Raw genomic sequence first — 57,671 nt, 5'->3', positions numbered from 1 at the left:
TATTCCCCTGCAGAGATGCAGGAATTGCGTGCAGCAGTTGAGGCTGTAGACGGGATTTATTGCAAGGTGATGCGTTTTATTCAGCAATACATGCCCGACTCTTTCCTGGAGCAGCAGCTGGGCATTCATCCCGGCCTTATTCCGGCGGCTCGTATGGAGATGGTGACAGGCGGGATTACTCGGCAGGACTGGATTATTGGGGAAGCCGGACCTAAATGTATCGAAAATAACACGGATACCCCAACCGGCATACCTGAAGCAGCTGCATTGGAAGGTATTTTGGTGGGGATGGTTGAAAAAATATCGCTCCATGCTCCGTCCAAAGGAATGGATGAATGTATCCGGGAATGCTTTCGCCGCTGGCTGGATGCTTACGCACAGCAGGGTTTGCTGGGCCCGGTGACCTTTACTTCATTTGGAGAGCATGTGGAGGATCGGACCAATACGGAGTATCTGATGAAGCTGTGCCAGAAGGCGGGGTATGAAACGTTTTACGCTCCACTGGAGGAGTTGGAGATTATTCCAGGGGAGGCGCTCTACCATCATGGACGCGAGATTAACCTGTTGTACCGGCTCTATCCCCTGGAATATCTAATCGATGATCGAGATGAAACGACCGGCGTGGACATCGGCGCAGCACTGCTTGAATTGGTTCAGGATAACCGCCTGGGTCTGATGAATCCTGCACAGCATGTGCTGATGCAGAGCAAGGGTTTCATGGCGGCGATCTGGTCACTCTATGAACGCAACGAACAAACCATGGAATATTGCGGGTTTCGGCTGTTTAACGATGCAGAGTTAGCGGCGATTTCGCGTTATCTGCTACCTACTTATTTCGAAGCTGAACCTTTCGAATGGAGCGCAATGCCTTATGTGGCTAAAAGCTATTGGGGCCGCGAAGGTCGAGGCACATCGTTGCTGGGTGAGGGATCGGATCATCATGCGGGCCAAACGGCTGCTTCTCATCAGCTGCACGCCCCTACGAACTCCAACACAATAGCCGAACTGCAAGAAGAAGATGAGATCGCAGCCTATTATAATAATCAGCCTAAAATATATCAGCAGCTGGTACCGATGGAACAGGCCGTGATTCAGACAGAAGATGGCGAATACAGCGGTTATTTGCTTACAGGAGTGTTTGTCATCGGTGGACGTTTTGCCGGTGTGCTGCCCCGGATCGGGGAGAAGGTAACCGGAGATATGGCCTATTATTGTGCGGCTGTGGTCAATGAACGGATGGATGACGAGGAGGAGAAGGAATGGACAATTTGGGATTGAACCTGCTGAATGTAGCGGTAGGTGTAGGCATTCTGCTGGTAGTATTGGTATGTGGGTATTTCGCTTTTAGCCAATTGACCCGGTATAACGATAGCGAGGAAATCGCGAAAGGCAATGAGGCGGCAGGCATGTATATGGGCAGCAAATTGCTGGGCCTGTGTATCATTGTGGGCATGGTGTCCTTTTCTACGCATTCATGGCTGGATATGCTGCTCTGGTCGGCGCTTGGAATCATTATTTTGTGTCTGGTCTATATTATATTTGACTTCCTTACCCCCAAGATGCGGGTCTGTGACGAAATCGCACGAGGCAATATGGCGGTAGCACAGCTGCTGCGTTCCATTATCATCGGCGTTTCCATCGTCATCGGTACGTTTTTGATGTAAAATAAACCCTAGTGTTTATTTGGAATGAATATCAATTCAACGAAGAAGGAGCGCGGCATCATGAGAAAAGTCATCATCGATACAGATACAGCAGGAGACGATACGATTGCGATCCTGACGGCACTGCACCATTTCCAGGTGGAGGGCATTACGATTACAGGTGGGAACGTACAGTTTGACCAGGAGGTTGAAAATGCCCTGTACACGGTACAGGTTGCGGGACATGGCGGCAAGGTGCCTGTGTACAAAGGGTGCGAACGCCCATTGATGGCCTATGGCAAGGCCCAGCACCGCACGGTGGAAGACGTACATGGTGATGACGGCATGGGCGGAGCCCATTTCCCGAAGGCGGACCAGCGTCCAGAGGCAGGGCATGCAGTTGATTTTATTATTGAAAAGGTACACGCACATCCGGGCGAAATCTCGCTTCTGGCCATTGCACCTCTGACCAACATTGCGATGGCAATCCAGAAGGACCCAACCATTATTCCGGAGATTGCTCACCTCTACATCATGGGTGGAACGAATAATGCACTGGGTAATATCACACCAGCCGCGGAGTATAACTTCTATGTAGATCCGGAAGCAGCCAAAATTGTATTGCACGCAGGCATTCCGACGACCATGGTTGGCTGGGAAATGTGTACTCAGTATTCTGTTATGGATGATGATGATCACGCTGAAATTGCAGCACTGGGTACATCTGGTGCCGATTTCTTCACAGCCATCAACAAAGTGGTTATGCAGTTCAACAAATCGGTACATAAACTGAATGGCACCACTCACCCGGACACGTTGCTGATGGCTGTTGCCGCAGATGAGTCGCTCATGACCAAATCCGGTCAGTATTATGTGGATGTAGAAGCAGCAGGAGAGTTAACGCGCGGATATAGCGTTGTGGATATCAACGGACGTTTCGGTAAAGAGCCGAATGTACGTGTCTGCGAGGCCATTGACCGTCCGAAATTCAAATCCATGCTGCTGGATGTGCTCTCTGCTATTCAATAAAATTGTGGTTTTAACTCCAATAAAAGTATTCATCATCCGTGCCTATTCCAGGTACGGATTTTTTTTGCCCATTCCATTCCTATGAGTGTGTGCAATGCGCGTTCTCTGTCCAGTTGGTGACAACGCTTCGGGTGTGTTAAAGTGAAGGAAATGTTACAGCGGAGACTTCTTTAGTTTAACTTTTGAGCGTCCGGCAGGAGGAGTGGCACAATGTTATTTTATTTTGTAGCACTGCTGGTTACCTTGGTTGATCAGGGAACCAAGATGGCGGTGAGGATGTATATGGAAGTTGGGGACACGATGAGGCTTGGCGACTCGGGAATGCAATTGCAGCATTATGAGAATAGTGGAATGGCAGGCAGCCTGTTTCAAGGGAATGCGCGTCTTTTCGGTGTGGTCGCTATTCTATTCGTGGCGGGTATGATGTATTATCGGAGAAAAGGTGAGATTCGCGGTTTCTGGATGCAGGCAGGTGCCGGTTTCATGGTCGGTGGTGCTTTGGGTAATGCAATCGATCGTTTTATCTACGCACGCGTAACGGATTTTCTCGTATTTCCGTCGGGACGTGGTATTCTCAATTTGGCGGATGTAGCGATAAATGTTGGTGTGGTTATGCTGGTCATCGGCATGTTAATCCGTGCATTTCAGAGTTACCGAGCCAAGCGTTTACGTAATGCTTTGCCGAAAATAGAGCGTTGATAAAGAGTTAACAACCGCTTTGATGTAAGCAGTCGTAACTGGATACATGAGGGACATTGGATATTTCCGATGTCCTTTTTTTGTTATGTCGACGAGCGGACTCGCGGTCAGTGGGACTGATTCATTTTTACCGAAACCGTTTTAGGAATAATAGGACACATTATAGTCAACGCTCTAAGTATAGAACGGTGGAAGGATTAACCACGTGGTTACTTCACTAATTTAATGGGTAAATCTTTACGTATATAAGCTGAGGGAGGTACAACATGAGAACATCGCTTACCAAGGCACTCGGGTTAATGCTGCTTTGTGGAATAACGGCTGTACTTCTGTCTTCCTGCACTAGCGGGAATAATGCCAATGGCAAAGTGCAGGTTGAATTTTTTCAGAACAAACCCGAAGCCAAAGGAACCTTTGACGAATTAATCAAAACATTCAACGCCGAACACCCCGATATTCAGGTCACTCAGGTGAATCCACCTGACGCGGAGACGGTGCTGAAGACACGTGTGGTGAAGAACGATGTACCAGACATTATGGCAATGGGGGCAACCGATACCTATTCCATTCTTGCACAGAGTGATATTTTCGCCGATCTGACAGACAGTCCACTGTTAAAAACGATCGATCCCAACTACATAAAGATGCTGAAGGATGTCACGGGCATGGATGAAGTGACAGGTGTTCCATACGCAACAAATGCAAACGGCATCATGTACAACAAAACCTTGTTTAAAGAAATGGGTCTGAACGTACCCAAGACCTGGGACGAGCTGATTGCTACAGCCAAAAAAATTAAGGATGCGGGTAAAATTCCGTTTTACTTCACATACAAGGATGATTGGCAGACGAATCTGCCGTTCAATGCACTCGGACCTAACTTGGTTGGTATTGATTTCTACCTGGAGCGTCGCGAGAACAAAGTGACCTTCAAGGAGAAATACCGTGAGGTTGCGGAGAAGCAGTTGGAGCTGATGAATTACGGTCACGGCGACAACTTCGGTAAAGCGTATTCGGATGGTAACCGTGCCTTTGCCAATGGTGAAGCTTATATGTACATCCAGGGTACCTGGGCGATCTCCGAGATTCGCAAAGCGAACCCGAATGTGGATATTGGTTTCTTCCCATTCCCGACAGGCAACGATCCGAGCCAGATCAAGCTGGTGAACGGAATCGACTCTCTGTTTACCATTTCAGCGAATACACCAAACAAGGAGCAGGCCGAGCAGTTCATCGCGTTTCTGCTGGAGCCTGAAAATATAGGCAAGTACATTAAGGAACAGACGCTGTTCTCTGCGGTGGAAGGTGTAAAACAAGATGATCCTGCTGTACAGGAACTGACACCTTACATTGAGCAGGGCAAGGTTATCGACTTCGCCGATCACTATATTCCGGCTGCGGTGCAGCTGAATTCCATCGTACAGTCCTTTTTGCAGAACAAGAACATCGACAACTATCTGGATACACTCGACAAAGAATGGGACAAGGTAGCGAATCGGCGATAACGCCTTGTCCGAAGGAGGATGGAGTATGAACAAGCGCATCGCGCCTTATTACTGGATGACGGTTCCGGCGGTAATACTGTTCTTTGTATTTATGACGCTGCCGGCCCTCCAGGGGATCTATTATTCATTTACGAACTACAACGGATTCGGTAAAGGTTATGATTTTGTTGGATTCAAAAACTATTTCAATTTGTTTCAAGATGACAATGTAGGCAACGCCTACTGGTTTACCTTCAAGTTTGCGATCGTTGTAACGATCCTTACGAATATTCTAAGCCTGCTCATTGCACTCGGGCTGAATGCCAAGATTAAGTTCCGTAACTTTTTCCGTGGCATCTACTTCTTGCCGAATATCCTGAGTGTATTGATCGTAGGTTACATATTTAACTACCTGTTCTCCAACGTATTCCCGATCTGGGGACAAAACCTGGGCATCAACGCCTTATCCACCAACATTCTGGGCAGCGAAAGTCTGGCATGGATTGGGATCGTAATTGTAGCGGTGTGGCAATCCGTCGCGTTGAATACGATTCTGTATTTGGCGGGATTGCAAACCATCCCTACGACATTGTATGAAGCATCAAATCTGGACGGCGCTGGAAAATGGCGTGAATTCTGGAGCATTACGTTTCCGCTTATTGCCCCGTTCTTCACAATTAATATGGTGCTGGCGATGAAAAACTCACTGATGGTCTTTGACCAGATCGTGGCCTTGACGAATGGTGGACCGGGACGGGCAACACAGTCCATCTCCCATCTGATCTACACGGGTGGATTTGAAGGCGGCGAATATGCATATCAATCTGCGAACTCGGTTATCTATTTCATCGTTATTGCGGTGATTTCGATTCTGCAAATCCGGTTCCTGCAAAGAAGGGAGACGGATCTGTAATGAGAAGCCGTTTACGTACCAACTGGCCCGTTATGTTGTTAATTATTCTGGGTACCTTGTTCATTCTGTTCCCTTTATATATGACGGTTACAATCGCATTGAAAAATCCGGAGCAAATGGCCCAATCGGTCTTTGCTATTCCGACAACGCTTCACTGGGAGAACTTTGCAAGTGCAATAGACATGACAAACTTCTTCCAATCGTTCCGTAACAGTGCCATTGTTACTGCGTCAACAGTCATTCTGACCTTGCTCAGTAACTCTATGGTTGCTTACGCGATTGCCCGGAATATGGAGAAGCGGAAATTTTTCAAAGGGCTGTATTATTACTTCGTCAGCGCGATGTTTATTCCGTTTCCAATCATCATGCTGCCGATTGTTAAGCTGACTGCATCACTGGAAATGACCAATCTTCTGGGTCTTATCCTGCTGCATACGGTGTACGGTCTCGCCTTTAACGTATTTGTATATGTAGGTTACATTCGGTCCATTCCGGTAGCACTGGAGGAAGCAGCCTTCGTAGATGGAGCAACAACCTGGGGCACATTCTGGAAAATCATTTTCCCATTGATGGCGCCGATCAGTGCCACGGTTGGTATTCTAACTTGTCTGTCTACCTATAATGACTTTCTGCTGCCACTCATTATTATTAGTGATCCGGCACAATACACGCTTCCACTGGTACAATATGTGTTCCAGGGTCAATTCAATACTGACTTCAACCTGGCGTTTGCATCGTACCTGCTGGCGTTGCTGCCGATGATCATCATTTACCTGTTTGCACAAAAATGGATTATCAATGGTGTAACGCAAGGTTCAGTGAAATAAATTGGGGAGTGATTGGTGCGACACTGATGATCAGCATCCTGCCGATCCTGATCGCTTTCCTCGTTTTGAGCAATCGAATTGTAGAAGGTATTGCTGCCGGATCGGTAAAAGGATAGACCCATGTATTCCAGATGATTAAATGGCTAACTTAAACCTTGGACCCTTACACATCCCGATCCAATAGGGATGTGTGAGGGTTTTTGCTCATCGCCCTGGACTTCTTCTATCTCCTGAGATCGTGTATTTATAACGAGTATATCAATTTAGTTATTCTCTATAATGCAAACTAAATGAAAAAACTGAAAATACCTATTATTGGAATTTCAAAAAACTTTCAAGTTTTTTCGCAAAACTACTGCATTTTCAAACCACCTGTGCTAACATACCCTAAGAATTAAAGCCCACACGGGAAAGGTGAGAAAATGACAGCAATATCCTCAACCAAAGAGTCCCTGCGTTCGGATGCCAAGGATCTGAATCTGATTCGGCTAACATGGCCTATTTTCCTGGAACTCTTCTTGTTTATGTTGATGGGGAGCGTGGATACGTTCATGCTCAGTTCAGTGTCCGATAATGCAGTATCCGGAGTCGGAGCAGCCAACCAGATTATTTCCATTGCGATTCTTGTACTGGAAGTCATTGGACATGGCGCTGCTATTGTTGTGGCACAATATATTGGTTCGAAGAAGTTGAGTGAGGCGGCACAGGTCACAGGTAATGCGATTACACTAAATCTGATTGTTGGACTGATTCTGAGCGGAAGCTTCCTTCTGTTAGGAGGACATCTGCTTACACTGCTTCATATCCAAGGTGAAATATACGATTTTGCCCGTTCTTATATAAGTATTGTCGGAGGCGGGATCTTCCTTCAGGCGCTGATTAACGCGCTGGCCGCGACGATTCGTACGCATGGTTACACCAAAGAGACGATGTATGTTTCCGTTCTGATGAACGTGATTCACGTCGTTGGTAACTACGCCCTTATTTTTGGCCATTTCGGCATGCCGAAGCTTGGTGTAGAAGGGGCAGCGATCTCAACGGTCGGAAGCCGTCTGATCTGTTTGATTATTTTCTTCTGGTTACTCTATCGGGTTATGGATGTAAGGGTAGAGTTTAGCTATTACATCAACCTTTCGAAGAAGTTTATCAGCAAAATCTTGCGAATCGGTATTCCCTCTGCACTGGAATCCGTTGTATATCAGTCCTGCCAGCTCGTCTTCACACTGTACGTAACCTATCTGGGTGCTGAAGCGATGGCAACCCGGCAATATGCGGGTAATATTTCAAGCTACATCTATCTATTCAGCATGGCGATCGGAATGGGAACTTCCATTATTGTTGGCCGACTGGTCGGTGCACGGCGCAAGAACGATGCATATAAACGCGTATTCGACAGTGTAAAATGGGCGCTGCTCGCAACGGTTGTGATCGATGTAATTATTATTCTCTTCCGTGTTCCGCTGATGAGTGTGTTCACGGATAATCCGGAAATTATCAAGCTAGGGGCACAGGTCATCCTGCTAAGTCTTCTGCTGGAAACCGGGCGAACCTGCAACATTGTGATTATTGGTTCCCTTCGTGCCGCAGGTGATGCGAAGTTCCCGGTATACATGGGACTGATCTCTATGGTCTGCATGAGCCTACCGCTAGGCTACCTGCTTGTGTTCAAGCTTCACATGGGGCTCGCCGGTGTATGGCTTGCGATTGCCGCAGACGAGTGGACACGCGCTGTCATTATGTATTTCCGCTGGAAGAGCCGGGCTTGGGAGAAACATGATCTGTTGGATCATGAGGAGGAAGTTGGAGTTCAGCCGGTGCCGGCAGTATGATGTTGATTTTGGAAAATAATTTCGATTTGAGTGGAGTATAGAAATAAAAAGGACGCCTCACTTGGAGTCGTTAGTCTTATTAAAGAAGAGCCAATCATGGGATGGAGCATTCCTCCTGATGATGGGCTCTTTTTTCGTTATTTGTGCAGTATTACCTCGTTATCTTAGAGAGGTTCAGATCATAGGTGGGGGCTGTAGCGAAGTTTGTCACCAGAACAGGTTAGCAAAAATGATCAAAACGAGATGTGCAGCCTCACGTATAGTAAGGATATGGAAAGGGGCTGGACTTTATTTGAATTCATACAGTGAATTGATTCGGCAAAGTCTCTACTTTATTGAAACGAATCTGTACGAGGAGATCGGGCTTGAAGAAGTGGCGTCTGAAGCGCTTCTGTCACCCTATCATTATCATCAGGTGTTCCGCAGGGCAGTGCGGTCATCTCATTCGGGGTTATTTTGAACGGCAAAGGAAAAGTTTGGGTGGATAGTTTCCGTTTCGAAGAGGTTGATCCGAATACACCATTGACTCATATGGAGACAGAGTATGAGATGTCGGACGAGCCAATGAATTTGTCTTTTGAAGAGTGATCAGATGTGAATGCAGGTCCAACGTTAAGCTGAAGAAAGTATGTGAATTATGATATAATCCTGGGTAAGAATGGAGCTGATGCAGGATGACGGATTTGCTCGATCCTCGAGTGGATTTTGTATTCAAACGTATTTTTGGAAGTGAGCAAAGTAAAGATGTTTTGTTAGCTTTCCTTAACAGCACGTTTATTGAAACCGGTGAGTAGCCTCTTACGGAGATTACACTTATTAACACGTTTACGGACAAAGATAGTCCGGAAGATAAACTAATCCATTTTAGATATCAAAGCGCGTACGGTGGAGGGTAAGTTAATCAACATTGAGATGCAGCTGTTTAATCCGTATAATATGGAAAAAAGGACGCTGTTCTACTGGAGTGAAATGTACTCTCACCAGATCAAGAAGGGCGAAAACTATAATCTTTTGAAAAAATGTGTGACGATCAATATTTTAAATTACTCATGTCTGGACAATGAACGATATCACAATGTTTTTCATTTACGCGAAGATCATACAGGTATTGGTTTGACAGATGATATAGAAATTCATGTGATGGAATTGACCAAACTGGATCAACACCCTGTCCCTATGGATAAGGGTGGACTAGTGAACTGGCTTTTATTCTTAAAAGGGATTGATCCATCAAACTGGGAGGTGCTGGCGATGAATGAACCGATGCTAAAAAAGGCGATGGACACGCTGGAATTTCTGAGTCAGGATGCAGCTACGAGAATGGCTTATGATGCACGGATGAAAGCACTAAGCGATGAAAAGTCGATGATTGAAGGTGCACGTGCTGAGGGTGAAGCCAAAGGGAAAGTAGAAGGTAGAGTAGAAGGTAAAGTGGAAATGGCTCGCGAGCTTCTTGCACTTGGCGTAGATATGTCAGCTGTGGTGAAAGCCTCCGGACTCTCTGCAGAGGAAATCAAAAAACTGCTGCCTAAGCAGTGATATGAAACTGAAATTACACTTTACAGGGCTAATCCAATTACGGGTTGGCTCTTTTTGTTGTGTTTGGGGTATAAAAAAAGTGGAGCGAAGTCGAAGCTGAGAGGATACAGACGTTTCTGGAGTTTCTCACAAATCGAAAAGTCCTCCATAGCTAATCAGGCCATACCTTGTTAACATAGATCCAAAGAATACGATAACTCATGACACATATAGAGGATGATTTCGATGAATAAAAAAGTATTGGTCGTGGATGACGAGTCAAGCATTGTCAGTGCCATTGCTTACGCGCTGCGGCGCGAAGGATATGAAGTAGAGACAGCAAATGACGGCGAAGAAGCGCTGGTCAAGGTGGCGTCATTCCATCCGCAGGTCATGATTCTGGATGTGATGATGCCCAAGCTGGACGGATACGGCGTATGCCGCAGGCTGGAGGATCGAGAGGATATCGGCATTATTTTGCTGACTGTCAAAAATGATATCGTGGATAAGATCGTAGGCCTGGAAATGGGCGCGGATGATTACATGACCAAACCGTTTGAGATCCGCGAGTTGCTCGCCCGGGTAAAGGCATTGATGCGCCGTGTGGAGAAAAGCAGCCCGTCCCCTGACGACCAGAAGAATCAGGTTATCGTCAATGGAACACTGCGCATCCATATCGCTCACCGCACCGTGACGGTGAATGAGGAGAAGCTGGATTTGACGCCAAAAGAGTTCGACTTGCTGACCATTCTGATGTCCAACCCTGAGCGTGTATACACACGGGATGATCTGCTGGACCGGGTGTGGGGCATGGAATATGCCGGGGGTACACGCACGGTGGATATTCATATTCAGCGGCTGCGCAAAAAGATCGGCGATACTGACCAGCAAAAATTGCAGACGGTATACGGCATTGGCTATAAGGCATCAGCCCCTGAACCGGGCGGCTCGGTATGAGAGTCAGCATTAAGCTGAAGTTCAGCGTTTTTCTGGCCGCATTGCTAATCCTGACCGTCGTTGTGCTCAGCTCCTTGGTATTGCGAGGTATTGAGCGCAACCAGCAGACGCAGATCGAGACCATTCTGTCCCAGCAGACCCGTCTGGTGAATCTGAATGTGCGGCAGTCTTACTATACCGAGTCCGTTCGTCTGGAGCAGGAGGTTTTTTTACAGCAAAATGGCCGCAGGTTGGCTCAAGAGCTTGCAAGCTCCACAGGTCTGCCCATCGCGCTTTATGATATGAAGGGACAGCAGGTTGGTTCATCAATCATGTCTGAGGAAAGTGCAGATATCACAGCGACGCTGAACTATGCGCTGCAAAATAAAATTGCTTATCACGAACAGGGGGACACCCTGCTATATGTAGCACCGCTGGACGGACCGGATGGACAGATGGGTGCTGTGCGCATGCAGTATCCGGTTCAGAGCTATCATGAATTCTATGCCCGTATCCTTCAGTTGTTTATGTGGGCGGGGATTGCGGTTGTTGGACTTAGCTTCATTCTGGGATATCTCTTCTACAATCGTTTTGCTGTTGCTATAACCCGATTGAAGAAGTCTGCCGATTCCATTCGTGAAGGGCATTATATTACCGAATCACCAGTGAGTCGCAAGGATGAATTGGGCGAACTGGGACAGGGCATTTATTATATGAGCACATCGATTCAACAAAATATTGAAGCCATGCATGCGGAACAGCAGAAGCTTCAGCTCGCTATCGAGAAGCTTCAGGCTCTGGAGCAGCAGCAGAAACAATATATCGGTAACATCAGCCATGAGTTCAAGACACCACTTACGTCGATTAAGGCATATGTGGAGCTGCTGGACATGTATAAGGATGATCCGCAATTGCTGGATGATGCCACGAGCAATATTGGCAAGGAAACGGAGCGGTTGTACGAGATGGTTGAGAAGGTATTACATTTATCAGCCCTGGAGAAATATGATTTTGAGAATCAGGCGGAAGACGTGGAGGTTCGTGCTCTACTGGAGGATGCCTGTGGCCGGATGCGGGGCAAAGCCGAGAAGTTTGCGCTGAACATGGAGCTGACGTTACTGCCTGCGGTGATCCGCAGCGATCGGGAGAGCCTGATGCATATTTTCATCAATCTGTTGGATAATGCGATCAAATATAATGTGCCGGGAGGTGTCATCCGGGTAAGCAATGAACTGCGAATGCAGGAGCGACAAGCGGTGATTCGCATCTTCAACTCAGGTACGCCCATTCCGGATGAGGCGAGCGAGAAAATCTTTGAACCCTTTTACACCATCAACAAAGACAGGGCCAGAAAAACCGGGGGAACCGGGCTGGGACTATCACTCGTCAAGCAATTTGTAGAGAAGCAGGGCGGCACAATCTCATTGTTGCCGGGCGATCCGAAACACGGGGAAGGGACGACGTTCCAGCTTGTTTTCCCTCTTGCCCATTCAAGTTTACAAGTTGGAAACAAGTCTGAATAACTTTGGAAGTATGCGATGTGTATGCTTGGTCTATAGAAAGCACTCAGGAGGGACCATGATGAATTGGAAACAGGCGGCTATGGGCACGCTCGGGGCGATTGTCCTATTATCGGCAACAGCATGCGGGGGAACAACGAAACCAGGGGATAATACACAGAACGGGAAATCCGGCACGGATATTACAGTCAAGGACAATACAAATACATCGGTATACCAGAGCTTTAAGCTGGAGAAAATCGATAAACTGTCGAATATGCGCGGGGTAGCGTGGCTAAGCAATGACTGGATTTTGTCGGATAAAGTAAACGAGTCCATGAAGCCTGTCACCGTTGAGGGTGAGAAACGTTACCCGCATAACTTATACATGTACGATCTTACAAAGGGCACAGATACACCCGTGAAGGAAAGTGAAGTGAATCTGGGCTCACCACTCGTGTCCCCGGATAGTCAGTATATTTTCTACAGAGAACCAGAGGAATCGACGGGCAAAGGCTTCATTCTGAACCTGCACAACGGGGAAGTGGTTCCTGCAGGCAATGACGATGGATTTGTCTTTGAAGGAGCATGGCTGGATAAGGAGCATGTTGTTTTTCCAAACATGAATGGGGATATCATATCAGCAAGTGTGGATGGAATAACCAAAGCGCTGGTCAAGACGGGGAACTTCAATGTAAGCAGTGTCAGCGTTTCTGGTAATGTAATTTACTACATCACAGGCACGGACGGACAGTTGAATAGCTACGATACGAAGACCGGTGAAGTGAAGCAGGTGTTGAAAAGTGTAGAGAGGGTAATCCCGTCCAACGATGGATCAAGACTGGCGATTGTGAAAAAAACAGCCGATACCAAACGGGCGCTGGTGCTAACCGATCTGGAAGGGAATGAAAAAGCGACGCTTGCCAGAGGCACACAAATCTTCGGCACGAGCTGGTCTGGTGACGATTCCAAAATCGCCTACACAATCAATTCGGAAAGTGACGATGAAAAAGGGCTGTTCGTCTCTAATACGGAATCGGCGGAGCAGTTCCAGATCTCGGCCGAAATGGATAACGCATCTGATCCACTGAGCTGGAGTCCGGAAGGCAACCGAATTTTGCTGTCACAGGCAGTGCAGGAAAATGAATCATACCACTTTGTCACCTCGGTCATTACGATCTCGCAGTAAATCATCATCGAAGAAGAAGTAAATTAGCAGAGCGGGCCTGACTCATATCGAGTTGGGCTTTTTCTGTACCTTTAACGCTGGTTTTCTGGGTTATACTGAAGAGACGAGAATTAAAGGGGGAACATGATCATGGATGAAAAGGACTGCCGTCTGCTGCTGAGCGTTTCCGAAGAAAGTAGTCTGACCAAGGCTGCGGAGCGCATGTTTATGACCCAGCCGGCTTTGACATACCGTTTGCAGCAATTGGAGAAGGAATTTGGCGTGCCACTTATCGATAAAACGTTAAAAGGCGCCAGATTTACTCCCGAAGGAGAGCATCTCGCGATCTATGCCCGTAAAATGCTCAATGAGCTTAATCAGGTCAAGGAGCAGCTGTCGAACATTCGGAATGAGGTTAAGGGAACGCTGCGTCTTGGGATTGCCAATCATTATTCGTTGTACAAGCTTCCTCCCTTGTTAAAGCAGTTCAAGGAACTGTACCCTGAGGTTCAGTTTGCTGTGACCTGTGCTCTGAGTGTGGAGGTTATGGAACTGTTGATGCGGGATGAAATTCAGGTAGGGGTCATCCGGGGGGAGCATCCATGGTATGAGGGGAAACATCTGCTGCACGATGAACCGGTCTGTATTGTATCCCGTGAACCCATTAATCTGGATGAACTTCCCGAGCTTCCGCAAATTGCATTTCAGGAGCCCTTGACGAAAACGGGTGGAACTCCTGTGAGCCCCTTCCGAGAGGGAGTAGCGGCCTGGTGGTATGAGCGCTATGAATGTTCACCAACCGTAGCGATGCGTGTGGACAGCTATGAGACATGTAAGGAAATGGTGCGTTATGGGCTTGGTTATGCCATTATTCCGGGTATTTTCGTGTCTGATTCGGATGGCCTTCACAAGCAGGAATTGATTCGACAGAATGGACAGGGATTGCGGCGTAATACGTGGTTAGTGTATAAGGAAAGTGTGCTGCAGCAGGCAACGGTGGGTCGCTTTATTGACTTGATGAAAACGGCTGGAACACAGCATGTTGTGGACGGAAACTAGATACAGACATAGCGGAATAGATGCATTTCTTTATGCATAATTATCCGATATTTTATTATCAAATAAGGAATTTTATTGCTATTTGGCAGTGTCATTTTTATAGGGAGTACCCATTCGAAGGATGTACATAAGATTAAAATGTATACCGATGCCGTCTTGGCTAATATGAAAAATAACCAGTAATATACTGACATCTAATGATATCCATATGTTATTGTCTAGCGAGTCCATAAAATTTTTTATGGGCTATTCCTTAATTTTTTTGAATTTACTTCTGGCTTGGTCACACATACAATATATCCAGTCTGATTGTATATTTATTCGATTGAATTGAATATAGAAATGCTGTATTTGGAGAAAGGCGGCAAAACAATATGTATCCTGACCCAGCTCATATGAAGCAAAAAATCAAAGAAACCGTAGATCGGCTGGACCCTGACTTGCGGGAATTATCCCTGCGCATTCACGCTAACCCTGAACTTAGCTTTCAGGAAGTCCAAGCACAACAATGGTTAACCGAACCGCTGGAAGCGGCCGGATTTCAGGTGGAAAAAGGCATTTCAGGCCTCGACACCTCGTTCCGTGCTGTATGGGAAGGCCAGCCAGGCGGACCAACGATTGCACTGCTCGCTGAATATGATGCACTGCCCCGCATCGGACATGCCTGCGGACATAATCTGATCGGAACCTCTGCTGTAGGTGCAGCACTGGCGCTCAAGGAAGCTTGCCCTGATCTTCCGGGACGAATCGTCGTACTTGGCACACCGGCTGAAGAAGAGGGCGGCGGAAAAATCATTATGGTGAACGATGGCGTATTCAATGAGATTGATGCCGTCATGATGTGTCACCCGCAGCAAAAAACGATGGTACTGAGAGGTGCGCTGGCTTGTGTGGACGCAACCTTTACGTTCCATGGCAAACAAGCACATGCTGCCTCATCTCCTGAGAAGGGCATTAGTGCGCTAGATGCCTTGGTCAACGCGTACGCGGGAATAAACTCACTGCGTCCTTATTTGAAGGATGACGTTCGGGTGAACGGGATTATTACCAAGGGTGGAGATGCGCCCAACGTGGTGCCTGAGCTGGCTGAAGCCGTATATATCATTCGGGCGAAGACCGTTGAAGAGCTGAAAGTCGTCATGGACAAAGTATATCGAGTCGTGCGCCATGCTGCGGAAGGCGTCGGGGCTGCGGTAGATATTACCGAAGGCCTGATCTATGCCGAGCGGAATAACAACAAAACTCTGGCGGGTCTGTTTCAGCAGAACCTGGAGGATATGGGCATTGAAGTGCATGATCCACCGCAAACAGGCGGTGTGGGTTCATCGGATATCGGTAACGTAAGCCAAATAACAGCCGCCATCCATCCGTATATTCGGTTAGGTGACGCGACAACACACACTCCTGAATTTGCCCGGCTTGCCGGAGCAGAGGAAGGCATGATTGAACTGAACCGTGCGGCGAAGGCACTTGCACTGACAGCGTTCGATTTGTACGCAGACAAGGCCGCATTGCAGCAGGTACGTGATGAATTTGAAGCGTGGAAACAACAGAAGGACGAGGGATGATGAATTGGAAAACATAACAAAACAACCACAACAACGGCGCAAATGGTTTAAGATGCCTCACACCTTCGTCATCTTGTTTATTCTGGTGCTGGTAGCTACCGTGCTAACCTACATTATTCCTGCAGGGGAATTTGATCGGGTCAAGGATGAAGCAACAGGCAAATCCTTGCTCGTTCCAGGTTCATATCATCATGTAGAGGCCAATCCAACGGGATTATGGGATATTCCCAAGTCCATCGTTCGCGGACTGGTTGACTCCGCGGACGTTGTATTCTTTATTTTCATCATCGGCGGAGCATTTCAGATCATTACGAGTACGGGAACGATTGAGGCCCTTACAGGTAGGGTAGCCCGGTCGTTCGCCAATAAGGGATTATGGGTCATTCCGGTATTCATCACCTTGTTCTCAGTTGGTGGATTCACGATGGGCATGTCCACAGAGGTTATGGTCTTTGTACCGATCGGGATTGCCATTGCGCGTGCGCTGGGGTATGACGCTCTAACGGGTACGGCGATGATCTCGCTAGGGGCCTCCTGTGGTTTTACCGCTGGACTGCTTAATCCGTTCAACGTGGGACTGGCTCAGGCGATTGCAGAAGTCCCGATTTTTTCAGGCATGTGGCTGCGTGCGATCATCCTGGTGTGTCTCATCTCCGTGACAAGTATCTATATTATGCGGTACGCGTCCAGAGTGAAGTCTGATCCAACACGTGGTTTGGTGCATGAGCTGGAACAGGAGCAGGCAGCAGATACACCTGCGGTGGACCTGAAAAAACTGCCAACGATTCGCATCACACATATTCTGACTATCATTACAATTGTAGCTGGCTTTGCCCTGTTAATCTGGGGTGTATCGAAAGAAGGCTGGTGGATGGAAGAACTGGCGGCTCTCTTCCTGAGCATGGGCGTGATCGCGGGTCTTGTCTCCGGGTTCGGTCCTAGTCGAATTGCAAGTGAATTCGTCAAAGGTGCAAGTGGCATCGCTTATGGTGCCTTTATCATCGGTCTGGCAAGAGGTATCATGGTTGTCCTCGATCAGGGTAACGTAATTGACTCCGTAGTATACGGAATGTCTACATTGGTTGGCGAATTGCCGTCTTCCGTGCAGGTATTGGGTATGTATTTCTTCCAAAATATCATGAACGTGTTCATCACCTCGGGTACAGGTATGGCCGTGACAACGATGCCGATTATGGTTCCATTATCGGATCTGCTCGGGGTTACCCGTCAGACTGCTGTACTGGCTTTCCAGTTCGGAGACGGATTCACCAACATGATTCTGCCAACGTCTTCAGCCTTAATGGGTAGTCTCGCGGTATCCGGCATTCCGTATCAGAAATGGGTTAGATTCTTCTGGCCGCTGATGGTCATGTGGATCGCTATGGGTATTGTATTTATGCTGATCGCCAATGCCATTCAGTATTCTTAATCGTTCAATTAAGATAAGTAGCGAAAAATGTATTCCATAACTTACATTCCTTTCTATACATTTATATTGACTAAGCTATTCCGCTTCCGATAAACTAGAATGCAGGAATAAAAGTCGAATGTTCAAAGCAGCAGTTCGAGACATTGTTTCGGACGGCTGTTTCTTTTCTTTTTCATAAGCAAGGTTGCAACGTTGTAGTCTTGTCGGATGATCCGGCCAATAACAACATGGAATAGGAACAGGTGATACACATGTGTAACAGCGCGTACCGCGTGCTTTTATATTATAAGTTCGTGAAGATTGAAGACCCTGAAACGTTTACCCAAGAGCATCTGCAATACTGTAAGGACCTGGGTGTAAAAGGACGTATTCTGATTGCCTCGGAAGGCATTAACGGTACCGTATCCGGTACACCAGAGCAAACCGAGCAGTACATGAAGGATATGCATGCCAACCCGCTGTTCAGCGATATGGTATTCAAGATTGATGATGTCGAAGAGCATGCGTTCAAAAAAATATTTGTTCGTCACAAAGCTGAGCTGGTTACGTTCCGTGTGGACGAAGACTTGGACCCGAACGAAATTAGCGGTAAACGGTTGTCCCCGAAAGAATTTTACGAGCATCTTCAACAGGAGGATGTCATTGTAATTGATGGCCGCAATGACTACGAGTACGAGATTGGTCATTTTCGAGGTGCAATTCGTCCGGACGTAGAGTCGTTCCGCGAGTTTCCGGAATGGATTCGGGATAACCTGGGCGACATGAAGGACAAAAAGATCATTACTTACTGTACTGGCGGTATCCGTTGTGAAAAGCTGACCGGGTTCATGATTAAGGAGGGTTTCCAGGACGTGGCTCAACTTGATGGCGGAATCGTGACCTATGGTAAGGATGATGAGGTACAAGGTCGTTTGTTTGATGGGAAATGTTATGTTTTTGACGAGCGTATTTCCGTGCCGATTAACCGGACGGATGAAGATATCGTGATTGCCAGCTGTTATCACTGTGGAACGACGCATGACCGTTATATTAACTGTCCAACCTGCAACCTGCAGCATGTAAGCTGTGAGGATTGCGAAGAGACGCATAACCGCTTTTGCTCGGATGCCTGCCGGGAGGCAGCACCGGTAACCGCATAAGCAGGGAGAGCAGGTGCTGATCGTGAAGCGCGAAGAGGAACGAACGACGCGTGAACGGATTTTGTTCATGCTGAAGCAGCAAGGCACAATGACCGCAAGGGAAATGACAGCTGAGCTTGGTCTGACCGGCATGGCGATTCGCCGTCACCTCACGGCACTGGAGCAGGAGGGATGGATTGAAGTTCGGGAAGCCAGAGCTACAGCTGGACGTCCCTCCGCCGTATACCATCTGACGGTACGCGGGGATAGCTTTTTCCCAAAATCATATTCATCACTGACCCTGGAACTGCTGGAGGAACTGTCGGATTCAGCGGGCAGCGGTGTCGTGGATGCATTGTTCGAGAGCCGCCGGGACAAGCTGCTTCGCAGCGGACAGCCACAGATGCAAGGTCAGGATCTGGCCGGACGTGTCGAGGAACTCGCGCGCATTCAGAATGCAAACGGATATATGGCCGATGCCTCCAAGGAAGAGGATGGCACCTATGTGCTTACCGAGCTGAACTGCCCTATTGTGCAGGTAGCGAGTGTCTATAAACAGGCTTGCCGCTGTGAACTGGAACTGTTCCGTTCATTGCTGCAGGCTGATGTGGAGCGCACCGAATGTTATGCGGATGGCGGCAAAAAATGCACGTACCAGATTCGCGAAGCGGCTGGGAATTAGCATGTATAGAGATTGTTTCGATCACTCGGAACAGTCTCTTTTTTGTTTGGAAAATGACGTAAAAACGTTATATTAAGTATTAGATGCGTGTTATTATTAAATTTACATCCAGCTCAAAAAAATGCGTAGCGATTAACATTGTTAATTTCAATATGCTCGCTAATGATCATTATCACAACGTATTTCATTTAAGAGAAGATCATACAGATATATCCCTGACAGATGATATAGAGATTCATTTTAGGCGAAATTTCGAAGTTAAAAGACAACAACATTATGATGAATGATGGATTAGTGCGATGGCTATTATTTTTAAAGGGGATAACCAAGTCTAGCTGGGAGGAGTTATTGATGCACGAACCGGAACCGGCGTTGAAAAAAGCCATGAGTGTATTGGAGTTTCTGAGCCAGGATGAGCAAGCACGTCAACAATATATCGACCGTCAGAAATTTCTATGGGATGAAGTTTCCATGATTGAGGGCGCACGAGAAGAAGGTCTCAAGAAAGGCTTGGAGGAAGGCATCCAAAAAGGAATCGAAGAAGGCATCAAAGAAGGCATCAAAGAAGGAGAAGCAGAGAGTAAACGTAAAATCGCAATCAATATGCTCGCTTTGGGGCTTGATCAAGATACCATTATCAAAGCTACCGGGCTAACATTATCTGAACTAGAAGAATTGAAAAAAGAAAAAGAATGATGTGTATTTTCTCTTCAACCAGTTGTATATCCTTTCTTAGCAGAGGCCTTATTGCAAAATTGCAGAGGCCTTTTTTTGTTTTATGTAATGTTTTCTCTCACGTATCTGCAATGAATGCAAATTGGAAGCGGTTCAACCATTGACGGGAAACAGGTCGCACCTTAATATTAGGGAAACAATAAAATACCAACACGAGTCATGGACTTCAGTCGCATGAGAAAAGTCTATATTTGTCTGCTTTTGTCAGTCAAAGCAACAATGCGTTGAAGCGTTCGTTTTGTCCCGCCCTATCGTGTCACTTGGATAACGATGAGGGCATCAACATTTTAGAAGATGGAGAGGGGTTCTCACACATGAAAAAGAAATGGTTAATGTCTCTGATGATGGTTGGATCAATGATCGTAGCGGCTGGTTGCGGAAATAACAGCGGCGGTAGCACAACGACCGAGGGATCGGGCAGCACAACAGGTGAAGGTACGGCAGAAAAATCGTATCGCATCGCGATCTCGCAAATCGTCGAGCATCCATCGCTGGATGCCACACGTGAAGGATTCATTGCAGCGCTGAAGGATGCTGGTCTTGAAGAGAACAAGAACTTGACGATTGACTATAATAACGCGCAAGGCGATTCAACGAACAACCTGTCCATTGCCCAGAAGATTGCCGGCGATTCCAAGAATGACCTGGTTCTAGGGATAGCAACGCCATCCGCACTGGCCCTGGCTCAACAAGTGAAGGACAAGCCATTGCTGTTCGCGGCAGTGACGGACCCGCTGGGTGCCAAACTGGTGAGTGACATGGACAAGCCAGGTGGTAACGTAACAGGTGCATCGGATACGAACCCGGAGGCGATCGTGCAATTGTCTGATTTTATCGCCAAATATTTACCGGATGTGAAGACGGTAGGTCTGGTTATTAACGAGGGCGAACCGAATGCGGTGGTGATGGCGAACAATGCGGAAAAAGCGCTGGCAACACATAATATCAAGCTGGTCAAAGCACCAGTTACGAACACATCCGAAGTAAAACAGGCAACCGATTCTCTGGTTGGCAAAGTGGATGCCTTCTATATCACGCTGGATAACTCGGTAGTTAGCGCAGTGGATACAATCATCCAGACCGCGAACAAAAATAAAATTCCGTTCTTCTCCAGTGACCGGGATACCGTGGAAAAAGGGGCTTTCGCAACCGTTGGCTTCAAATACTACGATCACGGATACCAAGTGGGTGAAATGGCTGCGGACATTTTGAAAAATGGTACGAAACCGGGCGACATGAAAGTCACCGTGCCGGACAAGCTGGATCTGATTCTGAACCTGAATGCTGCTGAAGCTCAAGGCATCACTGTTACCGATGAGATGAAGGCAGAAGTGAAGGACCAGGATAACAACATTATTCAATAATCTGACCGGAGATCCTCCGGCAGTACGGATGCGAGGCGGACGTGCAGGCGGGTTCGCCTCATTCTTTTCGATAGACAGGGAGGAAGCAATGTGAATTTGACTTGGGGTTCAATTGAAGGGGCAATCGAGCTTGGATTGTTGTATGCACTGATGGCATTGGGTGTATATATTACATTCCGCATACTGGACTTCCCCGATCTCACCGTAGACGGAAGTTTTACAACTGGAGGCGCAATCGCGGCGGTCATGATATCCAACGACTTCTCTCCTTGGCTCGCTTGCTTGGCAGCAATGGCTGGAGGAATGGTAGCTGGCGCCTGTACAGGTCTGCTGCACACCAAAGGCAAAATTAACGGGCTGTTATCCGGTATTCTGATGATGATTGCTCTGTATTCAATTAATATGCGTATTCTCGGCGCACCGAACAAATCCATTATGGGCATGGATAACCCCTTCTCGGGTGAGCATGTCATGGTTATCATTATCGTAGTTGTGCTGGTATTCAAAATTATGCTGGATCTGTTTATGAAAACAGATATCGGACTGGCACTGCGCGCCACAGGTGACAACAAACGCATGATTCGCAGCTTCGGCGCGAATACGGATGTGACCACCATTGTTGGTGTCAGTCTGTCCAACGGACTTGTTGCGCTGTCTGGAGCATTTATTGCACAGCAATCCGGTTTTGCAGATATTACGATGGGAATTGGGATGATCGTTATCGGACTGGCCTCCGTTATTATCGGGGAAGCCATTCTGGGTGCAAGAACCGTATTCTGGGCCACACTTGCGGCCGTTGTCGGTTCAATTATTTACCGGATTGTGGTCGCGATCGCACTCCAGGTAGAATGGTTCGACACATCCGATCTGAAGCTGATCACCGCGGTGATCGTTATTATCGCACTTGTTTTCCCAACCATGCAGCGCTCCATGAAGCAGAAAAGCCTGGCTCGCAAACGAACCGAAGAGCTTATGGGCTCGTCGAGCCAACAGGCGAAGGGAGGCATGTGATTATGCTTGAGATTACACAAGTGACCAAACTGTTTAATCCGGGAACGACCGACGAGAAGACCGCACTGGTTGGTGTAAATCTGACCATGAATCCGGGAGACTTCGTGACCGTGATTGGCAGTAATGGCGCGGGAAAATCAACGTTGATGAACATTATCTCAGGCGTCATGAAGCCAGATATGGGCGATGTGCTGATCAATGATCGTTCCATCAAAAGCCTGCCTGAGCATAAACGCAGCAGTTGGATTGGCCGTGTGTTTCAGGACCCGATGGCGGGTACAGCACCGCATATGTCCATTGAGGAGAATATGGCGATGGCGTACAAACGTGGCAAGGGCCGTGGACTGGGCTTTGGAGTGACCCGTGCAAGACGGGAGATTTTCAACGCCCAGTTGGAGAAACTCGGCATTGGACTCGACAAACGCCCCAATGCCAAAGTGGGCCTTCTGTCTGGCGGTGAACGCCAGGCGCTCAGCCTGCTCATGGCAACATTCACCCAGCCACAAATTTTGCTGCTGGACGAGCATACGGCTGCGCTTGATCCTTCTCGTGCGGAGCTGATCACAGAGCTGACAGAGACGCTTGTACGTGAGATGAGACTTACAACGTTGATGGTCACACACAATATGGAGCAGGCCATACGTTTGGGCAATCGTCTAATTATGATGGACAAAGGCCGAATTATTTTGGACGTTAGTGAAGAGCGTAAGCGCACGCTGACCGTACCTGAGTTATTGGGCGAGTTTGAACGTATCAGCGGTAAAAAAATGGCCGACGATCGCGTGGTGCTGGGTTAAATCCAGGGAGCACCTTGCGATTACCGAAGAGAGCCAGTACATCTCATTACAAAAACCTTTTGCGTTCTCGCAAAGGGTTTTTGTGGTATGTTGAACAGAATAAGGATCACAAGTAGTAAGCATACATAGGAGGGCCAAGCATGTTGTTACAATTCGATGAAGGAACATACACGGTAATCCAGCGTACCGATTCCATCCGCCTGCTGGCGAAGGAATTTGCACTGCTGTATTTTTTGTATGAGAACAAGGAAAAAGCCTTTACTCGCAGCCAACTGCTGGATCGGGTATGGCCCTTGGAATATCCGGTTGAACGCACCGTGGACGACCATGTGTATCGACTGCGCAAGAAACTGAAACGTTGGGAAGAAATTGCACTGGAGACCGTGCGTGGTTATGGTTACCGACTTATCATCCGATCGAATATGGCGATATTGCCCTCTAACCCTTCCGCCCAAGATCAGGAGATGCGAGAAGTGATTCATGGATTGTTCCGCAAATATCATCTGTATGGGCAGGGGAAGTCGATGCTCACGCTGCTGGATCAGCAAGAAGCGCTGGGCATTGAGATTGATCCATTTTATCAGCTGTATATCCACTTTATTCAGGGAGATCTGGAATGGTTGATTACAACGACGGAAATTCCCTTCGAGGAACGTTTGTATTGGCTGCTAATTTTTACACATACTCTGATTGAACCATCGGAGAGTTTGCCATTGTACGAAAAGGCTCTGAATTCATCCGCACTGTCTGCCGATCAGCTTCGTGAACTTCGTATTCTGAACATTGTTGAAGTCTACGCAGAGGTGGGCCAGTATGAACGAGCCAAGGCTCGACTCATTGAAACGTATCACGTGATGGAGAAAGATGAACTGGTTCATTTCAGACTTCCGGTAAAGCTCTCAGCGTTGTATGTGGAACTGTGGGGTGGCAGCGGCGAAGCGGTAGAGGATCAGATGTCTGCTCTGCGTTCCGGGTTGAAAGATGCGCCATACTTGCGGGAAATCGGACGCTTTCAAGTTATGGAAGGCCTATGGTTGCTTAGACAAGGGAGAATCCGAGAGGCAGAGCCTAGAATGGACGATGGTCTGGACGTATTGAAAATGACATTGAACGCACCGCTATATCTCAATTCGGCTTACCAAATATTGTTGTTCATGGCACACCACCGGATAGAGGGGCGTCTTCGCACTAAATACCGTCAAATTTATGCGGATATCTCCAAAAGTTACGGCGTGCCTGTTTATGGACAACAAATTGTGGATGAAATCCGCACATTTTTATCCCCGTTTGCTCCATCATCTGATCTTCCTCTGATATAACACCCTTATGATTACAGCCAAGGAACATATAAGCCAGCAACAAGGCTGTAATCAGGGGAGGAAGTATACGTATGACCGTCATTTCAAATGAACCCAATCCATCATCCATTTCGTCCAATGGTTCATCCAAAAGCCTATGGACCAACTTCCGCTTCATGCGGATGTTTATTGCTTATTCACTCGCAACCTTTGGAGATTGGTTTGACGCGCTCGCCATCCAGGTAATGGTCGCTTATCGTTGGGGTGCTGATCCTCTGATCATAGCCCTTATTCCGGTATGTATGGCTGTTCCGGGGATCGTACTTGGCTCGGTGGCAGGTGCACTGGCTGATCGTTTGCATAAGGTGAAAATCATGATGATATGTGATGTGATCACCGTCTTATTAACGATTGCAATTCTGTTCGCGCCAAGTGCGGCTTGGCTGCTGCCGCTTCTTGCTTTACGAGCGATGATGGGGGTATTCCATGTACCTGCGCAGCAGGCACTTACGCGTCAAGTGGTAGCAGAGGAGCATCTGTTTCAGGCATCATCACTGAACGGTTTTGTGAACCAATGCTCCAAAGTAGCGGGACCGCTGCTGGGTGCAGTCATTGTGGCCGTCTTTTCACCGCAAGTCTGTATTTTAATCAATGCTTGTACACGTTTGTTGTCCGGAGTCGTGTTATGGCCTTTACGGCGTCTTACAGAGGATCCAGAACCTTCTGCATCGGATGGAGGTCCTTTGGAAACGGGGGAGACCGCGGAATCTCTATACATTCAATGGCAGAAGGGTTGGCGTTTTATCCAGAGCAGCCGCATCCTTCTGAGTACGATTCTGTTTGGTTGCTTTGGATTAATGGCGATCCTCATGATCGATTACCAGTTTACGACGCTGTTTCGGGAGATCAAGCCGGGCAACGAAGCTCTGATCGGCTGGCTGGGATCATCGGCTGGGGCAGGTGCGGTTGTGATTATTCTACTGTTGAATCGACTTCCGCGAATTGGGTATGGCTGGGGGCTGGGTGGAGGATATTTGCTGATTGGTGCCGGAATTGGTGCGCTTGGTTGGATCAGTTCCCAAACGTCCGAGTTCTGGATCATCATCTGGGGCTTATGCATCGGAGTGGGCAATGGACTGTTCATGGTGACGTTGAATTACTTGCTGCAAAAAGAAACTCCGCCTGCCTATGTAGGCCGTGTATTCGGTATTCAAAACTCGCTTTCCAGTGTCGTGCTGGTCATTGCTCCACTCGCTGGAGGTGCCTTGATTCGGAGTGTAGGACCGAGTCCCACATTTCAATATATTGGCATGGCGACACTGGCTATTGGTTTCGCAGGCATGATGCTGCAACGAATCTTATGGAAGGGGCAACAGCCACTTCCGGCAGAGTCGACTGGAGAACTTGGGCAGAAGACAGTCAGACAGCCATAACTGCCATCGTTACGATAAAAAGAAAATGAACGATGAACAGCCGCTACGGTTACTTATCCGTAAGCGGCTATTTCCATCTAATAGGGTAGTGCATCATGCCTCCCACCAAGAGAAATAGGAGGTGGAGGCCATCAGCCCACCAACAGACAGGGATCCGCTCACCGACAGGTTAATGGACTGACCAGGAGGAACCACGTAACGTCCTAACTCATTGGATAGAAAGGGACCTACCTGCAAGGGCATAGCCAATAAGTTTGTGGTACCCGTGGGAGCGGCAGCGGAGAATCGCACCGTTGCAATGCTCGTGTTACTGCTTGATAAATTATTGTTTACCGGTGAGAGTGTGCTCGGTGATGTCAATGTTCCATTTGCAGACAGAGTCATGGTACCACTGAAGGAAGAAAGCAAGTTGAGCGCGACCGTGATTCCTCCAGATAGCCGCGATATATATACATTTTTACCGCTCCCGACTGGGTTGGTCAGTTGGACAGTAGCAATAACACTGCCCCCCAGCAATCCTAGTGTTGTGGAGTTGGTTGAGCCTGCATTGTACAGATTGCCAGTACTACCTGCATTATTCTCAGGTGGAGCCACAATGCCGGGAGAGGTAAACGTATTCGTAATGGATGTATAAACGGGACGGTTTAGCGGGTTGAACACGTGATCATTCGGCATTGTGCACACTCCTTTTTTAAATGATATGTCAGAATTCCCACCAGGAAAGATTAATGGAGGCGGTTTGGGAGCCTGTTCCCGCACTGATGGATAGTGTCTGTCCTGGAGGGACGATGATAGAACCGTTCAGGTTTAACATATACATGCCCGCTGTAAGAGGAATGCTTAACAAGCTTGTTAATGTTCCCGTTAATGTGCCGGTATTTTGCCTTGTTGTCATTACACTCGTATTGGTATTGCCCAACAATGTATTGACTGGCACAGGTGTGGTACCACCTGTAATGGTTCCGCCGGAATAGACAATGAGTGTAGCAGCTGCGGTTGTGCCTCCGCTGATCCTAGAGACGTACAAGGTACGCCCACTGCCCACTGCATTAACGACCTGCAGCAACAGATTTAGTCCAGCACCTACACTGACATTATTGGTAGTCAGTGCAAAAGAACTGCCTGCGGCTGCCGCCCCGCCCTCTGGAGTGGACTCAATGCCAGGGGCAGAGAATGTATTAGTCAGTTGAGTATATAAGGGACCGTTAGATTGATTGAATACATTGGAATTGGTCATATAATCCACCTCCAATCTGCCTGAATAAGATAACCAAAGTGAATTTTTTGGAATGTGCTGCTTCTATAAAATTTTGAAATAGAGACGTGAAGAGGTTGTACTTGCAGTGTATGTGGGAAAAAGGGGAAGGGTTTGGGATACAAACAGTAAATCCTCAAATAACGGCGTATGCCGTGCCCGTATTTTACATGCAGGCATACGATGCGTAAGCACATTTTTTAAGGGGAAATCGATATGAGTCGAACAGCGAAGCGTAGCAAGAAGAGAACGAACCAAACAACTAAATATGTCAGCCGTCGCCAATCCCGTCGTTCCTGCCGCGCTAAATTGCTGAAACCTCCTTGTTCCCGGATTACTCGTCCCCGGTTCAAGCAGGGTACTTCCTCACGTACGACACTCCCTGGTGCTACTCACTGTTTTACAGAGCATACGTATGTCGGAGCCGAGACAAACGGTAGTATGAATTCTCTTCCGGCTCAAGACACCTCATCGCTCAGCATGTACACATATGGCATTGTAAATCGGGGCGAACATCCGGCTCTTGTGCAGATTCAGATCAGCCCTAATGCCAGGGACTATGCTGTGGACAGCCAGGAAGTGATTGCCGGAGGGCAGACCAAAGCGCTTGTGCCGCTGCGATTCCTGCGTTATACCCGGCTGGTTATCCAATCGGTTGAACCGGATCAGCCGACCCGGCTCGATGTTTATTTTCAGGCACAGCGTATGCCGTAAGAACGTGGAATTCTACAACCGATTTGACCAGGGAGGAGGACGAGGCATATGCCTAACTTTACAACGTTTAACACGAATCCGGATAATCTGAGAACTCTGATTTTTGGTCATGATAGTACAGGCGCAGCCCAGCCGGTTCACACCGATACAAGCGGGAACGTACTCGGAATTATTTTGGATGGTACGATCAGTAATATCTCAGGTCTGACTACCGTTACGATTAATGCCGGAACTATCACAAATATTCTTAACGGAACGATTACCAGCGTCCTCGGAGCAACGATCACGGCGGGTACAATTAACAGCGTGCTTGGCGCAACCATCACAGCCGGAACATTAACAAACCTGCTTAATGGTACAATCACCAGTGTTTTGGGAGCCACCATTACTGCCGGAACCATCACAAGTGTGCTCGGGGCAACCGTGACGGCGGGGACATTAACAAACCTGCTCAATGGTACCATCACCAGCGTGCTTGGAGCTACAATCACCGCAGGAACGCTGACGAACTTGCTGAACGGTACAATTACGAGTGTACTGGGAGCGACGATCACAGCCGGAACGATCACCAGCGTGCTTGGAGCCACAGTGACCGCGGGAACACTGACGAACTTGCTGAACGGTACAATTACGAGTGTACTGGGAGCGACGATCACAGCCGGAACGATCACCAGCGTGCTTGGAGCCACAGTGACCGCGGGAACACTGACGAACTTGCTGAACGGTACAATCACGAGTGTACTCGGGGCGACGATCACAGCCGGAACAATTACCAGTGTACTGGGAGCAACGATTACGGCGGGTACAATCAATAGCGTGCTTGGAGCCACGGTGACGGCGGGAACGCTGACGAACTTGCTGAACGGTACAATCACGAGTGTACTCGGAGCGACGATCACAGCCGGAACGATCACCAGTGTGCTTGGAGCCACGGTGACGGCGGGGACGCTGACGAACTTGCTGAATGGTACAATCACAAGTGTACTTGGAGCGACGATTACCGCCGGAACGATCACCAGTGTACTGGGAGCAACAATCACGGCAGGTACAATCACCAGCGTGCTTGGAGCGACGATTACCGCAGGGACGCTGACCAATCTGTTGAACGGTACAATCACAAGTGTACTTGGAGCAACGATTACAGCCGGAACACTGACGAACTTGTTAAATGGTACCATCACTAGTGTACTGGGAGCTACCGTGACAGCGGGAACGTTAACGAATTTGCTGAACGGTACGATTACCAGTGTACTTGGTGCCACCATTACAGCCGGAACGTTGACCAATTTGTTGAATGGTACCATTACCAGCGTATTGGGAGCCACGATTACAGCGGGTACACTCAGCAGCGTGACGTCCATCTCGCAAAAAAGCTTTCAGGAATCACAGCTTCTCAGCACGCCAACGGCAAACACGTTTACACCGCTTCCGGCGGTCACGACGAGTGTATTCGGCACTTATTCTTTCTTTGTATATAACAGGGGGCCGGGGCTTAACCGGGTCGATGCCCGCGTGGAAATCAGTGCTAACGGTACCAACTGGTACGATGATGTGGACACGGTGACCGGGATTTTGCCAGGCTCGGTCGATGTTCTGGTGCCGCAGCGTTTTCTCAAATATACACGTCTTTCCTACCGCTCCAGTCTGCTGGGAGCATCCAGCACGATTGATGTGTTCTTCAATGGACAAGGCACATAACCCGGTTTGTTGTCATATAGGTACATGGAGTCCCTTTGGTGGGCTTCATGTACTTTTTTTGCATTGGAGGTGGCTGCATATGCAGAACAGGTTACTCGGAATTCATATGATTGTGCAAAATGAAGAACATCATCTGGCCCGCTGTCTCGACAGCTTCAAGCCGATGGGCAGCGAATGCTTCATTACAGATACCGGGTCAACAGATCGTACACCGGAGATCGCCAGACATTATGGAGCAACGGTGCTTCACGCCCGTTGGGAAGATGATTTTGCACATGCCAGAAATATAAGTTTGCCTCTCGCGAGCACGGAATGGATTCTGTGTCTGGACGCGGATGAGTATGTCATACAGGGATTGGAAGAGCTTTTGGATTATCTACCGAAGGTCCATAAGAGCGTTTCGAGACTGCGGATTACGATAGAGAACCGAATTGGCGAGGGAACGGGAGAGAGTGTCATCTTCCAACCTGTGCGTCTTTTTCGCGCTCATCAAGGATATCGGTATGCGGGGCGTATCCATGAGCAATTGGTTCGTGGAGGAGCAAAGGATGATGGAAAACATGAAGAAGGCGCTCTGGAAATAAACGACTCCTTTACCCGTGAGGAAGACGGGATTGCCGAGTATGAACCCTTGGCTCCACTGTGTTTGGTTCATGATGGTTATTTGCCGTCCACGATTGCTCTAGGACATAAACCCTTGCGTAATCTAAAGCTTTTGCAGCTGGAATTAGCTGATCGTCCGGGGCAACCTTTTCACCTCTATAATGTGGGGGTAACATACTGCCAGCTAGGGAATATCGAACAGGCAGCAGAAGCCTTTACTGAATCCTTTCTTCATACACCCCTGCAAGCTCCGTATCGCTCCACCCTGGTTCGGGACTATGCCAAGGTTCTTCTGGCAATGGGGCGTTATGACGAGGCTCATGGGTTATTGGCGGTAGAAAGACAGCGTTATGCAGGGTATGCCGACCTGCATCTGATATATGGAGAGATTTTGGAGCAACAGGGTCTGGAGGAGAGGGCCTACAAGTCTTATGCAAGAGCAACAGATTGCCGGGAGGGCTTCAATGGAGCTGATCTCAAGGACAATAACAAGGCAGAGATTCGAGGCGTACATCAGCAGGCAATCGAGCAAACAGATAAACGGGGAAGCGATGAATTACGTGAGGGCAATTCCTCTGATGATGTTCACAGAGAGTCAGACCGATTGGAAAGACATTACGTAACGGATGTAGGTTGCGATAGCTACAAGGCCTATACAGCCATGGGAAGGCTTGCACAGAAAAGAGGCTTTCTGCAGGAGTCTGCTCATCTGTACAGCCTGGCTCTGGGGAGCGAGATCACGTATGCTCCTGCATGGACAGGGTTAGCCGATGTATTGCAGCAATCCGGAGAGACGGATGAAAGCATAACAGAGACATTACTCGCACGCTGGAAAGAGTATTCAAAGAAAGAGCGCTCAAAGGAAGGGGATTCAGATCCGAGCGTAATAACATACGAGGATGATCTGGCGCATGTGGTTTATGCACTTGCTTCCAGTGGAGCGTATGGGCAGGCATTGAACTTGCTACATGGAGATGCCCGAAATACGCGTATAAAAAATGAAGAGTACCTGTATTGGATGTTATGTGACAACAGGGTATCAGATGCGTTGCGGTACGTGCAGAATCAGTGGAGTGAGGAACTGAGTGAGGCTAGGAACCTCCATCCTGAGCAACGATCGGACTTGGCAGTGACCTTTTGGACAAATGAATTATCTGTACCGGAATCATTGGTGGCAGCAGCAGAACCACAGGAAAGGGAAGGCTGGAGGCTGCTGAATGACCTGCTGGATACGGGAAAACGGGTGCATGTAGAGGATGGCAGAGATGGGAAAACAGTTCATCAGACGCTTCAGGCTGAAACGGAGCTGAGTAAGAACATATTGACTCGGGCAGTGCAGATGGGGCAACTGGCGTTTGTCAGGAAGCTTTACGAGAAGATGGCTGCAATTAGCCCTGAACACGACGAAAATGATGTTCATAGCCAATGGCTGGCCGCTGTTCTTTACCGCCAGGGATACACCATGGCGGCCGCAGATCTGCTCATTCAATGTATGTCACAAGGCGATTTGGATGCGGAAAGCCTCTTTTACCTTGGGGAAGCCGTGTATGCCAAAGGGCATTATGATCAGGCATTGATTCTTTTCCAGCAGGCATTGGAGAAGGACTCAGAACAGCGGCAGGCGAGGGCTGGAGCTGCTGTCTGTTATATGCGGCTGGCGCTGGGGGTTATCAGACAGGAACGAACTCGCTCTCCCGCTGACAAAGTACTTATGGCACAACAGACTGTGCTGGATCAGCAGCTGCGCACCGTCGAAGGCATTCCGTGGCGTACGGTGTTCCATGCGAAGGAGAGGAGGAACCAGTTTGCCGACCAAGCACATTTCATTATGCATGATCGTGAAGGATGAAGAAGAACTGTTGCCTCATTGTCTTGAAAGTGTTCGTGGGGCGGTGGACGAGATCATTGTTGTGGATACCGGTTCGTCGGACCGAAGTGCTGCCATTGCCAGGGAATATGGGGCAGTGGTTGTGCCGTTTGTGTGGAGCGACGATTTTGCCGCGGCACGAAATGCTGGGCTGGAGCGGGCTTCGGGCGAATGGATTCTTTTTCTCGATGCGGACGAGGCGCTGGATGAGAATGCACGGGAGCAGATCAGAAGCTGGACGGCAGCCAGCGGATGTGACGGATTGTTTTTAAATATCCATAACTATACGGGTTCAGGTCAGCAGGGGGTGACGGTAAATCCGGTATTGCGCCTCTTCAGGAACGAGCCGGAGCATCGGTTCGAGGGTCGGATTCATGAGCAGATTGCGGTGGCAATCTGTCGGAAGAATCCACAGGCTGCTTTTCACGTGACAGACATGATCATTCACCATTACGGGTATCAGACGGCCATTGTGGAGCGCAAGGATAAGGTGAACCGGAATTTGCATTTGCTTCAACAGGCGGTGGAGGAAGAGCCGGAGCAGCCGTTCCATCACTATAACCTGGGTGTCGAGTATCTGCGGATGGGAGAAACGGAACAGGCGCTGAAGACGTTTGGCGTAGCAAAAGCGGGAATTGATCCAACCCTGACAAGTTATGCGCATCTGTTGTTCAAATATGAGATTCGCTGTTTCCAGCATTTGAGTCGCTGGCAGGAAGCATTGGATCATATCCATGATGCTCTTGAACTCTTCCCGGAATACACGGACCTGCTGCATCATCGCGGAGTATGTGAGGAGGCGTTGGGGGAGACCGAAAAGGCAGAACTATCGCTGCGTGAAGCAGTTCGTATGGGGCCGCCGCCACCCATATTTCATACGGAAGAAGGAATTGGAACCTATCAGACCTGGTATACCTTGGCTAGGCTGCTGGAGGGGCGGGCGGACCTTGAAGGCGCAGTGGATGCTTATGTGGAAGCAGTTCGTGCCAAATCGAGCCTGCTGCCGCCGTTGTACCGGATTTTTCGGATCATGCGGGTTTCGGGTCAAGAGCAACACTTGGTGGAGCTGATTAGGGAGCGATTTGCAATGACTTCAGAAGAGGCAATTCAGAAAGTATTGGGCATTCTGGAGCAGTGTCGTTGCTATGATACAGCTGTGCAGTTGTTGCCAGACATATCTTCAGACCTTTCAGCGGAGATGAGGGGGAGGTTATCCATGGCTGAGGCTTTGCTTCAGATTCAACAGGGGAAATGGAACAAGGCACGCCTTAAGCTGGACACGGTACGGCGAAAAAAAGGAGAGCTTTCTGTATCAGCTACCCATTGGATAGAGCGACTAGACTGGATTGAAGGTAGACCGATCGAGGGGAAAGATCAACTGACTTCTTGGCTGTACCGTCATTCGCAACCGGATACGGAGTCGGAGCGATATCAACAGGCAGAACGAATCAGTAATTCACAAGCCGTTGCCCAAAATGACGACTCAAACGTGGCTGCTGGAACAGCATATAATGGCTGGCAGGCACTTGGACTGATGATGGAAGGATGTGTGCAATCCGGGAAATGGGATGTGCTGCATACGCTGGTCCAGCTTGGTCAGGGGCAGTTGGCAGAAGGAGTGTATCCATTGGTGGAAGGAGCCCGGCAGGAAGCGGGAGAACCCTTTTTCGGAGCCTCCGATTCACGTGTCGGAACGAGCTGGCTGGTGAAAGGGCTTGTCAGTGCTGCCGATCATCATTTGGAGGCATATGCTCAAGGGACAGAAGGACAGCGAGATCGCTGTTGGCCTGTGGTTCAACAGATTAGGTTGGATTTACCGGGGCCGGATGGTTTTGAGTTTTGAAGATCGAATGAAAGAGAGCAGAACCCCGAATAGGAAGGAGGGAGGATGAACATGCAGACAGGAATCAGCCTGTGCATGATCGTGAAGGATGAGGCCAGGTCGCTTCAGCGATGCTTGGATGCTATTCAGGATGTTGTAGATGAGATCATTATTGTGGATACGGGATCAACGGACGAGACGATCGATATTGCTCGTCGTTATGGTGCGGTTGTCATCCGTGCGGCATGGACCGGAGATTTTAGTGCTGCCCGCAACCTGTCTCTTGCTGCTGCCACTCATCCTTGGATTCTGGTACTGGATGCGGATGAAGTCTGGATGCAGACCGAGCACAATCTGGCCGAGATGAAGCGGCTGCAGACCTCAAGTCAGGACGACGTATGGGGATACTGGATACAGGTCACGAGTTTGCTCGGAATGTCTGGAGAAGAGCGTGTGACGGATGTGGTGTGTCGTTTATTTCGGAATGATCCCCGGATTGCTTTTCAAGGCATGATTCATGAAGAGGTGGCATCTTCGATTCTCTCCTTCGCTCCGTGGGGTGTGGTCGATTCCGAGCTTGAGATTATTCATTATGGCTACCTGGAGCACGTTATTGTTGGCAAAAATAAACCCGAGCGCAATATGCGGCTGATTCGCTCCGCTCTCCATAAGTCGCCGGATCAACCGGAACTGTTATATGCCATGGCTGCCGAGTGGTTTCAGCAAGCGAGATACGATGAAGCGCTCAAGTTGTTACAACCTTTGCTGGCAAAGCTTACGCCGGAATGTGGCTATCATTCGGATCTGGTACTCAAAACGGCTTATGCCTGGCGGGAACGTAGCCGCCCAGAGAGAGCACTCGCTATCGTTGAGGAATGGAGGCCGCTATATGCTGACTTCCCTGACTTGCTGGAGCTTGGTGCTGTGTTGGAGCTCGATCAAGGACGGGATGCTGCGGCGCTCGACTGGCTCAAGCAGGCCAAAGCAGCAGCTTCCACAGCCAGTCGATATACGTCCGTTTCCGGTGCCGGAACGTATCGCAGCCTGACTCTGGAAGGCATGGCCCATGAACGGCTGGGCTGCTGGCAGGAGGCAGCTAAGGCTTATACATCTGCGCTCGCCGTACAGCCCGGCAGCTTGCCAGCATGGCAGCGGCTGTTGCTGCTGGCCGCAGCTAGCGGGCGGCCGAACGCCATCGCAAGCGCAGCCCAGCGGATCAGTCTGCCGCCTGCGGCCTGGCAGGCGCTGATCCCGGCCGCGCTGTATGCGCATCGGCCCGAATGGCTGCTGCGCCACGCGGCATCGCTGTCCGCCGCGCTGCGGGCGCAGCCCCTCGCCGCCGGGCTGGTGCTGGCCCAGCTCGGCGAGGACGCCGCTGCCCGTGCGGCTTTGCAGCCCTGGGCGACGCACGCGCAGCACGGGCCGGAGGCGGCGCTGGTGCTGTGGGCGCTCGGCCACAAGCAGCCCGGCGAGCCCTTCGCCAGTGCTGCTGCGGGCTCAGCGCGAGGCGCAGCCGCGTCGCCGCCAGCGCGGCGTAAGGCCCGCGAGCAGGCAGCCACGCCCGATGCAGCCCGCGCAGCCGATGCGCTGCTGCGGGGCGCCCCGGCCAGCTGCGCCGCGCCAGCGCCGCAGGCCGTGCACGCCGCGGCGCTGGCGCTCGCACGCGTAGGCGCCTGGGCCGCATGGCTGCGCCTTCTGCAGGCCCTGGCGCCCGGCCAGGCGCCGGCGCTGCTCGTGGCGCTTCCGCCTGCGGCCCGCTGTGGGCTGTTGCGCGCGCCCGCAAGCGTGCGTGAAGGGCTGCTTGTGCTGTTCGGCACGCCGCATGGCGCGCAGCAGCCCTTCACGCACGAAGTGCCCGCCATGGTACTGGCGGGCACGCTCGCTTTGCTCGCCGGGCGGCAGCGCACTGCGCGTGATTGGGCCGAATGGGCCCAAGTCACTGCACGGCAACCTGCCGCTTCCGGCAGCCCGGCAATGATCCCGCCGGGCCTGCACACCCTGCTGCGCCTGACATCACCCGGCGCAGCATCCACCGAAGCATACGCTAACCAGTGCAGCATGCTGCTGGTTCATCTCTAACGCTTAGGCAATCCAAGGGTTTTAAGGATGTAGAGTTAATCTTAATCTATGCCCCTGATCCGTGATCCCGTTTATCCATCCCAATTACTCTTTACGAATAACAGCACGAAAACAACGGATTGCCGGGCCGTACATGTCAGACCAGATGGCATCCTCTGGTTCTTTCACGCTCAGCTTGCCTTCGATCGTCAGTCCGGTAACAGCCATAATCGTCTCCAGCAGGTCCGGACGCATCTCGGGCACATCAAACGTGGCTATCAACCGTCCGTCCGGCTTCAGCACCCTGGCGAATTCGCGAAAGGCGCGCAGCATCGTGCCTGTATCCAGATGCTCCAACACAGAGATGCAGAATACGCTGTCAAACATCTCCGATTCATACGGAAGCTGAGCCAGATTGGCCTGCGCAAGATTTAGTCGGTCCAGGCTCGATTCCGGCAGGTCACGTGCGGCCTGTTCACCAAAATCAGAAGCGATATCCAGCCGGATCGCTTCTCTGGACAAAATACGCTCATCCCAATCACAGGCATGAACTTCCCGGCAGTGCTCTGCCAGCCAGAATTTGAACGGATGGGATATACCACAGGCAGCGTCGAGTACGACGTCTTCCTGCCGCGCAAACAAGCGTGCCCATTCGTACTCGTACGGACGGCTCCACCACGCAGGATGCAGTGGAAAAACCAATGTATCCGTTTTGGGGTCACCCTCCCGAATGTATCTTGATTCCGTGAAATCCGTTGCATTTGGCGTATCCATCATCCCCGAATTCCCTCCTTTAATCCTGCTTCTGCCAAAAAAGATTCCAATACCGTACTCCACCTGCGCCGCCAGTGGGATATGTCGTAGGACAGCGCCGTCTCTCGGGCATAGATACCCAGCCGCTCCCGCTCAGCCCGATCCTGAACGAGGCGTACCAGCGCTGCGGTCAGCGCTTCTTCACCTGGAGGTACCAGCAGTCCGTTGAAGCCATCCTGAATCAGATCATTCAGACCGCCAACATTGGAAGCAACAACCGGAAGCCCACAGCTCATCGCCTCCAGACAAGCGTAGGATGTTCCTTCCGAGAAGACGGTCGGAATCACGGCGATATCTGCCTGATGGTAGGCCTCGCGAATATCCCGAAAATCATACGTGCGCTGTATAATTCGATCCGCATGAGGGTGCGTGCGATGCCAATACCGGAAGGATCGGCCCACCGTGCTGCCTTCAACCAGCTCTCCGGCAAATTCGACCTCTAGATCAGGAAAGGCACCGAGCAGTCGGTCAGCTGCCAGCATCATCGGAATAATGCCCCGTTCCATGCTGATGCGGCGTGGATATAAAATGCGTAGTGGACGGGAAGGGCTCACATGGATTGCAGTCGTTGTTTCATCCTCCTGCTCCTTCAAATGATTACCCGTTAGCACATTTGGCTGGTGACCAGCCATGCCCTGTCTGATATTTGGCGAGTCCAGTTCTTCAGCGATTACTGTCACCTCGGATCTGTCCGCCCGCACCATGCCGTTTCCATCGTTTCTTTCCCCCACGGATGACGGAGCATTCAACCCCGAGATGGCAGCTTCACTATGATCTTCATGACTTGCAAGATCCTTCTTCCATGCTGCCAACCATTCTTCTTCCTGTTCATGCTCGAATGTACGCCTTGGCGGAGCAGGCGTGAAGTAGGAGGTATCCACTGCATTGGGAATGAGCACGACCTGACCGGGATCGGCAAACGTACAAGCAGCACGGCAAAAGGTCTGAAAATGCGAATCGACCGACACGATGCGTACAAGTCCATCCAGTGCCAGCTGAATATGCTCCGCGACTTGCTGCTTGGTTTCGAGCGGCAGCGCGGGACGATCCCAGTTAATACCGTGGCAGATGCCGAGACTGCCCGGCTTGTAGGCAATGGGCTGCCACAGGCAGCTTGCATAGATCACAGGTCCTCGTGCTGCGGCAGCCATTCGGGCAAAAGCTTCGGGCACATCATTCATATCGTAGGCATATCCGTACACATCAATCTGTTCCGTACGGGTCTGAAAAGCTTCAAAATAGGACAGTTGATGAACCTCGGGGATGTGTCCCAATCCGCGGATTACACTGCATAAATCCAGGACGTAACGCTCCAGACCGCCCCCGAACACCCGGCTGAATTCCCGGTTATATCCATCGGTGAAGCTGTGTGTCAATATGCTGACCACGCCCATTTCACTGCTCCTCCTTCCACGGAATCAGTCGGGGCTCCGGATCAAGAATGGATTCATAGTGTTCCAGGCTGCCCCACTCGCCGTGTGGATCAATTCGTTTATAACGCAAATATTTCCGAACCCGATCCTCCAGACTTCCTGCCCAGCCAAGATGCTGGACTTTCAATTCTGTGCTGATTCCAGGCAATACAGTGCAGGGCAAGGGAAGACGAGGCACATGATGATTTTGCTGCGGATAAAAGTAAGGATAACCTGGCATATAACGGACCAGGGAAGCGGTATGACGTCGGTGAAGCCCCCAAAGGTCATCTTCCCGATAGTGGGTTCGTCCGCCCCACATATCGTAGAAGCGGAAAGCGATCCAGTCCGCGTGATCCTGGTTAATCAGAGCGCGTATTGCTTTCTTCGCTTCCGTGCTGTATAGCTCATCGGCATCAACCGAGAGCAGCCAATCCGGGGAGGTACCTGCCGCTGCTTGCCATAGAGCGTTGCGTAATCGCCATTCCTCCGCAAATAATGGCTTTTCCAGCACTTCCAGACGAACGACCTTGGGATAGGCTCTGCATATATCGGGTGTTCCATCTGTGCTGGCATCGTCCACAATGACGATCTCATCTACGAATTCACTCAGATCGTCCAGCACTTCCTCCAGATATCGCCCACGCTCGTTACGTACCTGAAGCATGGCGGTCAGTTTATTGCCCTGACTTTTACGAACCCGACGAACGGAAAACGGCTCTCTGAATAGGCCTGTGTCCTGGCGTTTTACTGCATCCTGATCATCTGGGTACTCTTTGCCACATCCTTGAAGGGTTTCAATTCGGATATCCAACGGACTCAGCGCATTTTCCAGATGGTTATCGCCAGTTCCCAGTGGCTCAGCGGGCGGTAATTGCGGCGTTTCCGTTGGAGTATGAGTTGTTTCGGATCGTATATCCTTGTGCACCATCGGTCCATTCACATGTTGTCTGCGCTTCTTCGGGTCCAGCATCATGGCACCTCCCCCAGCAATTGCTGGACGGCTTGATCCAACAGCTCCATCTCGACGATTCGCGCAAGAGCATCTTCATCCTCCAGTACCGTCTCCAGAAATTGTCTCACCGCCCCGTGACGTTCTCCGCGCAGAGCCAGAGCTAGACCCGATAGCTGCCGATAATCCTGTCGGCTGGGGCTATCCTGAATATCTACTGCATGCACCAAATCTAATGCATCTTCCACACGTCCAGTCTCCTGATAGATACGAAATTTCCAATGCCGCGCCGTTTCGCCTCCGAGTTCATCCAAAATGTGCAATGCATTTCCATAGTCATCATTCAGACGCAGCAGTTCTGCCCGGACAAGCTGTTCCTCCCCGGCCTCAAGCCAGCGACAGAGTTGTTCATAATGGTGCCGTTCCTGCTCGTTACCTGCGCTGATTCCATACACCTGCAACGCATTCTCGATTTCCCCGGCCCTTGCATGAATGGCGGAGAGGAATCGATAGTGGGAGCTTACACAATCATTGCGCCCGTTTAATACCGCGTGAGAGAAGGCTTCCTTGAGTGAAGTGGCCGCTCTGGAATCCTCTAGCACATATTCATAGGCTGCCAGCAAAAAGGAAATCGTCTCATGCGCTCCTGCTTTGGAACGAAGCTGACGATAGAAGTCGGCCCGCACACTGCATTGCAGCTGGGTGACCGTATCCTGAACACCCGAGAGCGTCTGTCGCAGCGCATGCAGGAATAGCAGTTCATAGTCCCGGAGAGGGACCTCGAGGTCATCCTTTTGCATGACACCAGCAGGAGAGGTATCCTCTCCATTCAGCCAGATGGCGCGTACGCCCTGGAATACCAGCTTCATATAGCGTGTTTCTGAAGTCGTGCCCACCAGATCGGCGATACCGACCAGTCTTGAAATGCAGCTCTCCCATAAGGGAGACTCCGCTTCTTCACCAACTGGCTCGGGAAGAAGTACAATACAGAGCTCCGGATGGAGCGAGGCTGTGGCGGTCAGCCAGTAGGGATGCGCAACCACAGCAACCGTACGGGGCTCCTGCAGCAATTGTTCTGCTTCGGGAAGCGTGATGACGGTGATATTCGCAGGCATTTCCTCGGAGCGCTCCAGGCTACTGACATAGTAGACAAGCCCTTCCGCAACCATCAGAGCAGCGATGTCTGGATAGGGAAAAGCAGACCATCCTCCCTTCCGGGGGAAAAGGACATAACGAAAGGCAGGCAGGGCCGTACTTGACTCTTCTACATCTACCCCTTGATAAGGCTCCGGGTCCGGCGTCGGAGACAGCTCTTCCATTGATGAATCACCTCACTTGATTTGCATTTTTGTCCGTTCATGGATTGAAGCAGTACCACCTGATAAACATCGGATTGGCGCTGCTTTGAATGATATCAATGAATCCAATAATTCAATATGTAATGCCTTTTTTGCCCAGCGTATTTTATGCCTGACACTAACATATGGGCGTTCCGTCCTAAACATGAGCATCTTCCGTGAATAGACGAAGCTGGCAAGCTCTAAGATTAGGCTTATTTTTTTCTATTGTGTGACCATCGTCACTTTTTTTTGCTGACATGGTAGGGTTTGTGATAATTGTCACATGTATAAAATAGTCTATCTGGCACAATACGTTCATCAATACGTGTTTGGCTGACAGAAACTGAAGAAGGGGCTTCAATGCCAAATACGAAAACTGCGATATGAACAGAAAGAAGGGGTAACGGTATGGATCCGATCATGTTATCGCGTATCCAATATGCGCTCACAACGATTTTCCATTTCTTTTTTGTACCGCTGTCCATTGGTCTTGTACTGCTGGTAGCGATTATGGAGACGTTGTACGTAGTAAAGGGTAAGGAAGTTTACAAAACGATGGCCAAATTTTGGGGCAAACTGTTCCTGATTAACTTTGCCGTCGGTGTGGTCACAGGTATCTTTCAGGAATTCCAGTTCGGCATGAACTGGTCCGAGTATTCCCGGTTTGTCGGGGATGTGTTCGGTGCGCCACTGGCGATTGAAGCCTTGCTGGCGTTTTTTATGGAGTCTACCTTTATTGGGCTTTGGATTTTCGGATGGGATCGCTTGTCCAAGAAAGTGCATCTGGCCTGCATTTGGCTGGTATTCATCGGTACATTCTTGTCCGCGCTGTGGATTCTGGCAGCCAACTCATTCATGCAGCATCCGGTTGGCTTCGAGATTAACAACGGCCGCGCCGAGATGAATGATTTCTTTGCACTGATTACGAATGGTCAGCTACTAGTGGAGTTCCCACATACGATCTTTGGCGCATTAATGACAGGTGCTTTTGTGGTAACTGGGATTAGTGCTTACAAGTTGATGAAGAAGCAGGATGTGGAGATCTTCCGCAAATCGTTCAACATTGCCATCATAATTGGTCTGGTTTCCTCGCTGGGGGTTGCCTTCTCGGGTCACTTCCAGGCGCAATATCTGGTGGAGACGCAGCCTATGAAAATGGCGGCCAGTGAAGGAACATGGACGACGACGGAAGATCCGGCACCATGGACGGTGGTAGCCTTTGTTGATCCGGACAAACAGGAAAATTCCGGCGAGATCAAAATCCCCGGGTTGCTCAGTTATCTGTCCTATAGCAAGTTCTCCGGCAGTGTCAAAGGCATGAAGGAATTGCAGGCGGAGTATGAGCAGACGTATGGTCCAGGAGACTACATTCCTCCGGTACGGACGACGTTCTGGAGCTTCCGCATCATGATTGCTGCGGGCGGATTGATGATTTTGCTAGCAATCTACGGTACATTCCTGGCGATGCGCCGCAAATTAGAGGGAGCAGGCAAATGGTTTATGCGCTTGATGGTGTTTGCCATCTCTCTGCCGTTTATCGCCAATACATCGGGATGGATTATGACTGAGGTAGGAAGGCAGCCGTGGACGGTATTCGGTTATATGACGACGGAAGCCGGGGTATCCCCTTACGTAAGCGCAGGTCAGATTTTGTTTTCCACCATCGCGTTTACAGTCACTTATGCAATCCTGGGAGCGGTGATGGTCTATCTGTTCGTTCGTGAAATCAAGGCAGGGCCATATGCAGTCGAAAAGCCGGAGGAGCATGATGAATCGGCCGATCCGTTCGGCGTGGATGGGGGTTATTCTGTTGTCACTAAGTGAATTGTGGTTTTTGCTAATTGCCGTCTTGTTTGTTGGTTTTTTCTTTCTGGAAGGTTTTGATTTTGGTGTGGGCATGTCCACTGCAATGATTGGCAAAACGGATCGTGAACGTCGTACTCTAATCAACTCGATCGGTCCGTTTTGGGATGGCAATGAGGTCTGGCTGATTACGGCAGGGGGTGCAATGTTTGCAGCCTTCCCGCATTGGTACGCCACGCTGTTTAGCGGGTTTTATCTGCCACTGGTCGTGGTGCTGCTGGCTTTGATCGGCCGCGGAGTTGCCTTTGAATTCCGCAGCAAGATGAGACATGAACGCTGGCGCAAAACATGGGACATCATTATCGTAGTCTCCAGTGCGCTACTGCCATTCCTGTTCGGGGTTGTTTTCGCTACCTTGATGAAAGGACTGCCTATTGATGCGCAGATGCAGCTCCGTCCCGGCTTCCTGGACATCGTCAATCCGTATACGGTTGTAGGTGGGTTGAGCGTTACGTTGTTGTGTCTGGTGCACGGTTTGCTGTTTGCTTCATTGCGGACCGTCGGAGATCTTAGAGAACGTGCCCTGAATATGGCCAAAAAACTGATGTTGCCGCTGGCCGCGATCCTCGTGATCTACGCTGTGATGACATACTTCATGACCGATGTGTTTGCCGTACGCGGCTGGGCTCTCTGGATTATGGTTGTCCTTGGCGCTGCTTCATTGGGTTTGGCCGCTTACTTCGTGCGACAGAAACGTGAAGCCTGGGCTTTCGGCATGACTGGAGCCGTGATTGCAATCGCGTTTGCCTCCGTATTTATCGGTCTGTTCCCAAGGGTCATGGTGAGTTCAATGGGTTCGGCGTTTGACCTGACGGTCTACAATGCTTCATCCGGTGCATATTCGCTAAAAGTGATGACGATTGTGGCTTGTACGCTGCTTCCGTTTGTACTCGGTTATCAGATCTGGAGTTATTATATTTTCCGCAAACGTCTGAACGACCAGCATCACCTGGAGTACTGATATGGGACGGGGGCTGTTGAAGCTGCCGGGCATTCGACCGGTACTGGCGCTGGCTTCAGCGCTGGTACTGTTGCAGGCAATGACGATTATCATGCAGGCGAAATGGCTGGCACAGGCGATTACGGCATTGTTTCAAGGTTCACCTGTAACGGAGCAGTACCCAGTGCTGCTGTTGTTCCTGGCCGCGTTTGCCGCCCGCTATGCCCTATCGTTCTGGTTGCAGCTCATCGCTTCGCGGTACGCGGAGAAGACAGGGAACGATCTGCGTAGACAGATGGTGGAGCAGTGGTTCCGGCTGGGGCCGCGTTTTGCCAAAACGGAAGGAACAGGGCACCTGGTAACCTTGGCACGCGAAGGAACAGCCCAGTATAAGACGTATCTTGAACTGTTTATTCCCCGAATGCTGGGGATGGGGTTCACGCCAATCGTTATTCTGTTCTATGTCTTCAAGCTGGATATGATGTCCGGGGTTATTTTGACGCTGACGCTGCCGATCCTGATTGTGTTTATGATTTTGGTGGGGTTGGCTGCACAACGCAAGATCGATGGACAGTTCAAGTCGTACAAAGCGCTGGCCAACCATTTCGTAGATACGCTCCGTGGACTGGAAACACTCAAAACACTGGGACAAAGCGTTAAGCATGGAGAAACAATCGTTCGGGTCAGTCAGCGATATCGCAAGGCTACGATGTCTACGCTGCGTATGGCTTTTCTATCCTCCTTCGCACTCGATTTCTTCACCATGCTGTCGGTGGCTTCGGTGGCGGTTGGATTGGGGCTGCGCCTGACGGAAGGACATATGCTGCTTGGACCAGCGCTGACCGTACTCATTCTCGCGCCGGAATACTTCCTGCCTGTACGAATGGTAGGCGCAGATTACCACGCTACACTGGACGGTAAAGAGGCCGGGGAATCGATCAGCCAGATGATTGAACGAGGGAAAATGGCCGAACGTAAGCAAAAGGAAGTATACACAAGTGCTGTTCTGCATGGGGTGTCAGAAAAGAACGGAGAATCCTCCTCGCCTGAGCCTTCTTCTGGCCCAAGTGATGTGAATCCATCCACCATACGGGTGGTGTTACGTGAGGTAAATGCCCAAAGTGACGTGGCTGCTTTCTCATTGAAACCCTCTTGGGAGGCGACGAGCAGACTGGCGCTCACTAACGTACAGGTACGGCATCAGGAAGACGGGCCATGTTCGCTGAATGATGTGACGTTTCAGGTTTCTGGTCTTGGTAAAGTAGGGATTATCGGAGCGAGCGGAGCAGGGAAATCGACCCTGATTGATGTACTGGCGGGTTTCCAGCAGCTTACTTCAGGTCAGATTTTATATAAGGGCCAGCCCTTATCTCCAGAGATGATGGAAGATTGGAGAGAACAAACGGCGGCGATTCCGCAGCATCCAACTATTTTCAGTGGCAGCTTAGCGGATAATGTTCGGTTCTATATGCCTGAAGCTTCGGACGCGGAGGTGGCTGACGCCATTCACGCAGCAGGTCTGCATAAGCTTACCTCCTCCTTGCCGAATGGGTTGCAGGAACCGATCGGGGCTGGGGGAAGGCAGCTCAGTGGGGGACAGGAGCAACGGGTAGCTTTGGCGAGAGCTCTGCTTAGTGCGCGCCCGATCCTACTGCTGGATGAGCCGACTGCGCATCTGGATGTGGAGACCGAGTATGAACTGAAACAGACGATGTTAACGCTGTTTGAGGGTAAGATGGTGTTTTTGGCAACACATCGACTGCATTGGATGCCCCATATGGATCGCATTATCGTGATGGAGGGCGGCACGGTTGCAGAGACAGGAACACATGAGGAATTGTTGGCCCGACAAGGCGTATATTACCAGATGATTCAGGCCCAGATGGAGGCGGTGTAAGATGAAAGCCGGATATGAGCAGACAGAAACAGCCCGGAGCGGGAGCAAAAAGAATAGCTGGATCACTCCGTACGTGGCACAGTACCGCTGGAGACTCGTGGCAGTCATTGCGCTGGGGATATGCGCTACATTATGTGCTGTGCTGCTGCTCTTCACCTCCGGGTTTCTGATCTCCAAGTCGGCGCTCCGTCCTGAAAATATTTTGATGGTATATGTACCTATCGTGGGTGTTCGTGCATTTGGGATTTTCCGTGCCGTATTCCGGTATGTCGAACGTCTGGCCGGACATGATGCGGTTTTGCGTATACTGGCGGATCAGCGCGTGAAGCTGTATCAAATTTTGGAGCCGCAGGCATTGTTCCTGCGCTCTCGCATGCAGACGGGAGACGTACTTGGTGCTCTCGCAGAGGATGTAGAGAGACTGCAGGATATTTACCTGCGCACGGTATTTCCGGCGGTTACCGCGCTCGTGATGTATGGTGGAGCTGTTGTGGCTTTTGGCAGCGTTGATCTGGGATTTGCACTGTGGATGGGGTTGTATATGCTGTTTCTGGTTGCCGTGCTGCCTGCTATCTCCCTCCGCGTGACGTGGAAAATGCGGATCAGACTGAAACGGGAAGATGCCAAGTTATACACTCGTCTGACAGATGGTGTGCTTGGCCTCGGTGATTGGATAGCGAGTGGACGAGCTGAAGAATTTGTGCGTCAGCAGGAAGAGGCTGAAGGACAGGCAGATATGATTCGACTCCGCTTGCGGCAATGGACGCGCTGGCGTGATCTGGTTGCGCAGTGCGTGATTGGACTGATGGTGGTATCCGTGACCTTATGGGCGGGAAGTGCGGCTTCTGCCGGACAGCTGCCTGCGGTTATGATTGCTGCATTTGTGCTGGTGTTGTTTCCACTCACGGAAGCACTGCTACCCGTAGGAGATGCGGTGGAGCATATCCCGCAGTATCGTGAATCGCTGGAACGATTGCAGCACTTGGAAGGTGAAGAGCATCTGCCAGAACAGTCTGGAACTGAAGAAGCGAAAGCAGCAGCCGGAGCCAAAGATGATATGACGACAGGTATATCAGGCAGCAATCCTGTAGAAGGACAGCAGCTGGGTTCTCTGGAGCGTAAGGAAAAAGCGTCGGACCGACGTATCCGCCTACGTATTCCTCCCAGATTGCGAGCCGATATTCAGATCGATCAGGTGAGTTATCGTTATACGTCAGGTGCTCCATTGGCTGTGCAGGAGGTGTCTCTTCATCTTCCGCAGGGCAAACACTTGGCTATACTCGGTCGCAGCGGCGGTGGGAAATCAACCCTTCTGAAGCTCATTCAGGGAGCGTTGCTCCCATCTGCCGGGAACATATTCATCAATGATCTTCCAGTACAAACGATGGGCGAAAATATAACGGATGTCATTGCGGTGCTGAACCAAAGTCCACATCTATTTGATACAACAGTAGCTAACAATCTGCGGATCGGCCGTCTGCATGCAACAGACGAGGAAATCCAGCGAGTGGCTGCGCAAGTAGGTTTATCCGATCTCATTGAATCTTTACCGCAGGGTTATCATACCCCGATGCTGGAGACAGGACTTCGTTTCTCTGGTGGAGAAAGACAGCGGATTGCACTGGCTCGGGTACTTCTTCGCGAAACGCCTGTCGTTATTTTCGATGAACCGACTGTAGGACTTGATCCTGTAACGGAGCGAGCGCTCATGCGGACGATTTTGGATAGCATGCAAGGTAAAACAATGATCTGGGTCACCCATCACCTGATGGGAGTGGAACGGATGGATGAACTTATTTTTATGGAAAATGGACAGATCACCATGCAAGGTTCTCACGAACAATTGCTAGCCCGGGAAGAGCGTTATCGCCGTCTCGTTGAACTTGATCGACCGGGTTGGACAGATGGGCAGCAACCTGTGGTCCTTCTACCACCTGTAGCCTCAAGATAAGAGCGAATATAAGGTGCAGATGCAGGCAGGGCAGGGATCGGATAGAGTATGGCGCGTTGACAGAAGTTTGTGCATGAATCGGTAGTTACTCTATTAAAAGGATAATTCACTTCGTCAGTGAAATAGCAAAGAGACGAGCCACAGGATCAGTGGGCTCGTCTCTTTTTTTACACCTTTTGTTGAAACGTTTGTTACTAATATTACATCTCTACCAGCATCAAAATAATGGAAGAGAGGCATAGACAGGTACTGATGAGATACAGGACGCCAACCACCTGTTTGTGATTCAGGCCAGCGCGCAGCAAGCGATAATGGGCTTGACTTGCATCTGCCTGATAGATGGCTTTGCCTTGGATGAAACGTTTGATGACCACAAAAATGTTGTCGAAGATCGGCACACCGAGTGCCAAAATCGGAATGAAGATAGACAGCATGGTCGCTTGTTTGAAAGCACCATCCAGGGCGATTACCGCCAGGATGAAGCCGAGAAACGTAGCTCCTGCATCGCCCATGAACACCTTGGCGGGGGCTTTGTTATATTTCAGATAACCCAGGGTGACCCCGACCAGTGTAATGGCCATAAGGGCAGAATCGGTTTGGCCTTTGGTCATTGCCACGATAAACAGTGTAATGGCTGAGATGGCGGACAAACCGCCTGCCAGTCCGTCCATGCCGTCCGTGAAGTTAATGACTGTTGTCACACCGAAGATCCACAGGATCGTCAGAATAAATTGCAGCCAGATCGGAAGCATAATGTATTCGGAATTGAAGGGATTCACGAACCCGGTGAACGCAATGCCGGAAGCAAATACGAGCACTGCGGCAGAGATCTGTACGAGCATCTTGGGCAGGGCAGGGAAGTCTTTGCCTTTGGTTTTGTACCAGTCATCAACTGTACCAATCGTTAATAGAAGCATTCCGCCGGCGACCAGGGCCGCCGTTTCCCAAGAAATTTCTTTCGTAAGAACAATGTATGTCAGGAAGAATCCAGTAAATATCGCGTAACTCGCCGTCAGTGGAATGGGCTGCCTGTGCAGCTTACGCTCCACATCTTCTCGGGGCTTGTCCACAAAATCGAGCCGATGTGCCAGTCGACCAAGCGGTGGAATAAGCAGAACCACGACAGCAAAAGACAGCATAAAAGCCAGTATGTATACCATAAATTCGCTTGATTCACTCCTATCTACCAATTTCCCCCTATTATACGAGCTAAACAGGAAATCTGTCGATGTCATTATTGTAACCTAAGCTTAATTCAAACTTGTAGGAGAGCCAAATTTAGCTTAGAGTTTCTGGGGCAGATAGGAACCAAAGAGGGAAATCGCCGCATCTGCGCTGTACCCATCATCGCCCTGCCAGGTTGCGGCAAAGTGGAAGTCGCTGTACCCGCCTCTGCTTTTTCGTGGCGTATCCTGCGGAACAAGCAGACCGGAGGCACCCCAGATTTCGAGGATGGCGTCGCGTTCCTGTTTGCTCGAAGGAAATAAGCCTTTCCAGCGTTTCTCCAACCCGCGTGCACTCTCATGAGGCTCGCAGGTTTGCGCTGCTTCAAGCATGCTCACAAGTATAGCGATGTCTGCGTCAGTCACTTCATAAATGGCTTCCTTGCTAGCCAGCAGTAGATCCAGATCCATCAGGCAGTATAACAGGTTATTATGGCGAACCCCGCCCCACTTTACCCGTTCAAAGTTCAATACATTCAGATCGACGTCCGTGTACGTCTTGTCCGATTGCAGGCGCAGGAAGTTGCAATCCCCGCAGGAGCTGGTGTTGGCATGCAGTGCACGGCGTTCCTCGTAGGTATGCAAAGGCAGTTGCGATGTTAAAGCCCAGCTGGAAAGGGCGCTGCGCAGATAACCTTTTTTGGTAGACAAACTGTGTAAAAATGCTGATACTACCCGTCGCTTGATGGAGTTGTCCTGATGAATCTCATGCAAACGTGCGACGATCTCATCATGGGTAATGGTCAGTGGATCGAACATAACACCTCTGCTTTTGGCATATTCAAAGTCATCCCCCGAGAAGGGAGCAGATATTGTTTTCCAGCCGCCGCTTCCCCAGAAGGTGCCCAGCAGAATTTTTGCCGCTTTTTTATCCAAGAAATCAACCTCCTTTATACAATCCATAAGATGATGTATCGCAAGATTTAAGCTTCGTTTTCCTTAATGTACATATTCCTCGGCTGTATTCAGAATCAGTTCAACAAGACCGGGAAAACGGGAGTTCAAATCGTCCTTTCGTAGAGAATAAAAGTGCTGTTTGCCTTCAATGCGAGGCCGGATAAGGCCTGCTTCACGCAAGATTTTGATGTGATGAGACAACGTTGATTTGGAAATATGGTCTACTTCGAAAGCGGAACAGTTTTTCTCGCCAGAGCTGGCCAGACAGTGTGAAATTTTCATCCGTACCGGATCACCGAGTGCGTTGCAGACCGTGGTCAGATTCAATTCCGAAGCCATAGGTATCGTTGGAGTTTTCATATCTATGACGGTAGCATACTCGACAATCTCTTTCAATGTTTGATTTTTTTCGAACTGATGGTTGATCTGGAGATATAAAGTGTGGTACATTTCATCTCAGTTAGTTTGAAATTTTTCGAACTGAAATCCAAATCAGCTTATCAACCTCAGGAGGAATACCCATGACTACCTTGTTAAACAACTATTTCCGTTTATTTGACGCTTCCCGTACAGACGAACGCGCGATGCAAGATCTGTTGTCCCTGTTTACACCGGATGCAGAGATTGTGTTGAACGGCACCAGCAGAACGGGATTTGATGGTTTTATGAAGGCTTTCTATGAATACAATAGCGATGTGAAACACATGTGGGACGAATGGAAGCTTCAGCCGGACGGTAGCTATCAAACAAACTGGGCGGTATGCGGACAAGCTTCGGACGGAACGGTGTATGCCAAAACAGGCATCGATATCGCTCGTGTGAATGAGGCGGGACAGATTGTGTATTTGGAAAATGTGCAGGCAGATAAGGATGCATTCAGCAAATATAATGGATGATTGCAATAATTAGGATATAGATGCATATCCAGATTGAAATAGAAAGGGAGCAACCGATCGATTACTTTTCGATTAATTGTTCTCTTTTTTTGTCGTACTCCGGATCAGTTAGGCGTTAACTTATTTCCTACAGATAGTTCAAAGTTAGGTGTTTTATTTGGATGCATAAATGTTCTTTTGTGGTTCTTCTTATTGAGATACTTCGTTATCTATCTTGCATATCATGTCACCATTGCTGATGGTGTGGTGGGCAATGCAACTATGGTACTTGGGGTATTTGTACAAAAAAAGTACATGAAGAAGGGCCACCCCATATGTCATAGACATAGTGGGATGCCCCTCTTTAACGTGCAGCGATTCGTTGGCGTAGCTAACTCACTTCTGCATCGTTTTATTCTGAAAAGCAGCGATATCGGCATACTCTTCTTCAAACTTGCGGGAGATGCGGATGAAGATCGGCAGCAGTTCGCGATAGACGCGAACGCTATCCGGGTCTGGCTGATGCCGATGCGTCGATCCAATCATGCCGGAGACGGCGCTGAGGGAATCGATGCGGCCAAGAGCATATAGCCCCAGTACGGCTGCCCCCAGGCAGGAGCTCTCGATACTTTCGGGAATGATGACATCCTGGTCGAAAATATCAGCCATCATCTGGCGCCACAGCTCAGAGCGGGCGAATCCGCCCGTGGCCTGAATCTTTTTGGGACGTCCGATCTTCTCTTCAATCGCCAGCATGACGGTGTACAGGTTAAACAAGACACCTTCGAGAGCAGCGCGAATCATATGCTCCTTCTTATGATGCAGCGTCAGGCCGAAGAACGAACCGCGTGCATTCGGATTCCAGAGTGGGGCCCGCTCACCCGTCATGTACGGATGGAACAGCAGGCCTTCCGAGCCTGGAGGTACATTTTCGGCGACACGGGTCAATACTTCATACGGATCAATGCCGAGTCGTTTCGCTGTCTCTACCTCAGATGCCGCAAACTCATCCCGAATCCAACGGAATATCACCCCGCCATTGTTGACCGGACCGCCAATCACCCACGCATCCTCAGTGAGCGCATAACAGAAGAAACGCCCTTTCGGATCAGTGACTGGCTTGTCCACGACGGTACGAATCGCTCCGCTGGTACCGATAGTAACGGCCACGACGCCTGGATCAATGGCGTTTACGCCCAGATTGGAGAGCACGCCGTCACTTGCCCCGATGACAAATGGCGTCGAATCCGCAATACCCATCTCCTTGGCATACTCAGGATTCAAGCCTTTCTTGAGTACATGTGTCGTCGGCACGAGGCGGGACAGATGATCCGGAGTGATGCCTGCGACATGGAGAGCTTCCTCGTCCCAGTCTAGCTTTTCGAGATTCATCATTCCGGTGGCTGAGGCCATGGAATGGTCAATCACATACTCGGAGAACAATTTATAAAATACGTATTCTTTCATTGAAATAAATTTGTGCGTCTGTTTGAACAGCTTAGGTTGATCTCTGGTTAGCCACATGATTTTGGTCAGAGGTGACATCGGATGAATCGGCGTACCGGTTCTCAAATAGATTTCGTGACCGTTCATTTCGGTTTTGAGTGCTTCCGTCCACTCGGCACTGCGATTGTCTGCCCAAGTCATCGCCCGCATCAGTGGTTTGCCATGTTCATCAACAGGCAGAATGCTGTGCATGGCTGAACTGAACGATACAAACAGGATTTCATCCGGTTTGATGCCGGCCTTGGAGGTCGCTTGTTTAACCGATTCTACTACCGCTTTGAAAATATCTTCTGCATCCTGCTCTGCAATCGCAGGAGTAGGGGTATACAGCGGGTAATCGGCACCGCCTTGAGCCACAATGGTTCCGTTCTCTTCAAACAGGACGGCCTTCGTGGAGGTGGTGCCGATATCTACGCCGATCATATAGGGTGAAGAAGCCATTTTGTCATCCCTCTTTCTTGAATATATAAGTGAAATGAATGCTGTCTATTCATCCAACTTATATGGCATCTGGTATTTATCTATAGATAAGAATATCAGACTTGAGGGATGGATCAAAATGCGCGATCCCTAATCCTTTACAGCTCCTGCGGCAATATCGGATATAAACTGGCGGCTGATGAACAGGAACATCACGATCAGCGGAATAACAGCCAGCAATGTACCCGCGATAACCATCGCGTAATCCGTATTGTACAGTCCGTTTAATTGAGACAACGCAATCTGCAGCGTATACTTTCGTGCATCCGTCAGGACGATCAGGGGCCAGAGATAATCATTCCATACGCCAATAAACGTGAACGCACCGAGGAAAGCAAACGCAGGTCGCAGAATGGGCAACGCCACGTTCCAATAGAGCCGAAAAAAGTTACAGCCGTCGATTCGTCCGGCATCCAGCAGGTCATTCGGTATGGACTCCGTGGCATATTGGCGAATCCAGAATATGCCGAAGGCGTTCACCATGCCCGGAATAATGAGGGCTTTGAAGGAGCCAACCCATCCGAACGTCGCCATGAGCACAAAGGAAGGGACCAGCGACAGCTGGGAAGGCACCATCATGGTGGCGAGCAGTAGGACGAAGAGCCATTTTTTACCCGGGAATTCAAACTTCGCAAACGCAAACCCTGCCAGTGAGTCAAAAAACAGCACCAGTACCGTCACCAAGCCCGATACAAACAACGTATTCATGAATGCGCCCCAGAAGTCGATCTGCTGTAGTACTCGACTAACATTATTCCATAGCTCGCTCCCAAACCAGAGCTGAGGTGGGAACTTATAAATGTCGGACGTCGTCCGGGTGGACATTACAATCAGCCAATAGAACGGGAACATGGAAATGAGCATGCCCCCGATAAGACCGATATACAACACCAGCGATTTGAGAGATTTGGACGTCATGAGCGCTCCCCCCTTGTCACATCAGGATGACTTGCCTTGAACGAGCTTCCAGTTCACAATCGAGAACAGGGCGATAATGAGGAACATGCCCCAACCAACCGCAGCACCGTAGCCGAAGTAGTTATTAATGAAAGATTCGCGGTAAAGGTACAATACAATGGTCATCCCGGCTGCGCCTGCGCCGCCATCGTTACCCACGAGAATTTGTGGCTCGGTGAATAGCTGCATACCGCCGATTGTTGATGTGATTACAGTGAACAGAATGACTGGACGCAGCATCGGAATCGTAATTCGGAAAAAAGACTGTATCCCGGATGCGCCGTCAATCTTGGCTGCCTCGTACAATGTCTGCGGGATGCTCTGAAGTCCGGCCAGATAGATGACTGCGTTGTATCCTGTCCAGCGCCAGACCACCATGGAGGAGATTGCCACTTTGATGCCCCATGGCGCGTTCAGCCACTCCACCACTGGAAGTCCTACGGACTGGAGCAGATAGTTAAGAAATCCGTAGTTGTTGGCAAATAGGGCACCGAAGATAATGGCGACGGCCACGATGGACGTCACGTTCGGCAGGAAATATCCCACGCGAAACAGCGTACGGAACTTCACAAACGGTGCATGCAGCAGAAACGCAATGATCAGGGCAAAGAACAACATCGGGATGGTCGCGTATATCCAGATCATGAACGTATTGCCCACCGCTTGCCAGAATTCTGCATCGGTCAGCATATATTTAAAGTTGTTTAGTCCGTTATAGGTCATCACACCAATGCCATCCCATTTGTGGAAGGCCAGATATAAGGAAAAACCGATCGGAAACAGTCCAAACACGGCAAACAGAATGTAAAACGGGGAGATCGCCACATAGAGTGCACGTTGTTCCCACATCCGGGACAAGAGTGATTTCTGCCGATCCAAATCCGGACTTACCTTTCCGGGATCCGGAGTGAGGCGAGGTTCGGTTACAGCCATATGAATTCCTCCTTTGCGGATTGCCATCTCATAAGAGTGTTTGAATTAACGCTGTAACTCCCGCTCAACACGGTGAACCGTATCAGGCCAGACCTGCTCCGGGTTGGCATTTTGCTTCGCAATATCATTCAGCCGCCGAGTAATGATGTTGTGCACCGAAGGGTATCGTTCGCCAAAGAAAGCCTCGGGCACATGCTGTGCCGATTCGGCAAATACAGGCCCAGTTGCCTGTCCGCCGAAGAAGGGTTCTTCTTCTTTCATCGCCGGTGTATCGAACACACCAGGTGCCGAAGGAAACAGGTTCAACGTCTTATATTGTTCAAGCTGATTATCCGGGCTTTGCAGCCACTGGATGACTTCGAACGCTTCTTTTGGGTGTTTGCTCGACTTCAAAATGGACAGGAATGATCCACCGTTATTGCCGTCTCCACCAGGAGCGCGAGTGACTCGCCACTTGCCAGATGTATCCGGCGCGGCTTCCTGCAGTACCTGCTTCATCCAGACGGCTCCCACAAAGGAAGCAATCTCACCATTATTCATCGCTGCGTTCCAGCCCGGGGTCCAGCCGTCGGCATTAGCGAGCAGCCCTTTTTGCTTGAAGGATACGGCGGTATCCCAGCTCTGCTTGACGAGTGGAGAATCCATGCCGATAAACGAGCCGTCAGGACGGAAATACCGTTCGGTTCCTTGCGATAACACTTGATTGTAAACGGTTCCAATATTGTCGGTTAGAAATACCTTGCCTCCGAACTTCTCCTTGATCTTTTCTCCTGCAGCAGAATAGGCATCCCAGTTGTTGATCTGACGAGCCACTTCTTCAGGCTCGGAAGGCAATCCGGCCTCTTTAAATAGATCTGCACGGTAGAAGAGGGCTGTCGGTCCCGTATCCATAGGGAAACCGATCATTTGTCCACCTGGTGTAACGCCTTGCTTCCATTTCCAATCCAGATATTGGTCTTCGACGTCACCTGCGCCGAGATCATACAGATTATAGAAACGGTCCTCGCTGGGAAAGAGCTCCATGATCCAATCGTTCAATGCGACAATGTCCGGCTCACCTGAGCGCGCAGCGAGTGTCGTTTTGAGTTTTGCTTTGAAATCACCACCGATTTTCTGGGCGGTCAGTTCAATATTGGGGAACTTTTCCTTGGCCTTGGCAATCAGCTTATCATCGATGGAACGGTTCCAGTACCATAATGTAAGCGCTACCTTTTTATTGCTCGATGAATCGTTCTGTCCCGGCCATATGGAGCATCCGCTCACCAGCATGACACAGACTAGCAGAATGGCTGTCCAGCATGTTCTTTTCCGGCGGATCATGTGATAACCCCCTCATCGTTAAGTTCGAGGCATGAAGTGCGATGGACTACAACATAAGTGTATGAGCAGTTTATAAACTCATACCCAATATTCCTGAAATGAAACACAAATTTGTGTCGGTTGCGTATCATAAATTTATTAGTTACTTTAGAAACAAAAGTTACTTGACACAACATAATTTTTATTTTAAACTTGCTTACATAAAGTAACTAATGATGATGACAATAATATAGATACGTATGATATGCAATCCAGTGATCCATTTTCCGTCTGGATGCGAATCAATTCATAACCAAGATGGCTTAACAGGAGGAACTTACTAATGATTAATTCACATATTATTCAACTGCTTGCCCCCAAAATCCAGACTTTTCCGAGTGGAAAAGAATTCATTTACCTCGTTGGGCCGATTAAGCTTCCGGTGAACCTTGATGGAGAGACACACACCTTCCAGTGGTACAGCTGGATGAAATCGGAGAAAGCTATGGAAAGCGGCGAGCTGATTGAATCTCTCGCTACTGCCGAACTGGCTGAACGTCAGCAATCCAGCGTATTAGTGTACGGTGATTTTGCCGAAGCACAGGAAGCACTGATTCGGATGCACAGCATCTGTCATACAGGTGACATCTTTGGCAGCAAACGTTGTGACTGCGGCTTCCAACTGGAGCAATCGATGAAGATGATTGCTGCCCATGGAGCAGGAGCACTCTTTTATCTGGCGAATCATGAGGGCCGTGGCATCGGTCTGTTCAGCAAAGCGATGGCATACCTGTTGCAAGAGGAAGGTCTGGATACCGTTGACGCTAACCTGCAACTTGGGTTCACAGACGATGCGCGTAATTATGATGATGCCATTGCCGTATTGCGTGCGCTTCGTTCAGCTCCTGTTACATTGATCACGAACAATCCACGCAAGCTTGCTGCTTTGCAGGAAGCGGGACTGAATGTAGGTGGACGTGTGCCACTGTGGGGAGATCGCTCGTCCTTTAACGAAAAATATTTGCAGACCAAAGTGAGCCGTTCTGGTCACTTGGCAGAAAATGATGCATGGGCTGGCGAAGAGACCTTGCTTCCACACGCCCAAGCCTAAAAGGTTGATCCCGATCCCGATCGATCGTTCAATATGATTTTGACATAAAGCCTGTTTGCCATTCTGTCCAATAGACAGGACAATTTAAGCTGTTTGTGTATGCTCCTTCTGGGGTATACATGAACAGCTTTTTTAAGTTTAGAGAATGGAACGGTCCCGTCTCACGCCAAGAATTAATCTGACGGTCCTGACTTTGCTTGCCGTTCATACCATACGAACTATACAATATAGGCATCTGATTTATGCGGGAGGAACGAAGGTGCCATTTGAGGGACAGTATGTGTTACCGGCTGCCAAGAGCATGAAGCAGTTTGAAGCAATGATTGAAGGCCCTTACACCTATGGGGTTATGCTGGATACGCATATTGCGCAGCTTCATAGTCTGCTGGAAGAAGCACGGCGACGTGGTAAAAAAATAGTACTGCATGCCGATCTGGTGCAGGGGCTGAAGAACGATGAATATGCCGCAGAGTATTTATGCCAGCATATTCGTCCGGCAGGACTGATTTCGACGCGAGCCAGTGTAATTCAGAAGGCGAAACAGAAAGGGATTACAGCCATTCAGCGCGTTTTTCTGCTGGATACAAATGCGCTGGAGAAAAGTTATCTTTTGCTGTCCAAGACCCAACCGGATTATATTGAAGTACTGCCCGGTGTTATCCCGCATATTATTGCAGAAGTATCCATACGGACAGGTATACCCATTATTGCAGGTGGGTTGATCCGCTCAACGGAAGAGGTTGAACTGGCGCTGGAAGCCGGAGCTACTGCAGTAACCACTTCCAACGTGGACCTGATTCGGCACTACAAGAAATCGCATACAGAATATAAGCAGTAATCCCACAACAGGAGGTTGTCTGTATGGAAAAATATATACTGGCCCTAGATCAGGGGACGACGAGTTCCCGGGCTATTCTGTTTAACCGGAGCGGTGAGATTGTGCATATTGCACAGCAGGAATTTCCACAGTACTTTCCCAAGCCGGGCTGGGTGGAGCAGAACGCCAATGAAATTTGGAGCTCCATTCTGGCAGTGATGGCTTCGTGTCTGGCCGAAAGTGGAATCAAGCCGATCCAGATTGCCGGCATCGGCATTACAAACCAGCGGGAAACGGTTGTGGTATGGGACAAAGAAACGGGCCGGCCCATCTATAATGCAGTAGTCTG

The 57,671-nt window shown here is 49.7% G+C and carries 50 protein-coding genes and 2 pseudogenes (2 of these 52 only partly in view); 39 read left to right on the top strand and 13 right to left on the bottom strand.

Going from position 1 to position 57,671, the window contains the following annotated elements; translation table 11 throughout:
- From PTQ21_RS03685 to PTQ21_RS03560, 26 genes and pseudogenes are all read left to right on the top strand, one after another.
- Positions 1–1,278, top strand: partial view of a glutathionylspermidine synthase family protein gene (locus PTQ21_RS03685; RefSeq protein ID WP_274568856.1) — the 3' portion only. 120 nt of this gene lie to the left of the window's left edge; 1,278 of the gene's 1,398 nt are visible here — the last part of the coding sequence; the start codon falls outside the window, past its left edge; it ends in the stop codon at positions 1,276–1,278.
- Positions 1,260–1,664: a DUF350 domain-containing protein gene (locus PTQ21_RS03680; RefSeq protein ID WP_072733770.1), complete on the top strand. Its 405-nt coding sequence runs from the start codon at positions 1,260–1,262 to the stop codon at positions 1,662–1,664. The genes PTQ21_RS03685 and PTQ21_RS03680 overlap by 19 nt, the downstream gene beginning before the upstream one ends.
- 60 nt (positions 1,665–1,724) lie before the next feature.
- Entirely contained in the window at positions 1,725–2,672 is a 948-nt protein-coding gene (locus PTQ21_RS03675) for a nucleoside hydrolase (RefSeq protein ID WP_063567588.1), read from the top strand.
- A gap of 210 nt (positions 2,673–2,882) precedes the next feature.
- Positions 2,883–3,371 carry a signal peptidase II gene (gene lspA / locus PTQ21_RS03670; protein WP_063567589.1) on the top strand — a complete coding sequence of 163 codons (489 nt, stop codon included), beginning with the start codon at positions 2,883–2,885 and terminating at the stop codon, positions 3,369–3,371.
- Positions 3,372–3,670: 299 nt separating this feature from the next.
- Entirely contained in the window at positions 3,671–4,876 is a 1,206-nt protein-coding gene (locus PTQ21_RS03665; RefSeq protein ID WP_139295659.1) for an ABC transporter substrate-binding protein, read from the top strand.
- Between the two features lie 25 nt (positions 4,877–4,901).
- The gene (locus PTQ21_RS03660; RefSeq protein ID WP_063567591.1) at positions 4,902–5,768 is read left to right on the top strand and encodes a carbohydrate ABC transporter permease; all 867 of its coding nucleotides are present in this window, start codon (positions 4,902–4,904) and stop codon (positions 5,766–5,768) included.
- Positions 5,768–6,595, top strand: coding sequence for a carbohydrate ABC transporter permease (locus PTQ21_RS03655; protein WP_053782648.1), 828 nt, complete (start codon positions 5,768–5,770; stop codon positions 6,593–6,595). The genes PTQ21_RS03660 and PTQ21_RS03655 overlap by 1 nt, the downstream gene beginning before the upstream one ends.
- Before the next feature lie 2 nt (positions 6,596–6,597).
- Positions 6,598–6,711: pseudogene (locus tag PTQ21_RS03650) on the top strand (carbohydrate ABC transporter permease); the annotation flags it as partial.
- A 306-nt stretch (positions 6,712–7,017) separates the two neighbouring features.
- Positions 7,018–8,424 carry an MATE family efflux transporter gene (locus PTQ21_RS03645; RefSeq protein ID WP_274568853.1) on the top strand — a complete coding sequence of 469 codons (1,407 nt, stop codon included), beginning with the start codon at positions 7,018–7,020 and terminating at the stop codon, positions 8,422–8,424.
- Between the two features lie 292 nt (positions 8,425–8,716).
- Positions 8,717–8,884, top strand: coding sequence for a hypothetical protein (locus PTQ21_RS03640; protein ID WP_274568851.1), 168 nt, complete (start codon positions 8,717–8,719; stop codon positions 8,882–8,884).
- 214 nt (positions 8,885–9,098) lie between these two features.
- Positions 9,099–9,963: pseudogene (locus PTQ21_RS03635) on the top strand (Rpn family recombination-promoting nuclease/putative transposase).
- A gap of 225 nt (positions 9,964–10,188) precedes the next feature.
- The gene (locus PTQ21_RS03630) at positions 10,189–10,899 is read left to right on the top strand and encodes a response regulator transcription factor (protein ID WP_072733766.1); all 711 of its coding nucleotides are present in this window, start codon (positions 10,189–10,191) and stop codon (positions 10,897–10,899) included.
- Complete coding sequence (locus PTQ21_RS03625; protein WP_090952261.1) at positions 10,896–12,401, top strand: sensor histidine kinase; 1,506 nt, start codon at positions 10,896–10,898, stop codon at positions 12,399–12,401. The genes PTQ21_RS03630 and PTQ21_RS03625 overlap by 4 nt, the downstream gene beginning before the upstream one ends.
- A gap of 55 nt (positions 12,402–12,456) precedes the next feature.
- Positions 12,457–13,566: a hypothetical protein gene (locus tag PTQ21_RS03620; RefSeq protein ID WP_143021539.1), complete on the top strand. Its 1,110-nt coding sequence runs from the start codon at positions 12,457–12,459 to the stop codon at positions 13,564–13,566.
- A gap of 129 nt (positions 13,567–13,695) precedes the next feature.
- A complete protein-coding gene (locus PTQ21_RS03615; RefSeq protein ID WP_274568848.1) occupies positions 13,696–14,604 on the top strand; it encodes a LysR family transcriptional regulator in 909 nt (302 codons plus the stop codon).
- A gap of 395 nt (positions 14,605–14,999) precedes the next feature.
- The gene (locus PTQ21_RS03610; protein ID WP_256336452.1) at positions 15,000–16,172 is read left to right on the top strand and encodes a M20 family metallopeptidase; all 1,173 of its coding nucleotides are present in this window, start codon (positions 15,000–15,002) and stop codon (positions 16,170–16,172) included.
- Between the two features lie 4 nt (positions 16,173–16,176).
- Positions 16,177–17,601 carry a YfcC family protein gene (locus tag PTQ21_RS03605; protein WP_256336451.1) on the top strand — a complete coding sequence of 475 codons (1,425 nt, stop codon included), beginning with the start codon at positions 16,177–16,179 and terminating at the stop codon, positions 17,599–17,601.
- 251 nt (positions 17,602–17,852) lie between these two features.
- Entirely contained in the window at positions 17,853–18,740 is an 888-nt protein-coding gene (gene trhO / locus PTQ21_RS03600; protein ID WP_064641719.1) for an oxygen-dependent tRNA uridine(34) hydroxylase TrhO, read from the top strand.
- Positions 18,741–18,753: 13 nt separating this feature from the next.
- Positions 18,754–19,401: a helix-turn-helix transcriptional regulator gene (locus PTQ21_RS03595; RefSeq protein ID WP_090809140.1), complete on the top strand. Its 648-nt coding sequence runs from the start codon at positions 18,754–18,756 to the stop codon at positions 19,399–19,401.
- 83 nt (positions 19,402–19,484) lie between these two features.
- Positions 19,485–19,688 carry a PD-(D/E)XK nuclease family transposase gene (locus PTQ21_RS03590; RefSeq protein WP_072733761.1) on the top strand — a complete coding sequence of 68 codons (204 nt, stop codon included), beginning with the start codon at positions 19,485–19,487 and terminating at the stop codon, positions 19,686–19,688.
- Positions 19,678–20,097, top strand: coding sequence for a PD-(D/E)XK nuclease family transposase (locus PTQ21_RS03585; protein WP_256336445.1), 420 nt, complete (start codon positions 19,678–19,680; stop codon positions 20,095–20,097). Before PTQ21_RS03590 ends, PTQ21_RS03585 begins: the two co-directional genes overlap by 11 nt.
- A 353-nt stretch (positions 20,098–20,450) precedes the next feature.
- Positions 20,451–21,500, top strand: a complete 1,050-nt coding sequence (locus tag PTQ21_RS03580; RefSeq protein WP_274568839.1) for an ABC transporter substrate-binding protein — start codon at positions 20,451–20,453, stop codon at positions 21,498–21,500.
- A 150-nt stretch (positions 21,501–21,650) separates the two neighbouring features.
- Entirely contained in the window at positions 21,651–22,511 is an 861-nt protein-coding gene (locus PTQ21_RS03575; protein ID WP_063567616.1) for an ABC transporter permease, read from the top strand.
- A 2-nt stretch (positions 22,512–22,513) separates the two neighbouring features.
- Positions 22,514–23,308: an ABC transporter ATP-binding protein gene (locus PTQ21_RS03570; protein ID WP_063567603.1), complete on the top strand. Its 795-nt coding sequence runs from the start codon at positions 22,514–22,516 to the stop codon at positions 23,306–23,308.
- A 140-nt stretch (positions 23,309–23,448) separates the two neighbouring features.
- Complete coding sequence (locus PTQ21_RS03565) at positions 23,449–24,627, top strand: winged helix-turn-helix domain-containing protein (RefSeq protein WP_274568836.1); 1,179 nt, start codon at positions 23,449–23,451, stop codon at positions 24,625–24,627.
- Between the two features lie 71 nt (positions 24,628–24,698).
- Positions 24,699–26,039: an MFS transporter gene (locus tag PTQ21_RS03560; protein ID WP_274568835.1), complete on the top strand. Its 1,341-nt coding sequence runs from the start codon at positions 24,699–24,701 to the stop codon at positions 26,037–26,039.
- A 93-nt stretch (positions 26,040–26,132) separates the two neighbouring features.
- Here PTQ21_RS03560 and PTQ21_RS03555 read toward each other — a convergent pair whose 3' ends face one another.
- Both PTQ21_RS03555 and PTQ21_RS03550 read right to left on the bottom strand, forming a co-directional pair.
- Positions 26,133–26,714 (bottom strand): hypothetical protein, encoded by a 582-nt coding sequence (locus PTQ21_RS03555; RefSeq protein ID WP_274568834.1) that lies wholly within the window; start codon positions 26,712–26,714, stop codon positions 26,133–26,135.
- Between the two features lie 28 nt (positions 26,715–26,742).
- Positions 26,743–27,276, bottom strand: coding sequence for a hypothetical protein (locus PTQ21_RS03550; protein WP_072733754.1), 534 nt, complete (start codon positions 27,274–27,276; stop codon positions 26,743–26,745).
- Positions 27,277–27,510: 234 nt separating this feature from the next.
- Here PTQ21_RS03550 and PTQ21_RS03545 point away from each other — a divergent pair, with 234 nt between their 5' ends.
- The 5 genes from PTQ21_RS03545 (at position 27,511) to PTQ21_RS03525 (ending at position 36,077) form a co-directional block, all read left to right on the top strand.
- Positions 27,511–28,008 carry a DUF6385 domain-containing protein gene (locus PTQ21_RS03545; protein WP_072733753.1) on the top strand — a complete coding sequence of 166 codons (498 nt, stop codon included), beginning with the start codon at positions 27,511–27,513 and terminating at the stop codon, positions 28,006–28,008.
- Between the two features lie 48 nt (positions 28,009–28,056).
- Positions 28,057–29,706 carry a DUF6385 domain-containing protein gene (locus PTQ21_RS03540; RefSeq protein ID WP_274568832.1) on the top strand — a complete coding sequence of 550 codons (1,650 nt, stop codon included), beginning with the start codon at positions 28,057–28,059 and terminating at the stop codon, positions 29,704–29,706.
- 79 nt (positions 29,707–29,785) lie between these two features.
- Positions 29,786–32,158, top strand: a complete 2,373-nt coding sequence (locus PTQ21_RS03535) for a glycosyltransferase (RefSeq protein ID WP_274568831.1) — start codon at positions 29,786–29,788, stop codon at positions 32,156–32,158.
- Positions 32,115–34,019, top strand: coding sequence for a tetratricopeptide repeat-containing glycosyltransferase family 2 protein (locus PTQ21_RS03530; RefSeq protein WP_274568830.1), 1,905 nt, complete (start codon positions 32,115–32,117; stop codon positions 34,017–34,019). Before PTQ21_RS03535 ends, PTQ21_RS03530 begins: the two co-directional genes overlap by 44 nt.
- Before the next feature lie 45 nt (positions 34,020–34,064).
- Positions 34,065–36,077, top strand: a complete 2,013-nt coding sequence (locus PTQ21_RS03525; RefSeq protein WP_274568829.1) for a glycosyltransferase — start codon at positions 34,065–34,067, stop codon at positions 36,075–36,077.
- Positions 36,078–36,161: 84 nt separating this feature from the next.
- Here PTQ21_RS03525 and PTQ21_RS03520 read toward each other — a convergent pair whose 3' ends face one another.
- From PTQ21_RS03520 to PTQ21_RS03505, 4 genes are read right to left on the bottom strand one after another with little or no spacing between them, the layout of a single operon-like run.
- On the bottom strand, positions 36,162–36,833 hold the full coding sequence (locus PTQ21_RS03520) for a class I SAM-dependent methyltransferase (RefSeq protein WP_072733749.1): 672 nt from the start codon (positions 36,831–36,833) through the stop codon (positions 36,162–36,164).
- A complete protein-coding gene (locus PTQ21_RS03515) occupies positions 36,830–38,263 on the bottom strand; it encodes a glycosyltransferase family 4 protein (protein ID WP_274568828.1) in 1,434 nt (477 codons plus the stop codon). Before PTQ21_RS03515 ends, PTQ21_RS03520 begins: the two co-directional genes overlap by 4 nt.
- 1 nt (position 38,264) lies before the next feature.
- Positions 38,265–39,257: a glycosyltransferase gene (locus tag PTQ21_RS03510; RefSeq protein WP_274568827.1), complete on the bottom strand. Its 993-nt coding sequence runs from the start codon at positions 39,255–39,257 to the stop codon at positions 38,265–38,267.
- The gene (locus PTQ21_RS03505) at positions 39,254–40,552 is read right to left on the bottom strand and encodes a hypothetical protein (RefSeq protein WP_274568826.1); all 1,299 of its coding nucleotides are present in this window, start codon (positions 40,550–40,552) and stop codon (positions 39,254–39,256) included. Before PTQ21_RS03505 ends, PTQ21_RS03510 begins: the two co-directional genes overlap by 4 nt.
- Before the next feature lie 429 nt (positions 40,553–40,981).
- Here PTQ21_RS03505 and PTQ21_RS03500 point away from each other — a divergent pair, with 429 nt between their 5' ends.
- Genes PTQ21_RS03500 through cydC form a run of 4 tightly spaced genes read left to right on the top strand, consistent with a single transcriptional unit; the run spans position 40,982 to position 47,224 of the window.
- Complete coding sequence (locus tag PTQ21_RS03500) at positions 40,982–42,397, top strand: cytochrome ubiquinol oxidase subunit I (protein ID WP_274568825.1); 1,416 nt, start codon at positions 40,982–40,984, stop codon at positions 42,395–42,397.
- Positions 42,381–43,397 (top strand): cytochrome d ubiquinol oxidase subunit II, encoded by a 1,017-nt coding sequence (gene cydB, locus PTQ21_RS03495; RefSeq protein WP_072733951.1) that lies wholly within the window; start codon positions 42,381–42,383, stop codon positions 43,395–43,397. Before PTQ21_RS03500 ends, cydB begins: the two co-directional genes overlap by 17 nt.
- 1 nt (position 43,398) lies before the next feature.
- Positions 43,399–45,273 (top strand): thiol reductant ABC exporter subunit CydD, encoded by a 1,875-nt coding sequence (gene cydD / locus PTQ21_RS03490; RefSeq protein ID WP_274568824.1) that lies wholly within the window; start codon positions 43,399–43,401, stop codon positions 45,271–45,273.
- A gap of 1 nt (position 45,274) precedes the next feature.
- Positions 45,275–47,224, top strand: coding sequence for a thiol reductant ABC exporter subunit CydC (cydC, locus tag PTQ21_RS03485; protein ID WP_274568823.1), 1,950 nt, complete (start codon positions 45,275–45,277; stop codon positions 47,222–47,224).
- A gap of 200 nt (positions 47,225–47,424) precedes the next feature.
- Here cydC and PTQ21_RS03480 read toward each other — a convergent pair whose 3' ends face one another.
- The 3 genes from PTQ21_RS03480 to PTQ21_RS03470 all read right to left on the bottom strand — a co-directional run bounded on the left by PTQ21_RS03480 (position 47,425) and on the right by PTQ21_RS03470 (position 49,704).
- The gene (locus PTQ21_RS03480; protein ID WP_063567347.1) at positions 47,425–48,384 is read right to left on the bottom strand and encodes an MraY family glycosyltransferase; all 960 of its coding nucleotides are present in this window, start codon (positions 48,382–48,384) and stop codon (positions 47,425–47,427) included.
- 123 nt (positions 48,385–48,507) lie between these two features.
- Positions 48,508–49,323 (bottom strand): hypothetical protein, encoded by an 816-nt coding sequence (locus PTQ21_RS03475; RefSeq protein ID WP_072733737.1) that lies wholly within the window; start codon positions 49,321–49,323, stop codon positions 48,508–48,510.
- Between the two features lie 63 nt (positions 49,324–49,386).
- Complete coding sequence (locus PTQ21_RS03470) at positions 49,387–49,704, bottom strand: ArsR/SmtB family transcription factor (protein WP_274570435.1); 318 nt, start codon at positions 49,702–49,704, stop codon at positions 49,387–49,389.
- A 161-nt stretch (positions 49,705–49,865) separates the two neighbouring features.
- Here PTQ21_RS03470 and PTQ21_RS03465 point away from each other — a divergent pair, with 161 nt between their 5' ends.
- Positions 49,866–50,240 carry a polyketide cyclase gene (locus tag PTQ21_RS03465; protein WP_072733735.1) on the top strand — a complete coding sequence of 125 codons (375 nt, stop codon included), beginning with the start codon at positions 49,866–49,868 and terminating at the stop codon, positions 50,238–50,240.
- 375 nt (positions 50,241–50,615) lie between these two features.
- Here the strand turns inward: PTQ21_RS03465 and gntK are convergent, their stop codons facing one another.
- From gntK to PTQ21_RS03445, 4 genes are all read right to left on the bottom strand, one after another.
- Positions 50,616–52,166: a gluconokinase gene (gene gntK, locus PTQ21_RS03460; RefSeq protein ID WP_274568822.1), complete on the bottom strand. Its 1,551-nt coding sequence runs from the start codon at positions 52,164–52,166 to the stop codon at positions 50,616–50,618.
- Between the two features lie 129 nt (positions 52,167–52,295).
- A complete protein-coding gene (locus tag PTQ21_RS03455) occupies positions 52,296–53,123 on the bottom strand; it encodes a carbohydrate ABC transporter permease (protein ID WP_090952188.1) in 828 nt (275 codons plus the stop codon).
- Positions 53,124–53,144: 21 nt separating this feature from the next.
- Positions 53,145–54,011 (bottom strand): carbohydrate ABC transporter permease, encoded by an 867-nt coding sequence (locus PTQ21_RS03450; protein WP_063567357.1) that lies wholly within the window; start codon positions 54,009–54,011, stop codon positions 53,145–53,147.
- A 129-nt stretch (positions 54,012–54,140) separates the two neighbouring features.
- Positions 54,141–55,415: an ABC transporter substrate-binding protein gene (locus PTQ21_RS03445; protein WP_063567341.1), complete on the bottom strand. Its 1,275-nt coding sequence runs from the start codon at positions 55,413–55,415 to the stop codon at positions 54,141–54,143.
- 322 nt (positions 55,416–55,737) lie between these two features.
- Here PTQ21_RS03445 and PTQ21_RS03440 point away from each other — a divergent pair, with 322 nt between their 5' ends.
- From PTQ21_RS03440 to glpK, 3 genes are all read left to right on the top strand, one after another.
- Positions 55,738–56,505, top strand: coding sequence for a GTP cyclohydrolase II (locus PTQ21_RS03440; RefSeq protein ID WP_090952186.1), 768 nt, complete (start codon positions 55,738–55,740; stop codon positions 56,503–56,505).
- 259 nt (positions 56,506–56,764) lie between these two features.
- Positions 56,765–57,343 carry a glycerol-3-phosphate responsive antiterminator gene (locus tag PTQ21_RS03435; RefSeq protein WP_063567339.1) on the top strand — a complete coding sequence of 193 codons (579 nt, stop codon included), beginning with the start codon at positions 56,765–56,767 and terminating at the stop codon, positions 57,341–57,343.
- 23 nt (positions 57,344–57,366) lie between these two features.
- Positions 57,367–57,671: the 5' portion of a glycerol kinase GlpK gene (gene glpK, locus PTQ21_RS03430; protein ID WP_274568820.1), read on the top strand. The gene runs 1,183 nt beyond the window's last position; the window shows 305 of its 1,488 coding nt (coding positions 1–305); its start codon is at positions 57,367–57,369; the stop codon falls past the right edge of the window.

The organism is Paenibacillus marchantiae (assembly GCF_028771845.1).
GTDB classification, from domain to species: Bacteria; Bacillota; Bacilli; order Paenibacillales; family Paenibacillaceae; genus Paenibacillus; species Paenibacillus marchantiae.
The sequence above is the reverse complement of the archived record's forward strand: the minus strand, read 5'-3'. Positions and strand labels throughout refer to the sequence as shown.

Excerpts from the sequence above, each read along its gene's own strand:
- PTQ21_RS03610 (WP_256336452.1), top strand. The coding sequence starts at position 15,000 with ATGAAGCAAAAAATCAAAGAAACCGTAGATCGGCTGGACCCTGACTTG.
- PTQ21_RS03480 (WP_063567347.1), bottom strand. The coding sequence starts at position 48,384 with ATGGTATACATACTGGCTTTTATGCTGTCTTTTGCTGTCGTGGTTCTG.
- PTQ21_RS03455 (WP_090952188.1), bottom strand. The coding sequence starts at position 53,123 with ATGACGTCCAAATCTCTCAAATCGCTGGTGTTGTATATCGGTCTTATC.
- lspA (WP_063567589.1), top strand. The coding sequence starts at position 2,883 with ATGTTATTTTATTTTGTAGCACTGCTGGTTACCTTGGTTGATCAGGGA.
- PTQ21_RS03660 (WP_063567591.1), top strand. The coding sequence starts at position 4,902 with ATGAACAAGCGCATCGCGCCTTATTACTGGATGACGGTTCCGGCGGTA.
- PTQ21_RS03505 (WP_274568826.1), bottom strand. The coding sequence starts at position 40,552 with ATGGAAGAGCTGTCTCCGACGCCGGACCCGGAGCCTTATCAAGGGGTA.
- PTQ21_RS03535 (WP_274568831.1), top strand. The coding sequence starts at position 29,786 with ATGCAGAACAGGTTACTCGGAATTCATATGATTGTGCAAAATGAAGAA.
- PTQ21_RS03565 (WP_274568836.1), top strand. The coding sequence starts at position 23,449 with ATGTTGTTACAATTCGATGAAGGAACATACACGGTAATCCAGCGTACC.
- PTQ21_RS03560 (WP_274568835.1), top strand. The coding sequence starts at position 24,699 with ATGACCGTCATTTCAAATGAACCCAATCCATCATCCATTTCGTCCAAT.
- PTQ21_RS03515 (WP_274568828.1), bottom strand. The coding sequence starts at position 38,263 with ATGGGCGTGGTCAGCATATTGACACACAGCTTCACCGATGGATATAAC.
- PTQ21_RS03625 (WP_090952261.1), top strand. The coding sequence starts at position 10,896 with ATGAGAGTCAGCATTAAGCTGAAGTTCAGCGTTTTTCTGGCCGCATTG.
- PTQ21_RS03645 (WP_274568853.1), top strand. The coding sequence starts at position 7,018 with ATGACAGCAATATCCTCAACCAAAGAGTCCCTGCGTTCGGATGCCAAG.
- PTQ21_RS03470 (WP_274570435.1), bottom strand. The coding sequence starts at position 49,704 with ATGAAAACTCCAACGATACCTATGGCTTCGGAATTGAATCTGACCACG.
- PTQ21_RS03570 (WP_063567603.1), top strand. The coding sequence starts at position 22,514 with ATGCTTGAGATTACACAAGTGACCAAACTGTTTAATCCGGGAACGACC.
- PTQ21_RS03500 (WP_274568825.1), top strand. The coding sequence starts at position 40,982 with ATGGATCCGATCATGTTATCGCGTATCCAATATGCGCTCACAACGATT.
- PTQ21_RS03545 (WP_072733753.1), top strand. The coding sequence starts at position 27,511 with ATGAGTCGAACAGCGAAGCGTAGCAAGAAGAGAACGAACCAAACAACT.
- PTQ21_RS03580 (WP_274568839.1), top strand. The coding sequence starts at position 20,451 with ATGAAAAAGAAATGGTTAATGTCTCTGATGATGGTTGGATCAATGATC.
- PTQ21_RS03575 (WP_063567616.1), top strand. The coding sequence starts at position 21,651 with ATGGCATTGGGTGTATATATTACATTCCGCATACTGGACTTCCCCGAT.
- cydD (WP_274568824.1), top strand. The coding sequence starts at position 43,399 with ATGGGACGGGGGCTGTTGAAGCTGCCGGGCATTCGACCGGTACTGGCG.
- trhO (WP_064641719.1), top strand. The coding sequence starts at position 17,853 with ATGTGTAACAGCGCGTACCGCGTGCTTTTATATTATAAGTTCGTGAAG.
- cydC (WP_274568823.1), top strand. The coding sequence starts at position 45,275 with ATGAAAGCCGGATATGAGCAGACAGAAACAGCCCGGAGCGGGAGCAAA.
- PTQ21_RS03655 (WP_053782648.1), top strand. The coding sequence starts at position 5,768 with ATGAGAAGCCGTTTACGTACCAACTGGCCCGTTATGTTGTTAATTATT.
- PTQ21_RS03590 (WP_072733761.1), top strand. The coding sequence starts at position 19,485 with ATGCGTGTTATTATTAAATTTACATCCAGCTCAAAAAAATGCGTAGCG.
- PTQ21_RS03510 (WP_274568827.1), bottom strand. The coding sequence starts at position 39,257 with ATGATGCTGGACCCGAAGAAGCGCAGACAACATGTGAATGGACCGATG.
- PTQ21_RS03450 (WP_063567357.1), bottom strand. The coding sequence starts at position 54,011 with ATGTGGGAACAACGTGCACTCTATGTGGCGATCTCCCCGTTTTACATT.
- PTQ21_RS03525 (WP_274568829.1), top strand. The coding sequence starts at position 34,065 with ATGAACATGCAGACAGGAATCAGCCTGTGCATGATCGTGAAGGATGAG.
- PTQ21_RS03630 (WP_072733766.1), top strand. The coding sequence starts at position 10,189 with ATGAATAAAAAAGTATTGGTCGTGGATGACGAGTCAAGCATTGTCAGT.
- PTQ21_RS03620 (WP_143021539.1), top strand. The coding sequence starts at position 12,457 with ATGATGAATTGGAAACAGGCGGCTATGGGCACGCTCGGGGCGATTGTC.
- PTQ21_RS03465 (WP_072733735.1), top strand. The coding sequence starts at position 49,866 with ATGACTACCTTGTTAAACAACTATTTCCGTTTATTTGACGCTTCCCGT.
- PTQ21_RS03615 (WP_274568848.1), top strand. The coding sequence starts at position 13,696 with ATGGATGAAAAGGACTGCCGTCTGCTGCTGAGCGTTTCCGAAGAAAGT.
- PTQ21_RS03540 (WP_274568832.1), top strand. The coding sequence starts at position 28,057 with ATGCCTAACTTTACAACGTTTAACACGAATCCGGATAATCTGAGAACT.
- PTQ21_RS03680 (WP_072733770.1), top strand. The coding sequence starts at position 1,260 with ATGGACAATTTGGGATTGAACCTGCTGAATGTAGCGGTAGGTGTAGGC.
- PTQ21_RS03550 (WP_072733754.1), bottom strand. The coding sequence starts at position 27,276 with ATGACCAATTCCAATGTATTCAATCAATCTAACGGTCCCTTATATACT.
- PTQ21_RS03520 (WP_072733749.1), bottom strand. The coding sequence starts at position 36,833 with ATGATGGATACGCCAAATGCAACGGATTTCACGGAATCAAGATACATT.
- PTQ21_RS03440 (WP_090952186.1), top strand. The coding sequence starts at position 55,738 with ATGATTAATTCACATATTATTCAACTGCTTGCCCCCAAAATCCAGACT.
- PTQ21_RS03555 (WP_274568834.1), bottom strand. The coding sequence starts at position 26,714 with ATGCCGAATGATCACGTGTTCAACCCGCTAAACCGTCCCGTTTATACA.
- gntK (WP_274568822.1), bottom strand. The coding sequence starts at position 52,166 with ATGGCTTCTTCACCCTATATGATCGGCGTAGATATCGGCACCACCTCC.
- PTQ21_RS03675 (WP_063567588.1), top strand. The coding sequence starts at position 1,725 with ATGAGAAAAGTCATCATCGATACAGATACAGCAGGAGACGATACGATT.
- PTQ21_RS03585 (WP_256336445.1), top strand. The coding sequence starts at position 19,678 with ATGATGAATGATGGATTAGTGCGATGGCTATTATTTTTAAAGGGGATA.
- PTQ21_RS03445 (WP_063567341.1), bottom strand. The coding sequence starts at position 55,415 with ATGATCCGCCGGAAAAGAACATGCTGGACAGCCATTCTGCTAGTCTGT.
- PTQ21_RS03665 (WP_139295659.1), top strand. The coding sequence starts at position 3,671 with ATGCTGCTTTGTGGAATAACGGCTGTACTTCTGTCTTCCTGCACTAGC.